We start from the raw sequence: 47,533 nt of genomic DNA on the forward strand, positions 1-47,533 counted from the left end.
CCACCTGTGGAGCATCATTACTGACTCTCGATGCCTATGTCTATTTTAACTTAGGTTATCACTTAAGTAGCTCTGCACTACCTGAAATTATCAGTTTATTGTGGCACCGCTTAACTAGCTCCCCGGCCCTAACCACCTTACTTGCTGGCGGTATTGTAATGCTCATTTTTGCATTTCAATTACTCGCAAGTAACTATACTTGGCATCATTTAGCGCGTTTAAAACAGTATAAGTTTGCCCGCTATGCCAGTTCGTTTTTATTAGTGTGTTTTGCAATGAGTCACAGTATTCATATTTGGGCTGATGCTAATTTAAAATTTGATATCACCAAGCAAGATAATGTATTACCGCTGTCTTACCCAACAACGGCAAAAAGTTTGTTGGCAAAAAATGATTTATTAGACATCGAAAGCTATAAGCAAGCTCACAATGTGAAACTTAATACACAAAACATGAATTACCTCGCCCCGGCTCCCCTTGCTCGGTGCGATAATTTTAGCGCAGCAACTATCGATATATTAGTGTTTAACACTGATGCGGCATTAACAAGCTTTGCTGAACAACATACTAATTTGTATAAAACAGAGCGTTTTTTACAACCCAGTGCTCATCAAGATGCTTTATTTAGCTTAATTTACGGTTTACCTGCGTATTACAAACCAGCGTTAATGACAGAACAAACATTACCTGTTTGGCAAAGTAATCGTCGCAGTATGAGTATCAATGGCTTTGCTGATTACGACTACATTAATAGCGATACAGCCAACAACGCAGCCATTCGAATTATAGAGGCTGATGAAAATACCACGCTTCGAGCAGATGTTACGCAAGTATTTGCTTTTAGTTTAGCCAGCACTGAACAAGGTATTGTTTCAGCGTCGTCTTTGTACAGCACTGATAAAAAAGTAACCCGGATTGAAGGTTTGATCCAACCAAGTGATTTAATTGCTACCAGTGTCGGACAATATTTAGGCTGTAAAACTATCGCACAACAAACTATGTTAGGCGTTAATTTATATGGCAAAAAAGACGATATGGGCGTTAACTATTCGCAAGGCGTATTTATTGCTTATAAGAAAGACCGCATCACTTTGATTGATTCTGACGGTAATTATAAGAATATTTCTGCTGCGCAAGGGTTTTCTATCGAGCAAGGTTTAGATATTCCGTTTTTAGTGCAGAGTATTAAAAAACTAAAAACCTTTACCCAATAACGCCACTGGCGATTTGCCCTAGTTAGGTTATAGTTTTATATTCAACTATGACCTAACTAGGGAAGGCTGTGTAATGAAACTGTGTACTCTGTACGTTATTTTTATCAGTTTGCTCCTCGTTGCTGAGCCGGCTGCTTCCGCCGATAAATATTACAAATGCGTTACCGACAAAGGCACTACATTTAGCCAATTTCCTTGTGGCGGGCAAGCCACAGAGCATAAGCTGAGCGTATCACCGAATGTCACGCCCTCTAGTGGTAATCACGTCAAACTTCTTAACTCACTTGAACGTGAACAAATTGTTCGCAATCTCAATGCTGAAATTCGCAGCGTTAAACATAAACTCGCCATTTTAAGCCGTGACCGTGATCGCGCTGAATATTCGCAGCAACAACGGCTTAATCGTTTAATGAGCGATGATGAGAAAAAAAGTCTTACAAAAGATATCAAAAAACACATAAAAGTACTTAATAAAACCTATGCCAAAAATACTAAAGCAATTAACAAACAACTCTCCGAATTAGAAAAAAAATTAAAACGTTATGATTAAGCTATTGGGTTTTACCAATATTTAGCATACTCTTAACAACTGTAGAGTATATGCTCTATCGTCATTTTGGAGTACCCGTTCATGCAGCCACAAAACATCGCCGAGCTAATTTTAAATGGCTTCAAAAAGCATTATAAATTATTTCAGCAGATCACTGCACAAGCCCCTTTAGCATTTGCCAATCGAGACTGGGCAAAAATGCATGATATTAGCCGCCTGCGAATTACCTATTACGATGATCGGGTAAACGAAACAACCCAGCAACTGCAACAGCACGCCAAGCAACTTGATGAGTCACTGTGGTTACAAACAAAACAGACCTATCAGCTTTTTTTAACCTTTCATCCACAAGCCGAATTGGCTGAAACTTTCTATAATTCAGTATTTTGTCGGTTATTTCATCGGCGTTATTTTAATAATGATTTTATTTTTGTTAAAGCCACCTTAGCCGATGCGCCTGCGCTTCCTGTTGAAGCCGAATACCGTAGTTATTTTCCTGTTGTTGACGGCTTAAAACCCACAATCCGTAAAATAATTAATCAGTTTGATTTTAAAGCAAATTTTGTGAATTTAGAGCGCGATATACGACTGCTTGTAAAAGCGTTTTACAAACAAGCGCCCGATACACACCACCGTGCATGGCAAATGCGTTTTGATATTTTACAAACACCCTTTTACCGTAATAAAGCCGCGTATATTGTTGGTCGTGTAGTGTCGCAAAGTGGCGTGCAGCCATTTATCATTGCCGTATTACATCACCAAGATGAAGGTCTTTATTTAGATGCGCTACTGACTAACTCATCGCAAATGCGGGTTATTTTTGGCTTTGCTCGCGCCTATTTTATGGTTGAAACTCATGCCCCTTCGGCCTTAGTGCGATTTTTAAATCAATTGATGCCTAACAAAACCTTAGCAGAGCTTTACAATGCCATTGGTTTTCATAAACAAGGTAAAACCGAGTTCTATCGTGAGTTTTTAACCCATTTACAACGCTCTACTGATGACTTTGTGATTGCACCTGGTACACCAGGCATGGTGATGATGGTATTCACCCTGCCTTCTTTTGATTATGTGTTTAAAATAATTAAAGATAAGTTTGGTGAGAGCAAACCGTTTGGTCGCGATACAGTACTTAAACGCTATCAATTAGTAAAAAGCCACGATCGAGTTGGCCGGATGGCCGATACCATAGAGTATTCAAACGTCGTATTCCCATTAGCGCGTTTTAACGCTACATTGCTTGAGCAACTTAAGGCAACTATTGGCTCATCAATGATCATCGAAGGCGACTTACTGATCATCAAACATATGTATATCGAACGACGTATGACACCGCTCAATTTATATTTAGAGAGTGCCAATAGCGAAGATGCCGCCATTGCAATTACAGAATACGGCCAAGCCCTTAAAGAGATGATTGCGGTTAATATTTTTCCTGGCGACATGTTGCTTAAAAACTTTGGTGTGAGTAAACATAAGCGCATTATTTTTTACGATTATGATGAAGTGCAATATTTAACAGATATGAACTTCAGAGCGCTGCCTAAAGCAAAAAGCTATGACGACTACTTAACCAATGAGCAAAGCTACTCTGTAGCACCACAGGATGTATTTCCTGAACAATTATGCACCTTTGTAATGCCTAACCCGCGTTATAAGGAAATTTTTACTCAGGCACATCCTGAGTTACTCGATGTAATATTTTGGCAGCAAGCACAACAAAATGTAAGAAAAGGCATTGTTAGTCATATATACCCCTATCCGGCAGCACAGCGATTTATCCACCAGTGGTAAACGAAAGGACACACAATGAATATCAGTAAAATAGATTTAAACTTACTCGTTTATCTCGATACCTTATTACGCGAATGCAATGTTACTCGCGCCGCACATCAACTAAGTATTACACAACCGGCCATGAGTAATGGTTTAAAGCGTTTACGTAATTTATTTAATGATCCAATTTTGGTGCGAACAAGCGACGGAATGGTGCCAACCGAACGAGCAATTGAATTACAGCCGGTGATCCGCGGTATATTAATGACCCTAGAAGAAACGCTTGCGCCTAATCGCGAGTTTGAAGCTGGTCAAAGTAAGCGAGTATTTCGTATTATGGCCAGCGATTATGCCGCCAGTACGTTAGCGCCTAAACTATTAAGTAAGCTTCATGCAGAAGCGCCCGATACCACCTTAGATATCCTAACTCCTAGTGACGTAACCTTTCATGATGTTGAAAACGGCAAAGTTGATATGGCGATTAACCGCTTTGAAAATTTACCGCAATCGTTCCATCATAAGCGAATTTGGAAAGACAGCTTTTGCTGCTTAGTCAAAGCCGATAATCCAATAATCGAAAATTTTAGCCTAGATAGTTATTTAAAAGCCCGCCATATTTGGGTAAGTAAAACTGGTTTTGGTGTCGGGGTTGGTATGGATCCAAAAGATGTGCAAAAACTAGGCTGGGTAGATGAAGCCCTCGCCCACTTTGGCAAACACCGTAACATTGCTACTTTCACCCGTAATTACCATGTTGCTATTCACTTAGCGAAAGAACAAAATTTAGTTGCGACACTGCCTTCAAAAGCAGCAAACATTTATTTAGACGATGCCGGTTTAAAAATACTTGAGCCACCTTTTCCTATTCCGCCATTTGAACTCGATATGATCTGGAGCCCATTATTACACCGTGACGCAAGTCATATTTGGTTACGGCAGAAAGTGGCTGAAGTAGCCGATGAGTTAAAATAACACTCTTACAAAGTCTGTGTAAAATTTGCTTACTGAGTTTAGCTTAGTAAGCAACCTCCCCCTCAAAAATATATTTTAACCATTAAAATACAACTGGTTATATAAAACCCTCACACTGGAACATAGCTTGCTTTAGTTAATATGAATTTCATTAAACTTAAAGAGGTCATAATTATGAATACCCATCAAGGACAAGACGTTAATCATATCACTGACATTATCCAAGTAATGAACAGCGGCATCGACTTTTATGAAAAAGCCCAAGAGAAAGTCAAAGATCCAGCAATTGGCGCACTTTTTCAACGTATGATAGATGCGCGCAAAGTGAGTGTTGAAAACCTTCAACCCTATGCAATCAATGAGCAAGGAGAACGCGAAGATGGCTCATCATTTGCTGTTGAAGCTCGCCGAGCCTACACTGCACTGATCACTAAATTTAGCTCAGATAACGATCAAACATATGTTAAAGAGCTTGAAGAAGTGGAAGATAAAACACTCTCAGAAATCAAAACAGCGATGAAAAAACCACAGCCCCATGACTGTGAAGCTGCACTGGCTAAAGTGTTATTAACCATGCAAAGCTGCCATACCGAGATGAGCCGTATGCAAAAGCATTAATCACTATGCTTAAATCAAAGCCCAGCCAGATGCTGGGCTTTTTTATGTCCATAACTGTAGTCAAATGATTTTTATAACAAAATAATGCAAAGAATTAATAAAAATAGAATATTTATTTAACCACGGCATAAATTTTATCGTCTAGGCTTATTAATAGGTACCTACTACACCGCTGTGGCGCCGCAGCATTTTATCAAAAAAATAAGGTTCCATTATGAGAAATAAACAACTTATACAACAAAGTAATGCCGACGTAGATATGACCCCGATGCTTGATATCGTGTTCATATTATTAATTTTCTTTATAGTTACAACATCGTTTGTAAAACCCGTTGCCATCGAGTTACAACGCCCTTTAGATAAACCTAATATTGATAAACTAACTAAAAGCGCGCATTTTAGTATCGACCAAAATAATGCCGTACATTTTGGCGAACGGTTAATTGCGTTAGACCAAGTAGCCACTAACCTTGCTATGTTTGCAGCGAACTATGAAATATCCGCAGTGCAAATTTCAGCGAACGAAAACAGTACCCATCAAACATTGATGACAGTAATGAACAACATTAAAGGTTATGAAAATTACCCAATCACACTGATATCAAATTAAACGCGCAAAAAAAGGGCCTAACGGCCCTTTAAAGCTAAATAACGTAGGAGAAGTTATTTTAGAATCGGTATTCAGCACCTACATAATAGTAAGCACCGTTAAAGCCAAATGGCGCAGAGCGACGTGAATACTCAAATACCCCAGTAGAACTTACAATGGTATTACCTGCAGCATCCACTATAGTGCCTGCGCGTGAATTACCAATGGTGTTTTTATCTGGGTATACGTCAAATAAGTTGTTAGCACCAATATTCAGTGACAGATTATCAGTAACAAAGTAGTTCACTTTAACATCAGTTAGGATCTCAGCCCCGTAGGTTTGGCGACCACCGTCTTCAACTGTGTATTCACCGTAACGGTTAAGGGATAAGTTCACCGTCCAATCTTCTAAACGATATAGCGCACTTAAGTTAACTCTGTCTTGTGGTTGCCACTCTTCGATGATTGAGGTTTCTTGCGAAGAAAATACATCTTCAACAGGAATTGTCTCAAGGCCGCTGCCTTGTGGGGTAAATAAATCCACGACATCGGTTTCAGTAAAGTTAGCTGCTAAGGTAAAATCAAGCGTGCCGCCTAACCCTTCAGTATTCCAGGTTGCAACAAAATCAATACCTTGCGTTTCAGTGTCGGCCCCATTTAAGAAAAACTGCCCAGCACCTGCACCTGAGCTAACCAGCGCAGCATCTAAGGTGTCTGATAAGCCTTTGCCTAAACGATTACTGATCACAATGCGGTCATCAATATCAATTGAGTAGTAATCTAACGTCACATTAATGTTATCAGTCACGTTATATACAATACCCATACTTAGATTTTGTGATTTCTCTTCTTTGAGTTTTGGAATACCAATACTTTGTGCAAGCGTACTGTCGTTTCTAAACGTACCAACTTCTTCAGCCACTAAAGTCCCATTAGGACCAACCACAAATTGGGTGCTTATATTATTAAAATATAGCTGCTGCATCGAAGGTGCTCTAAAGCCGGTACTCACCGCACCACGTAACGATACGTCATCAGTCACAGACCAGTTACCAGCTAACTTAAAGTTTACCGTGTCGCCAAACCCTTTGTAGTTATCATAGCGAAGCGCGCCTGAAATAATAACATCATCAATAATATAGGTTTCAGCATCTAAGTAAAAAGAGATCACATCGCGAGATTCATCCACCGATGATTCAGGCGCAGAGCCACCAAAACCTTGCGTACCACCAGCGGCATTTTCGCTGCCAATGCCACCACTCATACCATCATAAATGTTAACGCCGTTGTTGGTATCGTAATCACGGTATGCGTATTCACTGCCTTCTAAAATACGGTATTCATCGGTACGTAATTCCGCGCCCATAGCAAGCGAGAAATCATCATAATCTTGCGTAAAATCAAGGTTAATGGTTTGCAGTGATAACTCCATGCCATAGGCATACGCTTGGCGAGGAATTGTGGCGCGAATGTCGTCAGCACTTAAACCTTGATCATAACGTAATAGATTAGCGTATGAGCCATTGATAGTGTCACTGGTGGTGTAATCGATGCTGTTTTCACCATAGGTGTATGACAAATCAAGGCTTGAGCTGTTATCAAACTCTTTTTTAAAGCCAAAGTTATAAGAAACATCATCAATGGTGGTATTAATTTTTGGTAAGAATCCCATTTGGATCACAGCATCACCGTCTTGTAATACTGGGTTACCGCCGCCATTGGCATTTTCACGGAAAAACGCGGCTGACTCATTATCTCGAGTTGAGTAAGTAATAAAACCATATAACTCGCCACCTGCTAGTTCATAGCCGGTATTCACCGTTAAAGCAAATTGTTGCGAGTCTGCATCGCCAATTCTAAATGTATCACGTGGTGCAGTCAGCTCACGAGGATCGCCCGCTAATAGCGTACCATCAGAAAGCTCTGTACAGCCATAAAATTGGCAAGAGCCATGTAAACCTGCGCGATTTGTTGGCGCACGGTCGCGGTAATTGATTGTGGTATTTAAATAACCGTCATCACCTAACGCAAAGCCTTTATTAAAATCAACAGTAACAGTTTCGCCATCACCTTCAGAATATTGACCATAGTTAACTGCAGCTTTACCGCCTTCATCTGCGTCTTTTAAAACAATGTTGATAACGCCCGCAATCGCATCCGAGCCATATTGCGCAGCCGCACCATCACGTAGCACTTCGATACGTTTGATTGCAGCAGCCGGGATCGCGTTCATATCAGTACCTGCGGTACCACGACCTACAGATGTATTGATATGGATAATACTTGCTTGGTGACGGCGCTTACCATTGATGAGCACTAAGGTTTGATCGGGACCTAAACCACGCAATGTAGCAGGACGCAGTGCATCGGTGCCATCACTGATCGATGAGCTTGAAAAGTTAAAAGAAGGTGCAATAGCTTGCAGCATACGACCCACTTCTGTTTGCCCTGTATTTTCCAGTGCTTCTGCACTTAAAATATCAACAGGCACAGGTAAATCTTCAACTGAACGCCCTGCTACACGGCTACCGACGATGGCAATTTTTTCAATGTTTTCTTGCGCGGCTTGTTCTTGTGCGTTTGCCACTTGACTGTTAGTTGCCATTAAAAGTGGTAAAACAGCGGCACTGACCCCTGAAAGCTTTCTCATGTTGTTATCATTCCTATTGATTTGTTTGAGTTTTATACTCAGTAAACCATTTTGATCAACAACCGCATCGAGTTCAGTCTGTTTTAGCATATTGCTAAGCGCTTCTAACTGAGTGTAATAACCATACACTGATTGAGCTTGGTATTGCTTGGCTAAATCAAACGAAAAAACCACCGTTTGTTCCGTTTGTTTGGCAAATTCAATCAGTGCTAAGTCTGCTCGCTGCGCTTTTATGTCAAATTGTATCATTTGTGATTCAGCCGCTGCACTTTGTACATTAAAACTTAATGCAAACGGTGCGACGGCTAAAAATCCACAAAGTGAATACGTTTGGTTACTGCGCAACTTATATAAACAGTTGAGAAAGAATAATCCGCTATGTAATTTTATCTTTTTATTAATTATTTTATTACTTTTTGCTTTTACCATTGTAACTTCTGACACTTTTAATCAAAGAGTAAGCCAAAACGATTAGCTATTATCGGACTGTTTTAAACTCACAATATGCTCACCTAAACGTTCATGCTCAATGGCTAAATTTAATCGTAAACTATCGAGCAATCCAACAATATCCCCAGCTTTAAAAACACCCGCAACTTTTAGTGAAGCTAAACTAGGATCTGCTAATTCAAAGCGTGTTGCGGTATAACGACTCACTTCTTGCAAAGCATCGCTAAGCGGTTCACCATTAAAAATTAACATCCCTTGTTGCCATGCTAAATCGCGCTGTACATCGTCTTGCGTTAAACGCGTAATTGGTTTTGTTATACTTTCTTTTATTAATGCTTTTTCACCAGAGATGACAATACTGGCATTAATATTTTTTACTTTTACGGTATCGTTACTGGCGTTTTGCAATTGTACAAAATCATCTGCATTGACGGCGACAGAAGGGTCAGTGATCATTACTTTGCCCTCTGTTACCACTAATTCTAAATCAGATGCCGCATTGCGTTGCACATTAAACACCGTTCCTAACGCTGTGAATGACTTATCTCCCGCCATCACAGTAAAAGGGCGTGCAGCGTCTTTAGCAACATTAAAACGTCCTTCACCACGACTTAAAATCAATTGGCGACGATTTTTTGTATAGGCTACTTCCAATAAACTATTGGTATTAAGTTGCACTATCGTACTGTCGGGTAATACAAACGTGGCTTGCTCACCCACTTTAGTGCGATAAATTTTACTGTACTTTGCTTGTTCATGTGGTGCTGTAGGCCAATGTTCTATACCAATAAACATAAAGCTGGCAATCAGTAAGGCTGCAAAAATGCTTGCCGCAATAGAGAAATTAGCACTTCTTTGTACAGGCTTATTAAGACCATGCTTATTGGGGAATAAACTACTAAGCTCATTTAATACGCTCAATTCATCCCATAGTTGGGCTAGCTCGAATACCGCGTCTTGATGGGCTTTATTTTCTTGCACCCAGCGCTGGAACTCTTGGCGTTCTTGCTCAGATAAGCCGCGATCCATGGCACTGATCCAACGGCTCGCTTTTGCTTGAATGGCGTCTTTAGACGAAAACTGATGAATATTACTCATTTTCCCACCCTCCTGGCAGGTTTAATAGTGGGATTGTGCTGCTCATCCAACTGTTCATGCTGCTGCATATAGTGCATCGACTGTAACAAACCTTTAGCGATATGTTTTTCAACGGTACTTTCGCTTAATTTCATATGCGCTGCGATTTCTTTTTGGCTCATGCCGTATACTTTCTTTAATATAAAACATTTTCGTACTGGCTGACTTAATTGCTCAGTAGCACGACAAAATAATAAGAAGCGCTCTTTTGAGGTTACTTCATCCTCAAGCTGCATTGATTTCAACGACTGTTGATAATCATCTGAGGTGTCTAATGAATCACACTGTTGATTATCCCATTTTGCAATATGATTCAGTGCTAAATGCTTAGCAGTTTTTAACATATAACTGCGAGCATACTTGATATCTTGTTTTAAATCAGCCTGATAGCTTTTAACAAAAGTTTCTTGTACGATATCTTCTACATCATCTGGCTGCACAATACGCGAAACAAAGCGACGCAACTGCGAAGACAACTCAAGAAATGTAGTGGATAATGCAAGCTTTCGCGTCATTATTGACTGAACCTTTGTTATTATTAATTACGCTAAGAGTACGAGTTTTGGCGACAATTACAAGCGCGATTGTTAATTTTGTGGGTATTAACTTTGTTTCGCTCACAAAACGCTTACACTTTTTTATTTTTAAGTTGAAGGTGTGCTAAATAAAGACTTCATAAACTCATAAAACACTTCAGTTTTTCGTGTAGTTAAGCTGTTTTGTGGTTTTAAAAACCAAACTGGTGCATCATTATCAGCTAAAATACCAGGGAGCACCTCAAGTAACTGCCCTGTCGCTAGCTCTTCCGAAATCGCTAATTTAGACTTAATTGCAATACCGTGCCCTGCAATGGCCGCTTGAGTCATATTATCAGAATTTGAAATTGTAAAACGCGTTTTCGCGTTAAAGTTAACCACGGTTTGATTATCACCTTTTAATTTTAACTGACGTTGCCAAGGTAAACATACCCAAAAATGCTGTGCTAACTCAGCTAGGTTATTTGGCATACCGTATTTAGCTACATAACTTGGTGCAACACATAAAATACGATGATTATTTACAACTTTACGAGAAAGCAAAGCTGAATCATTCAATTTACCCACTCGAATAGCAACATCCTGCGCATCATCAACTACATTGACAAAATTATCTGAAATCAAAAAATCTAATTTTAAATCTGGAAATTGCTCCTCAAACGCAATCAGTTTCGGCATCACGTATTTTGAAAACACCCAAGGCGGCATGGTTACTCTAAGTAAGCCACTAACCGATGAACCGCGTGCTCCAATACTATGCTCTGCATCATGAAGTGCTTCTAAAATAGAGCCAACTCGTTTATAGAACATCTCACCTGCCGGCGATAAGCGAATTCTTCGGCTGTCTCTGAACACCAATACGGTTGATAGTTCTCTTTCTAACTTACTTAGCCGATGGCTCACCGTTGCAGGTGACAAGCCCTGCGCACTGGCCGCCGCCAATACCCCTTTGTTTTCTACTATCGCTATAAATGTCTCTAAATCACCGATGTTATACATACACTTCCCCCTTGAATGTTCAGCATTTTCGAATGTAGCTTTCGGTTTTGCAACGTTTATTTAAATAAGCCAAACAGTATACTGATTAACATTCAAGCCAAAGAGGAAATAATCATGAATTTAACAGCGCAAATAGCCGCGTATGAACAACAAAAACAAGCCAATGTACCCAGTGAAATTCTTGCTGTGATGGAGCAAACCACGGAACAATTAATAGCAAGCCACCTTAAAGATAATGCCTTGCAAGTTGGCGATAAAGTGACTGATTTCAGTTTGACGAATCAACATGGCGACGTAACTAAGTTAGCTGAGCTACTTGCCTCAGGCCCTGTCGTTATCAGTTTTTATCGTGGGGGCTGGTGCCCGTATTGTAATTTAGAGCTCAAAGCGCTCAATGCACTAATGTCTGATTTTAAAGCTCTAGGAGCACAGCTTCTGGCTATTTCACCCCAGTTACCAGATGCGTCATTAACCACCGCAGAAAAGAATGCTCTTGAATATAATGTGTTATCTGACGTAGGTAACCGGGTTGCAACACAATTTGGTTTAGTGTTTACGCTTGATGAGCGCTTAAAACCTATTTATGCACAATTTGGTTTAGATATAGTGAACGCTAATGGCGATGATAGTTTTCAATTACCTTTACCCGCAACCTATGTTGTAAATCAACACGGGATCATAACCTACGCGTTTGCCGCTGAAGATTACACCTTACGCGCAGAGCCCAGTGATGTGCTTAACTCATTAAAGAGCGATAAATAATGAAGCTAATGAAAAAAGTACAAACATTGATTGCTTTCCTTTTAGTCACTTGCAGTTTTTTTGGAGCAAACGTAATGGCAGCTCAACCTCAGTTCAGCAAACCTAAAGTTATTATTTTTGATGTAAACGAAACACTACTTGATCTTGAGTCTATGCGCACTTCAATTGGCGCAGCATTGGCAGGACGTGAAGATTTATTACCACTGTGGTTTTCAACCATGTTGCATCATTCATTAGTCAGTACAGCAATTGGTGATTATCAAGACTTTGGTAAAATTGGCGTGGCATCACTATTAATGGTGGCGCAAAACAAAAATATTAAACTCGATGCTGAACAAGCAAAAACGGCCATTGTTACACCGTTATTAAGCTTACCTGCGCATCCTGACGTAAAAGCAGCACTGCAGGCACTCAAAGATCGTGGTTATAAGTTAGTGAGTCTCACTAATTCATCAAATCATGGCGTTAAAACACAATTTGAAAGTGCTGGTTTAACCGGTTTTTTCGACGCACGCTACAGCATTGAAGATATTAAAATTTACAAACCAGATTTACGTGCCTATCAATGGGCGCTGGATAAATTAGGGGTAGAAGCAGAGCAAGCACTGATGGTTGCAGCGCATGGCTGGGATGTTGCAGGGGCAAAAGCTGCTGGCTTGCAAACTGCTTTTATTGCACGTCCAGGTAAAGCGCTTTACCCACTTGCAGAAAAACCTAACTATAACGTGAAAGATTTAACTGAGTTAGCCGCTCTACTTAAATAAGCCTGATTTAGGCGGTATACCCAAATCAATACCCAAGCGGCCAACTAATGGAATAGTCATGGCCGCTTATTTACTCTTGTAATTTAATACCGCTGATGAAGAATCGTGATGTTAGATCAATTAACTGCTCAATTTTTTCGTCATCTAGTGCAGGTTTCCATTGGATCACTTGCTCCCAGTAGGCCATTTTTTTTAGCCCACCGTAGAAAAAGGCCGCGGCAATATCGGCTGGAATATCGTTTAACACCCCTGCCGCATGCGCTTGTGCAAACCACCCTTGCAGCCCTTTACCGCAATCTAAAAACTTAGCCTCAAGGCGAGCGGCTTGTTGTTTATCACGCATGGATTCAATAATCACAATACGCGACAAGGTTAAGTAATCTTGATCACTTCCTAGGGCAAGCGAAAGCCGTGCGAGCTCCTTCAATTGATGATAGACAGCAATGTCACTGCGATAGTGATAATTTTGTAACTGCTCAATACGCGACAGCAGCAATAGCACCACATCATCGAACAAGGCTTGTTTATTAGCGTAATGCTTATACAGTGTCCGCTTTGAAACATTCGCTTTTTTTGCAATAGCTTCCATAGTTGTGCCCACTAAACCACGCTGGGCAAACTCCTCGATCGCAACGCACATTACATCATTTTGTTTAGTATTATTTGGTTCCATACTGCCCCCAATATTTATCCAAATATTATACATGAATTTGCAATATAATCGTACTTTGTAAAAAGTAAACGCAAGTGTATACCTTAAACATGAATAGGTATACACTTGCGTTTACATAAGCTAAATGGATTCGGCATTACACAACTTAAGCTGATCATAAAATCAACAATGTGCCATGCTATTAACTTAGAAAACATTTACTATTATTCATACTTAACAATTGGAACTGTGGAGTAACCATGCGTCTGCCTTTCGCACTATCAAAACTATCTTTACCTTTATTTTTATTGACCTCTGCCACATTGTTACTGCAAGGCTGTGGTGAAGCACCCGAAGCCGAACAAGCAGCAATGCACCCGGCGGCCGTTGCGACGACTATTGCACGCTATGAAGATGCGCCATTTACCATTGAACTGCCAGCAACCTTATCAGGCTCTAAAGAAGTTGAAGTACGTGCCAGAGTGACGGGAATTTTAGAATCTCGTAACTTTGATGAAGGTCAAACTGTTAGCCAAGGTCAATCTCTTTTCACTATCGATTTGGCCCCGTATCAATTGGCTGTTGAGAGCGCACAAGCAGCCTTAGATGGCGCAAAAGCCTCATTAGTGCAATCTGAGCGTGAAGTTAAACGGTTAGCAAAATTACGCGCAGACAAATCAGTATCTCAACGTGACTACGATAACGCCAGCTCTACTCAAGATATTGCCAATACGACCTTAGCGGCCGCTAAAGTGGCACTAAAAGAAGCCCAACTCGATTTAGAATACGCACAAGTAAAAGCCCCTGTTGCTGGTGTAATGGGTCGTGAATTTGTCTCTGAGGGTACTTATGTATCTGGCCCTGATTTATTATTAACGCAAATAACTCAACTTGATCCTATTCGGTTACGATTTGGTATTTCTGAGCGCGAGCAGTTACAAATGCGCCAAGATGTCGCTAATGACTCATTAACCTTGCCAGAAAAAGGCCAATGGCACACCAGCATCAAACTACAAGATGGCTCACTGTATCAACAAACCGGCAAAGTTAACTTCTCTGACGTGCGTATTAACCCAAATACCGGCACCAGTGAGCTGCAGGCAATTATCCCAAACAGTGATTTTAAACTACGTCCTGGGCAGTTTGTACGCGTTAGATTAAGTGGCGCGGTTCGTAAAAATGCGTTTGTGATCCCACAGCGCGCAGTGCTTGATAACGGTACTGGCAAGTTTGTGTATGTCGTCGCAAAAAATGAACAAGGCGGCACAATTGCCCGCCCAGCACCGGTTGAAGTCGGCGAATGGATCCAAAAGCCTGATAATCAAGGCGATAAAAACTTTTGGCTGATTAAGTCAGGGATCCAGCAAGGCGATGAAGTCATCATTGATGGCATGGCAAAGATCTTCTTTGCAGGCATGCCAGTGGCCGTTAACAATGCAACAAACAACGTAAGCGCAGAATAAGCGCAGGGAGTTTTATGTTTTCTCGTTATTTTATCGACAGACCTATTTTTGCGTTTGTGATCTCTATTGTCATTGTTTTGGCAGGCCTTGCCGCTATGCGCAGTTTACCCATTGCGCAATACCCTGAGATTGCCCCACCGGTTGTGCAAGTTACAGCAGCTTATCCGGGAGCTTCAGCTGAAGTACTTGAACAAACAGTCGCAGCGCCAATAGAAAATGCCATTACAGGTGTTGAAGGCATGATGTATATGTCTTCAACTTCTACCAGCTCAGGTGCAACAACGATTGAAATTACCTTTGAGATTGGCACCGATATTGACCAAGCTGCGGTCAACGTCAATAACCGTGTCAAACAAGTTGAAGCCCGATTACCGGAAGAAACACGCCGCCAAGGTGTGGTCGTACAAAAAGGGTCATCAAGCTTTTTGCAAGTCCATGCATTTTATTCGCCAGATGGCAGCCGCGATAGTCTATGGACGTCAAATTATGTGACACTGAATATTTTAGATCGCATCAAACGTATTCCCGGCACTACTAGCGTACAAATTTTTGGTGCTAAAGATTACGCCATGCGGATTTGGCTGCGTCCTGATGTTATGAGTCAGCTCGGTGTGACGGTTGAAGAAGTCGCCGGTGCTATTCGCAGCCAAAACTCTCAATATGCGGCGGGTTCGATTGGTGCAACGCCAACATCGCAATCTGCACAAGAGCTCGTCTACAGCGTGACGGCACAAGGGCGTTTATCGGAACCGGAGCAGTTTGAAGAAATCATTATTCGCTCAAACTTAGATGGCAGTAGCTTACGTTTAAAAGATATAGCCCGTGTTGAACTAGGTGCGAAAGATTATAACTTTAGAGGGACCATCAACGGTAAAGAAGCCGTGCTACTTGGTATTTTCCTGCAACCTGGTGCCAACGCCCTTGATGTAGCCGCAGAAGTTAATGGTGTATTAGCACAAGTGACGCAGCAATTCCCAACCGGCCTAGCTCATCTAAACTCTTACGATACCACCCGCTTTGTTGAAGTATCAATTCGCGAAGTTGTTATCACCTTGATTGAAGCAATGGTGCTGGTGTTTTTAGTGGTATTTTTGTTTTTACAAAATTGGCGTGCAACGCTTATTCCAACTCTGGCTGTGCCGGTATCACTGCTTGGCACATTCGCGGGTATGTACATGCTCGGTTACTCGATTAACTCGCTGACATTGTTTGGTATGGTGTTGTCTATCGGTATCGTGGTAGATGATGCCATCGTAGTGCTTGAGAATGTTGAGCGTATCATGCATGAAGAGCATGTTAGCGCCCATGAAGCCGCCATTAAAGCCATGAAAGAAGTATCTGGCCCGGTTGTTGCGATTGTTCTGGTGCTTTGCTCTGTGTTCGTGCCAATTGCCTTTTTAGGAGGTTTAACCGGTGAATTATTCCGCCAGTTTGCAATCACTATTTCAATTGCAGTGAGCTTATCAGGCGTAGTCGCACTGACTATGACCCCCGCTTTATGCGTACTTATTTTAAAACAAGAGCATAAACAAACCGCAAAATTCTTTTTATGGTTTAACCGTGTATTTACTCAAATAACCAGTAAATATGTGGGTGCTGTTGGGTTTATGGTTCGCCGTGGCGCACTGGGTTTATTGCTGATGATTGGTATGGTGTCAATCACTATTGGACTTTGGAAAAATACCCCAGGCTCACTGGTGCCCGATGAAGATCAAGGTTTTTATATTTCGGCGATTTTCTTACCTGATGGCTCTTCATTAGAGCGCACAGAAAAAGTAGTCGCAGAAGTCATTAGTGCCGTACAGTCAAACCCCGCTAACGAAAATGTCGTTGCATTTACTGGTTTTGACTTTATCGGTGGCGGTTATAAAAACAGTGCCGCAACCTTGTTTGTAACACAGAAACATTGGGATGAACGTGAAATCGATACTAAAAGTCTCGTCAATGAGCTGTTTATGAAAACTGCGCATATCAACGAAGCACTCGTTTTAGCGTTTAACCCCCCAGCTATTTTCGGCTTAGGCAATACCGGTGGCTTTGAGTTTTACATTCAAAATAAAGGTGCAGGCGGTCCTGAAAAACTGCAACAAGCAATGGGTTTAATGATGGCTGAAGCACAAAAAAGCCCAGTTTTAAGTGGCCTACAAACGTTATGGCGTCCAAATGCGCCGCAACTTAAGGTAGATGTTGACCGCGAACAAGCGCGTGCTATGGGCATTGAAATTGACGATGCGTTCACCGCCCTTGCCGGTACCCTAGGCACATATTATGTTAATGATTTCAATAAGTTTGGTCGTGCATGGCAAGTACTGATGTCGGCAGAGGCAGAGTTTAGAATGAAACCAGATGACATTGGCCGAATTTATGTGAAAAACAGCCAAGGTACTATGGTGCCCATGTCGGCGTTTACTAACATTGAATACAGCCGCGGACCGGAAAGCTTGAACCGTTATAACAACTTGCCTGCGGTTAAATTACTGGGTAATGCAGCCCCGGGTTACAGCTCTGGTCAAGCAATTGCTGAAGTAGAGCGTATTGCTAAAGCCGTCTTACCACCAGATATGACTTATGACTGGACGGGCTCTGCATATCAAGAAAAACGCAGCTCAGGTACCACAGGCATTGCCTTAGGCCTTGCGGTGATCATGGTGTTTTTGATTCTTGCAGCACTTTACGAGCGTTGGTCATTACCTTTATCGGTGATGTTAGCGCTGCCATTTGGTACCTTTGGGGCGTTGGTTTCAATTTGGTTAGTCGGTATGACCAATGATGTTTACTTTCAAATCGGCTTAGTGACCTTACTTGGCTTAGCTAGTAAAAACGCCATCTTGATTGTTGAATATGCCTTAATGAAACACCAGCAAGGTTGGAGCGCAAGCGCAGCCGCACTTGAAGCTGCCCGCCTGCGATTTAGACCCATTATTATGACCTCGTTGGCGTTTATTTTAGGCGTGGTTCCTTTGGTTATTAGTTCTGGCGCAGGTGCTGGTGCACGTCATAGTGTTGGTACTGGGGTTATGGGCGGCATGATGGCAGCAACATTCCTAGCGGTATTTTTTGTACCTCTGTTCTTCTACTGGCTGACAGAGCATAAATTAACAGAGCAACGTTCCCGTGCAGACTTAGCAGAGGAAATTGCAGCTCACCATAAACGGGAGCATGTTGATACTCAAGAAGGTAATGTTTAGTAAAAAAAATATAAGGGCAAACAGTAGTTTGCCCTTTTTTATGGCAACTTGATAACTAGCAATTTAATCTCGTCAGCGCTACTATATTAATTCGTGCGTCGAGGAGCCAAAATTATGAACAGTGAAAAATTAACCGAGTTTGAGCAGTATTTTCAAATAGATGAAAGTAACCGAGTCAATTTGTTTGCCGTTGATGATAACAAGGTACCAACAACGTTAGCGCAACTAGAAGCAGATATCCCGCCATTATTTAAACTCGCCAATGAAGTCAGTGAACTTGAACAAAGCTCGCTCAGGCCACTACGTAACTTGGGCGATGTAGCACAAGAACTCGCGGTATTTTTGCAAGCGCAATCACGCAAAATTGACTTAATAATGAGCCATATTTTAGCTTCTGAACAACCCGAAGATAACGCTATTTATTGTGATAGCTACGGTGGTGGCGGTGTAAAATTAACCGATACAAAAGCGTACGCGATTGGCCAAGCATTTCGCACAAAGCTATTTTTACAACACGAAGCGTCTGCAATTTATTGTTACACCGAAGTAGTTGCCGTTAATAAAATTGACGATGAACACTACCAATACACCCTACTCTTTAAAGCTATTCGCGACACCGATCAAGAGCTTGTCGTACGTGCCAGTTTACATGCACAAACTCGACAGCTTAAGAAACGCCAACAACATGAAAACGACAGCTTTGATAATAAACCACCCACTGAGCAACAATAGCGACGAAAAAGCTGACATATGCGGCTGAAATGCTAAACTAGCCACACCTTTGTTTGTTTATTAAATTCATGAACTTTAGACTTTTACCCGAATGGGCTGAGCAAGACGCCGTTATGCTCACTTGGCCACACCAAGCCACTGATTGGTGCGACAATTTATCCGCTGTAGAGCCGGTCTATGTGCAACTATGCCAACACATCTGCCATGTTCAGCAGTTAGTGATCATCGCTCATGATGAAGCCTTAAAAGCACACATTAGCCAGTTGTTAAGTAAAAACAATGTTGATTTGAGCCGCGTACATTTTGTCGTGACACCGTGTAACGATACCTGGGCACGTGATCACGGGCCACTGACCTGTGCTGCGCTTGAAGATAGCAACCAGCTAAAAATCGTTGACTGTACCTTTAATGGCTGGGGTAATAAATTTACCAGTGATTTAGATAACGATATTAATGCAGTACTGGTTAAACAACTTGCTGATACCCGCAATCAGTACCAAGCGCTTGATTTGGTTCTTGAAGGTGGCGGTATAGAAATCGATCAACACGGTGTATTACTCACCACCAGTGAATGTTTGCTTAATCCAAATCGTAATCCAAATCTAACCCAACAAGACATTGAACAGTGCCTACGTGAACAACTTGGCGCAACTGAGTTTTTATGGGTGGATCATGGCTACCTAGCAGGTGACGACACCGACAGTCATATCGACACTTTAGTGCGCTTTGCACCCAATGATACCTTAGTGTATGTAAAGTGTGATGACGAAAGTGATGAACACTTCAGCGCGCTCAATGCCATGGAAAAACAGTTACAAGGCTTTACAGCAACAACAGGTAAACCATATACCTTAATTGATTTACCTTGGCCTAAAGCTGTCTTGAATGATGATGGCGACAGATTACCTGCGACCTACGCAAACTATTTAATCATCAATGGTGCCGTGCTGGTTCCAACTTATGCGGATGAGAACGATAGTTTAGCGCTTGCGCAAATTCAGTTAGCATACCCTGAGCACCAAATAATAGCCGTTAACTGCTTACCCATTATTCATCAATTTGGTAGTTTACATTGCATTACCATGCAATTACCCCGTGGATTTTTAGCTGGAGCATCATTATGAACAGCCCTGCAAATTTAACCGTTGCCTTAGTGCAGCAAAGTAACAGTTATAATGTAGAACAAAACATGGCTAAATCAATCGCTGGTATTCGCGATGCTGTAAGCCAAGGCGCACAACTTGTGGTGTTACAAGAGTTACATCGCAGCCTGTACTTTTGTCAAACCGAAGACGTGGACGTATTTGATTTAGCCGAAACTATCCCCGGGCCAAGTAGCAATACTCTCGCTGAGCTGGCGAAAGAGCTTGGTATTGTTATTGTTGCCTCACTATTTGAAAAACGCGCCACAGGTCTTTATCACAATACTGCGGTAGTGCTTGAAAAAGACGGCAGCATTGCGGGTAAATACCGCAAAATGCATATTCCTGACGATCCTGGTTTTTACGAAAAGTTTTACTTCACGCCAGGTGATTTAGGTTTTGAACCTATTCAAACCTCTGTTGGTAAACTTGGTGTACTGGTTTGTTGGGATCAGTGGTTTCCAGAAGCCGCGCGCCTAATGGCAATGGCCGGTGCCGAATTATTAATTTACCCAACCGCTATTGGTTGGGATCCGCGAGATGATAAAGGTGAGCAAACTCGCCAAAAAGATGCCTGGGTGATCTCACAACGTGCACACGCTGTTGCCAATGGTGTTCCTGTGATTAGCTGTAATCGTGTTGGTCATGAAAGTGATCCAAGTGGCCAAAGTGACGGTATTCAATTTTGGGGTAACTCTTTTATTGCCGGTCCCCAAGGTGAACTGCTAGCAGAAGCTAACAACACTGATGAGCAATTGTTACTGGTTGAACTTGATCAAAAGCGTTCAGAAAATGTTAGACGAATTTGGCCGTATCTACGCGATCGTCGTATTGATCACTACCAAGATTTAACCAAAATATATCGCGATTAAGAATAAATTAGCGCCTCGGTTGAGGCGCATTAAAGGAGTAGTAAATGGCGTTTGCGCAATGGGCAGCCTTGCCTTGGGTAAAATCTCAAAAAGATAAAATTCAATGGGGGCAACTCACCGGCAGTGGCTTAAGTATTGCCATTGCACAAGGGGTAAAACAACAAGATGGCTTAGTGCTAATTGTTACTCCTGATACCCCTAGTGCGCTGCGCTTAGAAACCGAGTTAGAGTGCTTACTTCCTGAACACCCAGTGATGATTTTTCCTGACTGGGAAACGTTGCCATACGATCACTTTTCACCGCACCAAGATATTATTTCATCACGTTTAGCCACCTTAAATACGCTAAAAAAAGAACAACAAAGTGTATTGATTGTGCCTGTATCGACCCTGATGTTACGCACCGCCCCTGCTTCGTTTATTTATGGTTCAACCATCAATTTTAAAGTCGGTGATATTCTTGACACTCATCAACTTCGCAGTAACTTAGAGCAAGCAGGCTACTTGCACGTACAACAAGTGATGGAGCATGGTGAGTACGCCATTCGCGGCTCCATTGTCGATTTATACCCAATGGGTAGTCCACACCCATTTAGACTTGATTTTCTTGATGATGAACTCGACACCATTCGTTTATTTGATGTTGAAAGCCAACGTTCAGATGAAAAAGTCGACAAAATTGAGTTACTGCCTGCTCATGAGTTTCCGACCAACGAAACAGATATTGAGCGCTTTAGAATAAACTACCGTGAAAAATTTGGCGCCAGCTCGTCGCAAGATTCCGTGTATATGCAAGTAACTAAAGGTAATTGGCCGGCAGGTATTGAATATTATATGCCGCTGTTTTTTGAGCAATTAGCCACTATTTTTGATTATTTGCCAGATAACGCAACGGTTATGCAACTGGGTGACTTAGAAAACGCAGCCGATCACTTTTGGCATGATGTGAATGTTCGCTATGAAAATCGCCGTGTTGATCCACTCAGACCATTGCTTGAGCCGGTTGCGCTGTATCAACCAATTAATGAACTGTTTGCTAACTTAGGCAATTTTGCCCACATTCGCCTCTCGCAAGCAAAGCTGCCTACTAAAGCGGGTAATAAAAACCTCGCCACCAGTGAATTACCCGCTGTACGCATTGATCATAAACTGCATGAACCGTATCAAGCCTTTATAAATTATGTCGCTGCACAAAAGAAACAAAAAGGCCGTATTTTATTGTCGGTTGAATCCGATGGCCGCCGTGAATCACTGCTCGCTATACTTAAACCTAGCGGCTTAAAATTTAAAGAATACCCTTCCTTTGACCAGTTTGTGCAAAGCAGCAGTGATGTGGGCTTAATTGTCAGCCCACTAGAGCAAAGTGTAGTGCTAGGCACTAAGCCTGCATTATCGATTATTACCGAGCAAGAACTACTCGGCATTAAAGTCTCACAGCGCCGCCGTCGTAAGCATAAATACGAAGCCAGTCAAGATGCGTTAATTCGCAACCTTGCTGAGCTGAAAGTTGGCCAACCGATTGTCCACCTTGACCATGGAGTTGGCCGTTACCAAGGCTTGCAAACAATTGATGCCGCAGGCCTAATCACCGAGTTTGTCACTATCACCTACGCTAGTGAGGCTAAATTGTACGTGCCGGTTTCGGCACTGCATATGTTGAGCCGTTACTCGGGAGGTGAAGAAGCCAGTGCCCCGCTACATAAACTGGGCTCAGACGCGTGGGAAAAAGCGAAAAAACGCGCCGCTGAAAAAGTCCGTGATGTGGCGGCTGAATTACTTGATATCTATGCAAAGCGGCAAGCAAAACCAGGAAATGCCTTTAAACTTGACGGAGCTGCTTATCGGGTATTTAGTGATGGTTTCCCATTTGAAGAAACTGACGATCAGCGCAACGCCATCGAAGCCGTACTCGGTGATATGCAAAGTAAACAAGCCATGGACCGACTGGTCTGTGGTGATGTTGGCTTTGGTAAAACAGAAGTGGCAATGCGAGCCGCCTTTGTTGCCGTTAACGATAACAAACAGGTGGCAGTACTAGTACCTACCACGTTACTTGCGCAACAACACTTTGAAAACTTTAAAGACCGCTTTGCCGATTTACCCATCGAAGTCGGTGTACTATCTCGCTTTAATTCACCCAAAGAGCAAAAAGACACGCTTGAAAAAATGGCCAAAGGCACCTTAGATATTGTTATTGGTACACATAAGCTGATCCAAGCCGATATTATATTTAAAGATCTTGGTTTACTGATTGTTGACGAAGAGCATCGCTTTGGCGTTCGCCAAAAAGAAAAAATCAAATCCTTACGTGCTGATGTTGATATATTAACCCTTACCGCAACACCTATCCCGCGTACTTTAAACATGGCGATGAGTGGCATGCGCGACTTATCAATCATCGCAACACCGCCTGCGAAGCGTTTAGCGGTGAAAACATTTGTTCGCCAGCGCGATGCTGATTTGATCAGAGAAGCCGTTCTTCGTGAAATTAAACGCGGCGGTCAAGTTTACTTTTTACATAACAATGTTGAAACCATTGACCGCGTTGCTGAAGAAATTAGCGAATGGGTGCCAGAAGCCAGTGTTGCTTCTGCTCACGGGCAAATGCGTGAACGCGATTTAGAACAATTGATGAGTGAATTTTATCATCAAAAATATAACGTACTTGTATGTACTACCATTATCGAGACCGGTATTGATATCCCAACGGCAAATACCATTATTATGGATAGAGCAGATAAACTCGGTTTAGCGCAATTACACCAACTTCGCGGCCGTGTTGGCCGAAGCCACCATCAAGCCTATGCCTACTTATTAACGGGTAACCCTAAGGCGCTCTCAAAAGATGCTGTCAAACGCCTTGAAGCGATTGAGTCACTCGAAGATTTAGGCGCTGGTTTTGCGCTAGCGACCCACGACTTAGAAATTCGTGGTGCGGGTGAACTATTAGGTGACGACCAATCTGGACAAATGCAGACCATCGGCTTTAGTTTATACATGGAAATGCTAGAGCAAGCGGTGAAAGCCCTACGTGAAGGTAAAGAGCCGACCCTTGAAAATTTACTCCATCAACAAAGTGAAGTCGATTTAAAACTCGCGGCTTTATTACCTGATGACTATATTCATGATGTTAACGCGCGATTGGGAATTTACAAACGGGTTGCCAGCTGTGCTAATCTTGATGATATGGATGAGTTGCAAGTTGAACTCATTGATCGTTTTGGTTTATTGCCAGATGCCACAAAGAATTTATTTAGTTTGCAGCAGCTGAAACTCAAAGCTAGCGAATTAGGCATAAAAAAAATTGAAGCAAATCCAAAGGGTGGCTATTTTGAGTTTAGCCAACATACTAAGGTTAACCCTAGCTTCATTATAGGTTTGATACAAAGTGCACCTAAGGTGTACAAAATGGATGGTGCAAATAAGTTGCGCTTTGCGATCAATGAGGCAAATGCCCGTGAACGCTTAAAAATGGTCACTGCAATGATTGCAGATTTCGAAAAAAAGGTTAGCCATTAAATGTTGCTTAAAAAATCTCTGATCCTATTGTGCTGTGTATTTAGCAGTACAGCGTTTGCTGAACGTTGGTTTGAAGTAGAAGTGCTGATTTTCAAACAGCGCCCTGCCCCTTATTTGCAAGAAGATTTTAGTTTACAGCGAGAGCCTATCGAGGCAAAACGCAGCCTTGATTTACTCACACCGCTTTATAGCGAGCAAGCCAAACAGGATTGTATTAACGGTGACAGTCGCTTTAATTCGCAATCATTAACCGACTCAGTGATTGGCGCGAGTCGCTCTAATTTATGCGATGACAGTATTGATTACCTGCATAGTTACTCTGAGTTGCCTTTAAGCCCGCTGGTGCCTGCTAAAGACGATATGCAGCAAACCTACTTACTTGCTCCTGAACAACTGCAATTTAAATCACAGCAGCAACAGTTAGCGCGCAAAGGCCTAAAACCGCTATTACACACGGGCTGGCGTTTTGAAGGTGCTAGCCAATCACGCTCTGAGCATATTAAGTTATTTGGCGGTAAATTATTGCGCGCCCCCGTGGTTGCTAATTCATCACAGTATCCAAATAATGACTTCATTAGTTTAGTCAACACCAATCAGAGCATTGCCCCCGTAGTTGAACAAGCGGATCAATGGGAGCTGGACGGCAGCTTTAATATTTACTTACGTCATTACTTATTTATTAATGCCAGTTTTGATGTAAATGAAAGACTAGTCACAGGTGAAATTCAACACGCTCGCTTTTCACAATTCAAACGGGTAATAAGTGGCGATATTCATTATTTTGATCACCCTAAAATGGGCATGATCGTACAAATTAGAAAATTCAAACACTAAAATAAAGGAAGATAAGCAGATGAAAAAGCTTTTAATCATTGCGGCGGCACTTAGTCTTGCGGCCTGTTCAAAAGTAAGTTTAGAGAATTACGAAAAAATTGAAATTGGCATGGACAAAACCGAAGTTGAAGCTATTTTAGGCAGTGCTGATAGTTGTGTTGAAAAAACCTTACATACAAATTGCACATGGGGTAACGAAAGTAAAAACATCGAAATCACCTTAGTGTCTGACAAAGTATCTTTATATAGTAAAAACGGTTTAAAAAAATAGACTAATTGCAACTTAGGTAGTCAGCACATGACTACCTAAGTGGGCTCTGAACATAGTGCTCAGCGACTCATTACTACCACCAATAAACCGGATAATGACGCTTAGGATTGCGTGATAAATTATTAACTAACAACCCTACCAATAACATTATGCTTGCACCTAACAGTACAGGGCTAATTACATAATAATAACCAAGTTGCTGGATACTGTCGCCACCTATCACTGCAATCAATGCTGTAGCACCACCAGGCGGGTGCAAAGTACGCGTTAAATGCATTACTGCTACCGATACTGACACCGCAATCGCACAGGCTAGCATTAAGTCCGCACTTAAAAATTTCGCAACCGTAACCCCCACTATGGCACTAAAAACATGACCTCCAATAAGGTTACGAGGTTGAGAGAATTCGGCTAATGGTGCACCATAAATCAGCACAGCGGTGGCACCAAATGAGCCAATTAAAAATAAATTAGTTAACGGATCAAACTGGATACTTTTACCAATCATAGCAACCAAGTAAATGCCTAAAAAAGAACCAAGTAAAGACCAGAGAATTTTACTCATTGGTTTACGCGGTGGGCATTGACTGGTGGCAGTCATTCTAGAGATAAGTAGGCGCATTGCGCTCCCATTAAAGCTGTATAAAGAGGAAGATAATACCTGATGGGTATTGAAAATCGACCACTATATCTATTCCATTTCGCTATAAATAAGCTCTATGTTAACTATTTTACTTCTATTTAAAGTGATCTTATAGCGCTGGTATTTTATCTCCTCATCATTTTGATAGGATAGCACCACATTTAGCTGATATCTGCGCTCCACACTTTGCTTGGATATCTTATTATTATCAATATGATACAGTTTACCTTCACCCTTTTTTAAGTTACGCGTAAATGCAGCTAAACTAAACTGTAAGTTCTGCTGTAGGCTATCATAACCAGGTAAAAACTCTTTAGCACTGACCCGTATTTCACTGGCAAAGTGTAACCACTGCGCAGCTTGCTTGTTCTGCTGACGTCGCTTTGAAAATATTTTTCGCACATCTTCTGGAATATGCTTAAAGCGAGTATATTCAAGCCATATATATTGTGTCGCTATCTTGTCTTTAGTAACACTATTACGAAATTGGAAGCGCCATTTAGGCCGCCCTTTGACAATCGCGCGCCAAATGACTCGGGTGATATCTTCTTTGAAGATTTCACGCATGCCATAAATAGCCCCTAAAATAATCACCAAGGTCGCAGTCACTTCTGTAAAAGTGATACGCGCATTTAATACCACCACCATCACAAATGCCATGATAATTGCTGTCACAGTTCCTTTAACTAGGCGTTTTAAATAACTATTAAGATGACGAGTGGTACGATTGAGCACTACCCCATGCTCAATCAAACGTTGTAATAAACGCATTTTATTCGTGAGCCGGTTGGCATCTATCAGCGTAGATTCTGAGTTATATTGCTGCTCATTACGATAGTCTTGCTCTGATCTGCAAAAGTTCATCAGATCAGTGCGCTCTTTGGCATAATCACTACTGCGCGGCCCTTCATCAAGCAACTTTAAAAAAGATTGTTCGATATGCCAGCTTAAGTAGTTGTCAGCATTAGTATAAAACGAAATCAGCTTTTCATCATCGGGAGTATAGCGTCTTAGTTTTTTTAATAAGTTGATACTTTGTTCGCATAACTCTGTAGCGCGTTGGTAAAATTCAGCATGATCTTCAATTTTTTGCGTGTCTTTAATATCGGTATCAATCGCTAAACGGACCTGATAACAATAGAGGTTAAGATTTTGTCGGTAATCTTGCTGTTCGCCTTTGTTTTTACTTACAAAGCGACTGCGCACTAACGGTAAGTGAATATTATTGGCGTTATAGGCTAAATGCGATTTAAAGTGATGATTAAAATATGCTTCTTCGGTTAACGTTTGCGGGTTAATACCCATTTCATTCGGGATAGAAAAATACAGGTCAATACGCTGCTCAGAGCGTGGGCTCAGTTCTGGTTCAATAATAAAGGATAGATTTTCATCCTGTTTTAACAATCAACTCTCCTTAATAATTTAGATGTTTTTAGTTTACTGTGACACCTGCCATTGTTCAATAAAAAAGGCCTAGTAAAAACTAGGCCTTAGAAAGAATCAAGGTTACTTACTAATTAGAATTTAACATTCACACCAGCGAAGAAACGACGACCTAGTACATCGTATGTGTACGGGTCAGTGTTTGAATCATTATTACCAGTGTAATAAGGAGGTGTTTTATCAAATAAATTATTTACACCTGCAGATAGCGCAACAGTTTCATTGATCATGTATGAACCACTGATGTCATGGTAGATAACAGTTGGTGTAGACGGCGCATAACACGTGTCTTTACCGATACATGAGTAACTATCCATACCAGAGATATAACGAGCTTGATACTGTGCATCCCAGTTATCGCCTGCTGCATTTAGTGTAAAATTAGACTTAAGATCTGCATAGCCACCAATGTTTGAAGTTATCAAACCAGCGTAATCAACAGTATCATCAAGAACAGTTACAACATACTCGTCTAGGTAAGTGGTGTCTAAACCAGCTTTCCAGTTAAGGCCTGCAGCTTCAAAGCTATATGCTAAGTTTAAATCTACGCCAGACGTTTCCTCAGCACCAACATTTTGCAGCTGGTTGTTGAAACTAATTCGACCGGTGCTATCCATGCCGATATTAGCTGACTGACATAATACAGAATCAGCATTTGCAGTTGTTGCTAAACATTGATCAACAATATATTGCTCGTTAACTGATGCAATCGCATTATCAATCTCAATCTTGTAATAATCAACTGTCATGCTGAAGCCGTCAAACCACTCTGGCTCGTATACGATACCAGCTGTGAAAGTATCAGCTTCTTCAGGAGTAAGTAATGAGTTACCACCTACTGTTACTTCAGCTTGATCTTGTGCACCAGGGAAAGTTACACGTTCAAAAGAAGGTGAATTACCTGAATAAAGCTCAGAAACGGTTGGTGCGCGGAATGCTGTAGATACTACACTACGGAACATTAGTTCGTCATTTGCTTTCCATGTTAAACCTAGCTTCCAAGTTTCATCAGAACCAAATGTGCTGTAATCAAACGCACGTATTGCAGCGCTTAGCTCTACGTTTTGAGCAAATGGTGCATCAGCAAGTAATGGGATTGCAAATTCAACATACGCTTCATTTACGTCAAAGCCGCCAGCTGTTGGTTCAACCATAGGGTCATTGGCAAGGCCTTGCGCTGTTAGTGAATCTGGTGTATACCATGCTTTCTCTTGACGGTGCTCAACGCCCGCAGCAAAAGCAGCATAACCTGCTGGTAATTCAAACATTTCACCTGATACAGATGCTGAAACGATGAATAACTGGCTACCACCATTATTTACTTCGGTGTAAACATTTTTACGGAAATCTTCAGATGTCCATGCAGATTGATCAAGCGGGTTAAATGTACCTTCAGTAATTTGTTCTTGAATAGCACCCATATTGTGAAGGTTGGCTGTTTTATCAACAGAATCGTTACGACCGAAGTTAGCTGACACATCCCATGAGTAATCACCTACAAAACCTTCTGCACCAATTACCGCACGAACAGTGTCTACGGACTGTTCGAAATAACGAGGGCCAGTGTCTGACATACGACGCCCATAAGAGATATCATCACCATATGCGTAGTTTAATGTGTCAGTAATATATTTACCGTCTGCATCACGATCAGCAAGACCATCGCCATCACGATCCACTTTACCTAGATAAGTTTGACCAAGTAATGAATTACCCATATTTTCATTGTACTTGAAATCAAACCATACTGGCTGTGCTGCCATTTGCTGTTCAGACCAACGTTTTGTATAGGTAAATTCCGTAAATACACGTGTATCGTTTGAAATTTCATAACTTGCAAGGCCAGTTAAGTTCAAACGCTCCATTGGCGTGTATAAGTAGCTATCTGGCGCAAAGTTATAAAGGTCTGAATCTGTATACGGATGAAGTCCACCAAGGCCGCTTAAACCATCATCGGTTGGGGCAAGACTTGAAGTAACAGGGTTACCATCAGCATCAACTGTTGAACCATCTTCATTTACATCACCAATTACGCCACCTTGCCAAATATGGCCACCTGGGCTGTATGGAGAACCACCGTTACAGTTTAGACCGTTAGCACCTTCTGCAATAGGACAGCTTGAGAAATCACGATCTGATTGCTTTGCTTTACCACGGTCAGTGTACTGCATACCGATAACAATATTACCTTTATCGAATGAAGAGCCAACTGTAAAATCAAATGAATTTTCAGTTGCATCGCCTTCGCCAGTTATTGCCGAGTTGACGTTCATGTCAAGGCCTTCGAAGTCATCTTTTAAGATGATATTCACAACACCCGCTACCGCATCAGTACCATATACAGCAGATGCACCATCTTTTAGTACTTCTACTGATTTGATCATTGAAACAGGAATAGTGTTAAGGTCAACAGTTGATGCAGCACCAGTTCCTGAAGCAATCATACGACGACCATTCACAAGTACTAGCGTACGACTAGAACCCAAACCGCGTAAATCAATACGTGCATTACCGCCTGAACCATTATTTACGCCAGGGTTGGTCATTGCGCCGCCTGTTGCGGTCATCTTTTGTAATACGCTATCGATGCTAGTTGCACCCATCGCTTTAATATCGTCTGCGCCAATTAGTGTAACTGGGCTTGCGTTTTCCATATCTGAACGCTTAATGCGAGAACCCGTTACTTGAATTTTTTCAATTGATTGTGCGCCATCTTCCGCAGCTGCAACTTGTAATGATGAGAACATAGGAATAGCTGAAACAACAGCTAAACTAAGAATAGATTTTTTCATGTGAAACCCTACTTGTTGGAAAAATACCTTGCTCAGGTAGTGCTCGTTATTATTAGAATCACGAGTCAACGGAGGGCAACTTAGGCGGGTTTAACTGAACGAAAACTGAATGAAAGGCCAATAATTGACCTTCCGATAATTGCAAAACCCACAATAGGTACAAAGGTTAATGAATGTTTCATTGTTAACGACTTAATACCATTAAAAATCAATATATTAAATTAATTATAGAACATTAAAAACACGTATGAAATCAAACCGACCAAGTTTGTAATTATATGTAACTGGTGCAAATAAATACCCAAATCAGAAAATTTCACAAGTTAATCACATCATTTTAGTATAACTGCAAAACTGAGTAATAAATGCTAACCATACTTATGCAATAAAATTGCGTATTTAAGCTAATTACCCTCTTATTTATAGATGTATACATACATTTAGTGCTTTTCATTGCAGCTTAATATACAAATCAGGTTGCTTTATGCACAACGAAAGAAATTAGATAGAAATGATAAGAGGATGGACTTGAAGGCGCATAGTTATTGCGTATTAGTGTTCAACTTGAATTAGCGACCACAAAAGGGTTAGTAAAAGTGGCTACTATTTGCAAGGTGTAGTTAATTGTGAGCAGATGTGAGAAGTATAAAGCGATGATCAATACAAATTTTAAAGTAACTATTAATAAGTTACATCAAAGTAATAAAGAACTTGCTCACTTTGTCCTTGCTGATTTTTAAGCTCGAGGGCTAATTTCCAAGTCATGTTTCGCTCTGAGCAAATCCCGACCATAGTGTGGGCAACTAACACACCATCACGAGGTTCAAAGAAAACGGGGATAAAACCCATATACATGGTAACCCCTTCAAGCTTAGCGCTTTGCACTGAAAACCCATTAGGCAGTGACAAATAAATTTCAAAAGGCGTTTCTGGCGTTATTTTTTGCTCACCTAACCAAATTTTGACTTGGTTGTTATATTGGCATAGCTGATTTGGTTGACAACTTGCAGCTTGGCTTTGCTCTTCTATACTTATCGTTTGTGAATCACATGCTATTAACAGCTTTAATGCGCTTAAAAACACAATTAAAAATTTAATAGGCATAACATTCCTTGGACAAAATAAAGTCGGATACTAATCAGCACCCCGTTAAAATACAACCGCTGAGCAGAATTATTACGCAAAAGTACAAAAATCGTGTCAAAAAATAGTCAACTCTATGAGAAAAATTGATTGATGTCATAATTTTATGCAATTGACCTATCTTTTTTAGGTCAAAAAATTTATCATTTCCCCGCAAAAATAAGGGTTTCTCGAGTTTGTTTTCTGAAGCAGTCAAGGCATTGAGGGTTTTTGATAACATACTTGTGAAAAAATAGTAGGCCCCACTTTAACAAAGTGGGTAATTCATTTCTAAACGCATATATTGCAGCGGAAGCCAGAAAATGAGCCAAACAGTAGCATCACAAACTGAGTACAACTATAAGGTTGTACGCCAATTCGCTATTATGACAGTGATTTGGGGCATCGTTGGCATGAGTATTGGGGTTCTGATTGCTGCCCAATTAGCTTGGCCAGCACTTAACTTTGATACACCATGGTTAACATACTCTCGACTTCGTCCGTTACACACGAACGCAGTTATTTTCGCATTTGGTACCAGTGCACTTTTTGCAACATCTTATTATGTTGTACAACGTACTTGTCAAACGCGCCTTCTTTCCGACAAATTAGCCGCCTTTACATTTTGGGGCTGGCAGTTAGTTATCGTACTTGCAGTTATCACTCTACCTCTAGGTATAACAAGTTCAAAAGAATATGCTGAGCTTGAGTGGCCAATCGATATTCTAATCGCTATTGTCTGGGTTACCTATGCAGTTGTATTTATGGGCACTATTGCTAAACGTAAAGTGTCTCATATCTATGTTGCTAACTGGTTCTATGCTGGCTTTATCATTACTGTTGCAGTACTTCATATTGTTAACAGCATGGCAGTACCTGTATCACTGACTAAATCATATTCAATCTATGCCGGTGCTGTAGATGCAATGGTTCAGTGGTGGTATGGTCATAATGCTGTTGGTTTCTTATTAACTGCTGGTTTCTTAGGTATGATGTATTACTTTGTACCAAAACAAGCGGGTCGCCCTGTTTACTCTTACCGTTTATCAGTTGTTCACTTTTGGGCACTTATCTCGCTTTATATTTGGGCTGGTCCTCACCACTTACACTACACGGCACTTCCAGATTGGACACAAAGTTTAGGCATGGTTATGTCTATTATCCTGTTCGTTCCATCTTGGGGTGGCATGATCAACGGTATCATGACGTTATCTGGTGCATGGCATAAACTACGTACTGATCCAGTGCTGCGTTTCTTAGTTGTTTCATTATCTTTCTATGGTATGTCTACCTTTGAAGGACCTATGATGGCAATCAAATCTGTAAACGCATTGTCTCACTATACGGATTGGACTGTAGGTCACGTTCACTCTGGTGCGCTAGGTTGGGTTGCGATGATTTCAATTGGTGCTATTTATCACCTTATCCCTGCTCTGTTCTCACAAGGTCGTATGTACAGTGTGAAACTAGTTAATACACATTTCTGGTTACATACAGTAGGTGTTGTACTTTACATTGTAGCAATGTGGATCTCAGGTGTTATGCAAGGCCTAATGTGGCGTGCAGTAAATGCTGACGGTACATTAATGTACAGCTTTGTGCAGTCCCTACAAGCATCACATCCTTTCTATGTAATGCGCTTCCTAGGTGGTGTATTCATCGTCGCGGGTATGCTGGTTATGGCTTATAACGTTTACCGTACAATTTCTGCGAAAAATGATTCGTTGAAATTAGACGCGCAAGCCCAGTTAGCATAACGGAGTGAGATGATGAGCAATAAAAATTCACAAAACAAACATGAAATAGTTGAAAAGAATATCGGCCTTATGGCTATTTTGACTGTTTTTGCTATCAGCTTTGGCGCATTAGTGGAAATCACTCCACTGATGTTCCAAGACGATACAACAAAGCCTGTGGACGGTTTACGCCCGCTAAACGCCCTTGAAATGGAAGGTCGCGATATCTATGTACGTGAAGGTTGTTATAACTGTCACTCACAAATGATCCGCCCGTTCCGTGACGAAGTGGAACGTTATGGTCACTACTCTGTAGCCGGCGAATCAGTATGGGATCACCCTTTCCAATGGGGTTCAAAACGTACTGGCCCTGATCTTGCCCGTGTAGGTAAGCGTTACTCAGACGACTGGCATTATGCTCACTTAGTTGATCCACGCGCTGTGGTTCCTGAGTCAAACATGCCAGGCTTTCCTTGGTTAGCAGAGAATCGCGTTGATACCAGCCTGACTCTGAAAAAACTTAAAATTTTCCGTGATACATTCGCTATCAATCCAGAAAACCCAGCCCACCCAGGTTTAGGATATGGTAGCGATGAGGAACTAATCGCTGACGTTGCTAAAGTTGATGCAATGAATGAGGGTAAAGGTGCTACAGAAATGCAAGCCCTTATCGCTTATTTGCAACAACTTGGCACACACTTGAAGTAATTAATTATGGATTACGGAACATACAGAGGTATTTTAACTCTGGTAATTTTAGTACTATTTATTGTCATTGTTGTGTGGGCGTACAGCAAACGTAGTAAAACACGTTTTAAAGACGCCGCAAATGTCATCTTTGAAGATGAGAAAAAACACAACGATACAATCTCTAACGAGGAAAAGGGGTCTGAGAAATGACTAGCTTTTGGAGTATTTGGGTTATTGTATTAACCCTTGCCTGCTTATTTATCATTTTTGGCTTACTTGTGTGGAATTTAACAAACTACGCAGGCGTTAAAGAAGGTGAAAGCTGTGGGCATGAATTTGACGGCATTGAAGAGCTTAATAACCCACTGCCTAAGTGGTGGACTTACATGTTCTTTGCAACATTCGTATGGTCAGTTTATTACTTAGCAGCATACCCAGGTTTGGGTAACTGGGAAGGTTTAGGTAAGTGGACCAGTTCTAACCAAGGTGTAACTTCATTAGCTGAATCTAAACAAGCTGTTGAAGATGCTAAAGCGAATGGTCAGTTTGTAAAGCTTGATAAAGAGTATGAATCAGCTGAAGAACGATTTGGTCCTATTTTTGCCGCTTTTGCACAGCAAGATATCGAAACGCTTGCTACTGATGAAAAAGCGCTTGAAATTGGTCAACGTTTATTCGCCCAAAACTGCTCTCAGTGTCATGGTTCAGATGCACGTGGTGGTCAAGGCTTCCCGAATCTAACTGATAAAGATTGGTTATATGGCGGCACACCTGACAAGATAAAAGAAACGTTATTACACGGTCGTATTGCAGCAATGCCACCTTGGGGCGCGGCACTAGGTGAGCAAGGCGTTAAAGAAATGACGGCTCATGTACTTAGCTTGTCTGGTCGTACCGTAAACCAAAAAGATGCCGCAGCTGGCGCAGCTAAATTTGCTATGTGTGCAGCGTGTCATGGTGCCGATGGTAAAGGTTCAGTTGCACATAACTTACCGTTTGGTGCACCTAACTTAACCGATAACATCTGGCTATATGGTGGTTCACAACGTGCTGTTGAAGAAACTATCATTAATGGTCGTGCTGGTGTAATGCCTGCATGGAAAGACATTTTAGGTGAAGAAAAAATCCACCTATTAACCGCTTATGTATATAGTTTATCGCAAGATAAATAATCAAAACGTTAATGAAATGTTTAAATATTAGTCTTTTAATTCAATAGATTAATTAAGATCAAAAAAGCCTCCATCTGGAGGCTTTTTTTTAGTCTTTTCAATTTAAATCCTATAAAATGCCCTTATCGTAAACAAATTAAGTGTATTTATGAGCCCTACTCCTTGGTATAAAAATTTCTGGCCTTGGTTCTTAATCTTTTTTCCACTAGTTGCCATCATTGGTTGTATTTCCCTATTTATTACAGCGATCGGTAATGGCCCTGATATGGTTGTTGATGATTATTACAAAAAAGGCAAAGCGATTAACTTAGAGCTAAGTAAATTCGATAAAGCTAAAGCGTTATATCTTCATGGTGAATTACATATTGAAAGCGATAAAGTGAGTTTTAAATTCAATAAAGGGGATACCAGTAATATTCACTCATTAAAGCTGTCATTTTATCACCGCACAATTCAGGATCATGATTTTAGTGCCCATTTAACACCAAATGCAAACGGTGAGTTTACCGCTATTATCGAACCATATATTAATGGTACTTATACTGTATTTATTGAACCAACCGACGGTAGTTGGAAGCTTAAAGAAAACATCACTTTGCCAAATGAGCAAAGTATTGCCATAAGCCCTGAATATAAGTAGTCCCTTTATCATGTCTAATAACTGCTTTCATTGCCTTGAAAGAGTACCATCGGGTTTTAGCGCTACAGTTGTGATAGAAGGTAGCGCAGAGCCGATGTGTTGCATTGGCTGTCAAACTGTTGCTGAGACAATTGTCGCCCAAGGCATGACCGATTATTATAAATTTAGAACTGTGACGGCTGGTAAAGTTGAGCAGCTTGTCCCTGCGCAGCTTGAGCTCATCAAAAGTTACGATAATGAAGATATTCAAGACGAGTTTATCGCCACAAATGGTGATGTCAGTGAAGTATTATTAACCGTCGAGGGTATCACGTGCGCCGCATGTGCATGGCTCATTGAAAGACAACTACTGAATATGCCAGCTGTGAAACGGGTGGATGTAAATACCTCAACTAACCGTGCCATGATCCAATGGCATAAAAATGCCTTGCCGCTGAGCGAAATAATCAAGTCATTACTTGAAATTGGTTACAAGGCGTATCCTTTCCAAGCCGATCTCGAAGCAAACCAAAAGCAACTGGTTGCCAAAGCTTACATACGCAGGCTTGGCGTAGCGGGCTTAATGACCATGCAAGTGATGATGTTCGCATTTGCTATGTATTTTGGTATGTTCTCTGGCATGGAAGATAACTTTGAGCAGTATTTTCGCTGGATCAGCCTAATACTCGCCTCACCGGTTATTCTCTACAGTGCGATGCCCTTTTTAACCAATGCAATTAATGGCTTAAAAGCAAAGCAACTGAATATGGATTTACCCGTTTCATTGGCTATTTTTGGTGCGTATGGCGCCAGTAGCTATGCAACAGTGATGGCCGTGGGTGAAGTCTATTTTGAATCTATTTGTATGTTTACTTTTTTACTCTTATTAGGTAAATATTTAGAATTTCGCGCCCGCCTTAAAGCTAGTGAATTTACCGCTAACTTGCAAAAATTGTTACCCCTTACAGCACGTAAATTGAATGACGATGGCCAAGAACATATTATTGCGGCTAAAAAGCTGCAACTTGATGATCGGGTATTAATTAAAGCCGGTGAAACGATCCCTGCAGATGGCATTATTTGCGCAGGCAGTACCACGGTTGACGAGTCAATGATGACTGGCGAACATTTACCAGTAAATAAGTACATTGAACATCACGTTTTTGCAGGAACAGTGAATCATGATGGCGTGATTGAAATTCGTATCAACAAAATAGGTCAAAATACCCTTTTAAATCAGATAATAAAACTTCAGCACAGCGCACTTGCCACTCGTCCAAAGTTGGTGGAAATTACCGACAAAGTTGCGCAGTGGTTTGTAGCTTGTTTACTGATCTTTGCTTCTATCACTGCTATCGGCTGGTATCAGGTCGACCCAGAACACGCATTTTGGATCACCATTGCGGTGCTTGTAGCAACCTGCCCTTGTGCACTGAGCTTAGCGATTCCAACCGCCTTAACCTGTGCGGTGGCAACCTTAACTCGCAAAGGCATACTCATAAAGCAATCTCATGTGCTTGAGACATTGCCACAACTCACCCGCGTTGCTTTTGATAAAACAGGCACCTTAACGCAAGGGCGTTTTACACTCGATGCAGTAGATTTATTATCAGGCCCACTTTCTAAAAAGCATATTTTAGCTTTAGCCGCAGAACTTGAAAGTTACTCTGAGCATCCTATTGCCACAGCCTTTACTGAATTTACTTCAGGCCAACGTCATTTAATCAATATTAAGATCCATCCAGGCCTTGGCATTACCGGTGAAGATGACAGCCACCATTATGCAGTAGGCAAAAGTGGTTGGTTCAACAGTAAAAAAAGTAATGCCCAAGCCACTTTTTATATTGATCAACAACCGGTTGCTAACTTTTATTTTGTGGATGAAGTAAAAAACAATGCAGCACAGTTAATCACCGCCTTACAACAGCAAGGCTTAAGCTGCCATATGCTAACGGGGGATGCCTCAAATGCAGGCCAACAAATTGCTAAAAAGCTCAAGCTTGATAGTTATAAACTAGGCTGTTTGCCAGAAGATAAACAAACTGAAGTACAGAATTGGTCTAGCCAAGGAGAGATTGTTGCCATGGTGGGTGATGGTGTTAACGACAGCCCTGTTTTTAACAGTGCGCATTTATCTATCGCAATGGAAACTGGCGCTGATATTTCCAAAAACACCGCCGATGTGGTATTACTCAATAGTGATTTAGTCGCTATCGATCATTTATTAACGGTATCGAAAAAAACACGCCGAATAATAAAGCAAAATTTAGCGCTGTCATTACTCTATAATGGCTCAATCTTACCGCTTGCGGCATTAGGTCTTGTCGCGCCTTGGATGGCTGTAATTGGGATGTCCGCAAGTTCCATAATTGTGATCAGTAACTCACTGAGGTTATTAAAGTTATGAGTATCATTTATATCCTTGTTCCTATTGCTATTTTATTCGTACTGATTGCAATTGGGGTGTTCTTTTGGGCCGTTCGCGGTGAGCAGTTTTCAGATTTGAACAAACAAGGTCACAGTATTTTGTTTGAAGACGATAAAGAGCAGCACAAAAAAAGCAATGATTGATCCGTTATTCGCCAGCGCGTTTATTATGGGGTTAATTGGCAGTGGTCATTGTATTGCGATGTGTGGCGGTATTGCCAGCTCCTTACAACTAGCCACAGATAAAACCCGCCCGTTGCAGTACTCTATTGCGTATAACGTCGGCCGTGCTGGCAGCTATATGTTAGCAGGTGCGCTGGTTGCTGGGATCAGCAGCCATTTTGCCACACAAAGTCATTGGGTCGCGTTAACTTTAGCATTGCTAAGTGGCCTATTTATGATCTTAGTTGGCTTGTATATCATGCGGTTAGGCGCAAGCTTACAATGGCTTGAATCGCTAGGAAAAACCCTAGTGTGGCAGCACTTAGTAAAACTAAACCGCTTTATAATGCCAATCAACTCAGTACCTAAAGCAATCGCTTACGGCGCTCTGTGGGGTTGGTTACCATGTGGTTTAGTGTATTCTGCGTTAACTTGGGCGATGACCAGTAAAACGGCCACAGATGGCGCTTTAGTCATGCTATTTTTTGCTCTTGGCACATTCCCGGCCATGTTAAGTATTGGTATGGGCGCACAAATATTACATAAAGTATTAAACCACCCATGGGCACGAATAGTCATGGGCAGCGTCCTTATTTGGTACGGAGTTTATTTACTTATCATTGCAACTGACAAGCTGCTGCATTAATCTTAACAGATTAATGTGACAACATTTTATGGACTGAACTAATGGATTTTTCTCACAACAAAGCCAAAAACAATTGCACTATCAGCTGCAACGACTGCAGTATTAGCCAATTATGTCTGCCCTTTACCCTTAATGGCCAAGAAATGGATAAGCTTGATGAAATCATCGAGCGTAAAAAGCCACTGCATAAAGGTGATTTCTTGTTTGAGTCAGGTGCCCCGCTAGAGGCTATTTTTGCAGTGCGTTCTGGCTCATTTAAATCCTATACCCTCTCTGAACAAGGTGACGAGCAAATCACTGGTTTTCATCTTGCAGGTGATTTAATCGGTTTTGATGCGATAAATAAAATGGCGCATCAAAGTTTTTCTCAAGCACTTGAAACATCAATGGTGTGTGAAATTCCCTTTGATACATTAGATGAATTGTCTGGCAAATTACCTAAGTTACGCCAACAAATTATGCGTTTAATGAGCAGTGAGATTAACTATGATCAAGAAATGTTACTATCACTGAATAAAAAATCGGCTGAAGAGCGCTTAGCCAGCTTTATTTATAATTTATCGAATCGATTCGGTGAACGTGGTTTTTCCCGTAAAGAGTTTCGCTTTACCATGACCCGTGGTGAAATTGGTAATTACCTTGGCTTAACAGTTGAAACGATTAGTCGTTTATTAAGTCGCTTTCAAAAAGCGGATTTAATAAAAGTTGAAGGTAAATTTATTACTATTTTAGACAGTGACGGTTTATCTGCCGCAGCAGCAATTCACCCTAAATAACTTGATCTAGCGCAACATATGCTTTGCTGTTACTTTAACTACTGATTAAATACGTTACACTGTAAGTAGAACAGAATGTAGTTAAAGGAGCAGCTTATGAACACTATCAAACAGATCCTCGCTATTATTGACCCAACCGCTGATCATCAGCATGGTTTATCCCGCTCTATTGAACTTGCTAAAAAATCAGGTGCTAGTATCACCGCATTTATGAGCATTTATGATTTTTCTTATGAAATGACCACCATGCTCTCTGGTGATGAACGCGAAGCAATGCGCAACGCCGTCGTCAAAGACCGTCAATTATGGCTCGATGATATTTTGGCACTGTATCCAGAAGTCAAAATTCAAAGCCAAGTAGTTTGGCATAATCGCGCTTATGAGGCGATCATCGATACCGTCATCAGCAAACAGTTTGATTTAGTCGTTAAGGGTACCCATCAGCACGATACCCTGAAATCAGTCATTTTTACGCCAACTGATTGGCATTTAATTCGTAAATGTCCGGCTCCCGTATTGCTAGTCAAAGATCAAGCATGGCCTGCGCAAGGGAATATTTTAGCGGCCGTAAATGCCGTCAGTGAAAACCAACAACATCTTGATTTAAACCACCGCATTATTAAAGACGCGCAATTTTTATCTGAACTTGCTAACGCTAGCTTAAGCCTTGTCAACGCCTACCCTGCAACACCGGTAAATATTGCTATTGAAATTCCAGAGTTTAATCCGAGTGTGTACAACGAATCGGTGAAAAAACACCATATCGAGTCAACCCACGAATTAGCCGCGAAACATCAAATTAGTCAACAAAACTGTGTGATCGAAGAAGGCCTCCCAGAGGATGTGATCCCTGATGTTGCTAAGCGTCTGAAAAGTGAGTTGGTTGTTATCGGCACCGTTGGCCGTACCGGCTTAAGTGCAGCATTAGTGGGTAATACCGCAGAGCACGTGATCGATAGTTTAGACTGCGATGTATTAGCACTAAAACCCGATGGTTATGTTTCTCCATTGGCAAAATAAATTAGCCAATAAATAAGTTTTGAGCATTGCCACTTTCAGCATATAATACGCCCCTTATTTTTACGCATAGTATCTCAAGGGGCCGTAATGTCGCATTCTGTTCAAGCCAAAGCTCAATTTAACTTTAATAAGTTACAAAAGCGCTTACGTCGCCAAACTGGTCAAGCAGTGATGGACTTCAATATGATTGAAGAAGGCGATCGCATCATGGTCTGTTTATCCGGCGGTAAATTATATTCAATAACTATATTGTAAAGCATCTTTCACCTACTTCCCCCTTTTGATATCTATTATTAATTTTATTTTCCACAAAAATATGTAAAGTCTGCTATTTTATAAGAACACCTTATTATTCAAAAAAAATTTGTAAAGTATGAATGTCAGTAAATACCGTCTTGGGGATAAACGCTTTATTGCCTTCATAGATGAGAATCACATCCCTGTAGAACCTTTAGCAAATGCTTTTTTGTATACAATTTTTTTTCATTCATCTATCGCTACAAAATTTCGAATAGCCAATGAATTAAAAATTATTTTGAATTATTTCAAATCAAAAGCAATTAACTTAGAGGAGAGGATTTCAACAGGAGAACTATTAACAGAAGCAGAGATTAGTAATTTTTACGCTTCAATGAGAATGAATAAAAGCGCTTTGGATCAAAAAGATCAAATTTATTCCATAAACACCCCCGATATTTACAGTAAAAAAATAAGGAATTCAATTTCTGTATCCAATCATTCTAGTGCTCTAGTAGCTATTGAAACGTGCACAGGAAGAGTCAGAACCTTTAGAAAGTATTTGAGCTATATCTTTGACTATTTCCATGGACATAGTATTCCGTCACAAGAGTTATTATCTTCTTTCAGTAGAATTCAAGCTCGGATACAAATAAAAGAAAAATACACCAAGGAATCAAAATCATACAAAAGCATGATGCTACAAGAAAGCGTTATAGAGAATGATACTTACAAGCAATTTAAAGAAGTGATACAACCACATAATCCAAGAAATCCATTTAAAAAATCAAAATTCAGAAATTACCTCATATTATCTATACTTGATCAAACAGGTATCCGAAGAAGTGAAGTTTGCAAAATTAAGATATCTGATTGCCAATTCTTTGACAGTTTTGACAAAATAAAGATATATTCGACCCCTGACGACTCATCAGATCCTCGACTTGATAGACCAAACAATAAACGAGAAATCTCTCACTTAGTCTCTATTAATACTAGTTTAATGCATGAAATTTACTTCTATATAAATAGTATTAGAAATTTATATCCAAAAGCAGCCAGTCATGATTTTTTATTTATTTCTGAAAAAAATTCGAAAAATTCGGCTGGTTTGCCACTATCGAGAAACTCTGTAAACTATTCCCTTAAAAAAGTGTCCCGCTTACTGAACTCAAAAATTCACCCGCACTTATTGCGGCATAAATGGAATGAAAGATACACTGAATATGCTGCTAAAAAAGGCCTCAATAAAGAATGGGTCGAAGATTCTAGAAGAGCTGCTATGGGCTGGGTTCCAGGCTCTAATACTGGCAGAATTTATAATTTGAAGTATGAACAACTAACAGCTATGCGAATCATGCAGGAGCATCAAGGAGAAATAGATGGCTTCAAATCAAAAGAATAATGAAACTATTTCAAACACAATTTGTTTACCACAATATTTTACGTCTCAAGCTGGTCTAAAAGTTAAAACCTTTGAACCCGAGTGGGTCATTGATGATGGTGGCAACAATGCAAAAATCAATATTTCTTGGCTGTTAAATTTCGAAGAAAACTTGGTATTTCGAGACTCTTTAATTGACACTTTAATTCACTATGTAGAATCAAAATCTGCACTAACAGTCTGTACAGTTACTTTCGCTATAAGGGCTGCTTTTCCTAGTGATAAAATCAAAGTTACTGAGTTTACGCTTAATTGGCATGAACTACCAGACTCTACAAAAAAAACCTTAAAAGGTTTCATTTCTACGGCTTATAAATTGAATAATATGATTTTTAGAGAATTTCAAGAAATAACAAAGAAGTTCAATTTTAAATCTAAATTTCAAGGGTTAGATCCAACCAAAGGCCGCCTAACTGACTATGAATACGATTCAATGCTGCAGGAGCTAAGAGTTAAATGTAATGCAATACCGAAAACCCCTCCAAAAGACTTTAGCTTTTATTCCAGTAACTCAGGCAATAAACTAAAATTTGAAAGTTATAAATCAATAATTTGTTATAGAACAATGGTACAGTTAGCTAGGAGGCCTAAGCAAATTTCATTCTTAAGATGGAGTGATGTATTACCTGTTTTTATCTCTTTTCAAGATAAACATATAGAGATAGAACCTCTTCATACTGGATTAAAAGAACTTCATGTGCGTTGTTATAAAATAAAACAAGGTGATACTGCTAGCTTCAGAAACATTCCTGAAATGTTTACGATTAAATTAACAGAATCCTTCTCCCAACTATTGCTAAAGTATTGTGATATATATAGAACTGGATTTAAATTAGCATTAGAAAGAAGTGGAAATTATATCTCTGAAAATGAAATAACAACGTTAATGGCTAATTTGCCACTTTTTCCATCCCAAGACCTCTTCATTACAAATTTTGATAAAAAAATACTAAATACTTTACGTAAAGGAAACTCTAAATTATTTCACCTTTCAGAAGGTAGTATAACTGCTTATGCAAAAACACATGGAAAGTGCTTAAGTGACAGAAAAGCTGATGTGATAGCTACAAATAATAGACTAAGACATACATGGCTTTGTAATGCAGCTATTCGTGGTGAATCCATTGAAGATATTTCAAAAATTACAAATGTAACACTTCCTGCGGCAAGGCATTATCTTCAACTCGGTTTGGAAGAAAGGCAATATATTGATAATAATTACAATGCAAACGAACTGTTAAGGAATGCATTTAAACCACAGAGCCTAATATTTGATAGTGATGAAGTAATCGAAAACGAGATTGCCGAAATAGTTGGAGTAGAGAAAGAAAAACCAACATGTACATCATGTGACCATAAGATAAGAATGGTCAGACCAATCCCATGTTATGGATGTTCGAATTTCATCCCTATATTAGAAGCTGATCATAATTCAATTCTTGAGCAAGCAATAGCGAAGCGAAAATACATATCGCAATTCGGAAGTTCAAATACAACAGTTGGCTCTACAGAGAGACTTGATAAAGCAATAAAGTATATAAGGATCACCATAGCGGTATGTAATGAAGAAATGGCAAACCTTCTCAAAATAGAAAAAGGTAAAAGGACTTAATATGATTAATAAATACGAACAAAGCCTACGAGAATTCACAGCCAAATACTCTTCAGATATACCGAAAACAATATCAGGGATTGATGGGTTGGAACCATCATGGGAACAGCCTGTTTGGTATATAACAGATCCCAATACTAAAGTCCGTCACCGATACTTACTAATTAAAACAACATCAGGAAAAAAACGGCCTAATTACGATTCTTTTTTTAGAAACTTAGAAACTTACACACCTTATTTATTTGATGAACAATATTCAATTCTGTTAAAAATATACACAATTGAAATGCAACTAGAAAATATAGTAAACAACTCTAGACAACATAGAGTAACCGTTGCTTCAAAGATCTTAACTGAAGCCCAAAAATATAGTTCGTTAAATGAACTCCCCCTCCCCTACTGGAATAGTATTAACTTATCCAACATATTTTGGGATTTTTGTAAGTCACATAATTTACTATCTGGCAGTGTTAGGCCAAGCCATAAAGATAGAGCTAGAGATGCAGACCTATCTATCATTAAAAATTCAAAGAATTTGAAAATGACACCGGAGTCTATAATTATTGCTTGCGGGAATATTTTTCAGACAATTTTTCAATCTATTGACGAAGACGGTGTACTTTTAAACAATGATATAGATATGAAAAATGCGATCGTAATAACAGGCATATTGCTCGGTTTAGCAACTCCCAGTAGGTTAGCTATCGAATTCCCATTATTAATGAACCAAAAATTAAAAACTATTACACCAAAAAATGGACAAACTATTAGCTACCTAGATTGGGTAGGAAGCAAAGGTTATCAAGATAACTCCACTCATATACTCGCAGTATTAGCGCCCTATGTAGGGAAAGCAATTAATTTTTTCCATATTCACTTTAAGCCTGAGAGATATTACATTCGCTATTTAAAAGATACGAAGCAATCTTGGAAGCAAATTTTGTCTGACTTTCAAGTAGCTCCAGAACGAATGAGCTACTTAGATTTTAGTGTCCCCCCTAACTTATTCACTGTTGCTTACGCTCTTGGTTTTTATCCTATAAAGTATGAGGTATCAATCTTAAAAAGTAAGGATTACTTAGTTTTTGTGCCCAGCCAAAAAAGGATAAAATATCGTAAATACTTAGATCCCATAAGTAAAAAGTCATACAGCAAAAGTGATGCACATAAACGAGTGCATATATCTAAAGTATCGAAAGATGATTTAATTTTGAACTTAACTGGGTTAGGAAAAATAAAATTCAATAGTTCACAATGTAATTCAGGGGTCCATCAAATTTTACAAATCCAAAATATTGGTGACAAACTAATAAGTGATCTAAATCAACCTCAAATTAGCACTGTTGGCTTACTTCAAGATGCAATTATAAATATCCAGAAAAATGCAATTCCTACATTTCCAATTGATTTCTTAGATTCTGAAATAGGTGCTGATTTAGAAAACCTTTTATTCTGTTACTCACCAGGTAAACACTCAATAAAAAACAAGAAAGGATTATCCTCTAGCCCTTTATTTATAACTTCAATAAAGATTTTAAAGAATGACTTAATAAGCTCGATGAATGGTCCTGAATTTTACTTAGACAATAACATTTTTTATAAATATGGTTTTGGGTTTCAGAAGCTAAAACCCCATTCACTTCGCCATTTTGTTAACACTCATGCTGAGAAAGGTAATATTCCTTTGTCAATAATTTCAGCTTGGTCAGGAAGAGTAAGCGTCAAGCAAACGCTAGAATATATTCATACTTCAGATGAAGAAAAAGCTGACCGCATAAAGTCTACATTAGAGTTAGACCACTCATCAAAAAGCATACGAGTAACAACTAAAAATGATCTAAAACGTTTTAGCTCTACACCTGCAAGCCTTTCAGACACTGGTGTTTGTGTACAGGAACTGTCTGTAACGCCTTGCAATTATATTAATAACTTCCTAAGCGGTTGTTTTGGTTGTGAGAGTGCGTGCTATGTATGCGGCGACGAAAAAGCAATCGAAATGCTTGAAAACGATTATAAATTTCAATCAGTTCGATTAAAAACATATTCAAACTCGCATAACATTCATATTTCTTCAGCCAAAAAACTATGGTGGCTAAATCACTCACAAGGAGTTGCACTATTAGGACAATTGATCCAAGTCCTGCTTTCAAATAAAGCTGGAAATTTAGTCAGTATAGCAGTAGACAAAAAAAAGTTATTTATTACTGATATTAAAACAAAAGAAACCGAAGAAATATTATTATCAATACCTTCTGATGAGGTTCTTTTAAAGCAATTAGATTGTACGCCAGCTAAAAAGAATCACGTACCTGAAGAAATGAAACTATTACTTTCCTCTTTTGGCATGATTAATTCAAATAACCATTATGAGTAGAAGCTTACATGTCAGCAAAACCTAAAATAACTGAAGATGAACAATTTAAAATAGAAAAAATGCTATTCCTTTGGGAAGGTAAACTCACATGGAGCATGTTAACTCAGAAGATAAAAATTGAATTAGGTATGAAAATATCACGGCAGACATTAACTACTTATAAAGGAATTTATAACGCCTATAGCAATAAAAAAGAACTGTACAGTGGAAAAACACATCAAGTAGAAAAAAGAATCACTCAGAGTGATGTGACATTGGTGAAGCAATTAGAAAATCTTCAGGCTGAAATAGAGTTAAAAAATAAAACAATCAATGAACAAAAAAGATTTTTGCAGCGAATTTTACAAAACGCAATTGAAATTCCAGCCCTCAAAGGAAACCTTGATATATTAATTGCAGAAAGGCCAGAGGATAAGTAAGTTGCAAAATAATGTGTTTCATTAGGGATAGATGATGATCTTGCATCAACAACATAAATAATAAATAGGGAAAGAAAATGACAAGAATAAGTGACTCTCAGATAAAGATGGCTTACATCGTGAGTAAAGAAGTTTTTTTAGGTAAATTAACCTGAGCTTCGGATAAGAAATTACTAATTTAAAGGAACTAAATGCTCGTTCCATGATCCGATCATTCGACCAAGAGTGATTAGAACAAAAAGGAACGAGCATGAACAAGTTAGTTGAAACGTACTGTGATGTCGATGATTTTTCAAAGTTATTTTTCCCAAGCTGGCAGCGTATATTGCTCGAAAATGGTGAAATTAAACGTCGAAGAGCATGCCGCTTATCTCCGTCAGAGGTGATGACTATTATCATCCATTTTCACCAGTCACATTACAGAGATTTCAAAAACTACTATCTTCACTATGTTTGCCGTCAACTTAAAGCCTATTTTCCAGAGTTGCTGAGTTACACAAGGTTTCTCGC

The 47,533-nt window shown here is 40.2% G+C and carries 39 protein-coding genes and 2 pseudogenes (1 of these 41 only partly in view); 32 read left to right on the forward strand and 9 right to left on the reverse strand.

What is annotated here, in order from left to right; all coding sequences use genetic code 11:
• The 6 genes from V7783_RS07565 to V7783_RS07590 form a co-directional block, all read left to right on the forward strand.
• Positions 1-1,214 carry the 3' portion of a DUF3413 domain-containing protein gene (locus V7783_RS07565; protein ID WP_335678189.1) on the forward strand. It extends 283 nt beyond the left edge of the window, so the window shows 1,214 of its 1,497 coding nt (coding positions 284-1,497); its start codon lies beyond the left edge, outside the window; the stop codon is at positions 1,212-1,214.
• Between the two features lie 73 nt (positions 1,215-1,287).
• Positions 1,288-1,764, forward strand: a complete 477-nt coding sequence (locus V7783_RS07570; protein WP_335678190.1) for a DUF4124 domain-containing protein — start codon at positions 1,288-1,290, stop codon at positions 1,762-1,764.
• Between the two features lie 81 nt (positions 1,765-1,845).
• Positions 1,846-3,558: a bifunctional isocitrate dehydrogenase kinase/phosphatase gene (gene aceK, locus V7783_RS07575; RefSeq protein WP_335678191.1), complete on the forward strand. Its 1,713-nt coding sequence runs from the start codon at positions 1,846-1,848 to the stop codon at positions 3,556-3,558.
• A 15-nt stretch (positions 3,559-3,573) separates the two neighbouring features.
• A complete protein-coding gene (locus V7783_RS07580) occupies positions 3,574-4,512 on the forward strand; it encodes a LysR family transcriptional regulator (protein ID WP_335678192.1) in 939 nt (312 codons plus the stop codon).
• 174 nt (positions 4,513-4,686) lie between these two features.
• Positions 4,687-5,130: a ferritin-like domain-containing protein gene (locus V7783_RS07585; RefSeq protein ID WP_301562321.1), complete on the forward strand. Its 444-nt coding sequence runs from the start codon at positions 4,687-4,689 to the stop codon at positions 5,128-5,130.
• Between the two features lie 214 nt (positions 5,131-5,344).
• A complete protein-coding gene (locus tag V7783_RS07590; RefSeq protein WP_335678193.1) occupies positions 5,345-5,740 on the forward strand; it encodes an ExbD/TolR family protein in 396 nt (131 codons plus the stop codon).
• Positions 5,741-5,798: 58 nt separating this feature from the next.
• Here V7783_RS07590 and V7783_RS07595 read toward each other — a convergent pair whose 3' ends face one another.
• The 4 genes from V7783_RS07595 to V7783_RS07610 form a co-directional block, all read right to left on the reverse strand.
• Positions 5,799-8,714: a TonB-dependent receptor plug domain-containing protein gene (locus V7783_RS07595; protein WP_442961350.1), complete on the reverse strand. Its 2,916-nt coding sequence runs from the start codon at positions 8,712-8,714 to the stop codon at positions 5,799-5,801.
• A 126-nt stretch (positions 8,715-8,840) separates the two neighbouring features.
• Positions 8,841-9,917, reverse strand: a complete 1,077-nt coding sequence (locus V7783_RS07600; RefSeq protein WP_335678194.1) for a FecR family protein — start codon at positions 9,915-9,917, stop codon at positions 8,841-8,843.
• Positions 9,914-10,471, reverse strand: coding sequence for an RNA polymerase sigma factor (locus V7783_RS07605; protein ID WP_335678195.1), 558 nt, complete (start codon positions 10,469-10,471; stop codon positions 9,914-9,916). The genes V7783_RS07600 and V7783_RS07605 overlap by 4 nt, the downstream gene beginning before the upstream one ends.
• A gap of 129 nt (positions 10,472-10,600) precedes the next feature.
• Complete coding sequence (locus V7783_RS07610) at positions 10,601-11,491, reverse strand: LysR family transcriptional regulator (protein WP_335678196.1); 891 nt, start codon at positions 11,489-11,491, stop codon at positions 10,601-10,603.
• A gap of 114 nt (positions 11,492-11,605) precedes the next feature.
• On the opposite strand from V7783_RS07610, the gene V7783_RS07615 reads away from it, so the two are divergent.
• The gene (locus V7783_RS07615) at positions 11,606-12,253 is read left to right on the forward strand and encodes a peroxiredoxin-like family protein (RefSeq protein WP_335678197.1); all 648 of its coding nucleotides are present in this window, start codon (positions 11,606-11,608) and stop codon (positions 12,251-12,253) included.
• Positions 12,254-12,327: 74 nt separating this feature from the next.
• Positions 12,328-13,017: a haloacid dehalogenase type II gene (locus V7783_RS07620; RefSeq protein ID WP_442961349.1), complete on the forward strand. Its 690-nt coding sequence runs from the start codon at positions 12,328-12,330 to the stop codon at positions 13,015-13,017.
• Positions 13,018-13,087: 70 nt separating this feature from the next.
• Here V7783_RS07620 and V7783_RS07625 read toward each other — a convergent pair whose 3' ends face one another.
• The gene (locus tag V7783_RS07625) at positions 13,088-13,690 is read right to left on the reverse strand and encodes a TetR/AcrR family transcriptional regulator (protein ID WP_335678199.1); all 603 of its coding nucleotides are present in this window, start codon (positions 13,688-13,690) and stop codon (positions 13,088-13,090) included.
• Positions 13,691-13,929: 239 nt separating this feature from the next.
• Here V7783_RS07625 and V7783_RS07630 point away from each other — a divergent pair, with 239 nt between their 5' ends.
• From V7783_RS07630 to V7783_RS07665, 8 genes are all read left to right on the forward strand, one after another.
• Positions 13,930-15,132 carry an efflux RND transporter periplasmic adaptor subunit gene (locus V7783_RS07630; protein WP_335678200.1) on the forward strand — a complete coding sequence of 401 codons (1,203 nt, stop codon included), beginning with the start codon at positions 13,930-13,932 and terminating at the stop codon, positions 15,130-15,132.
• Positions 15,133-15,146: 14 nt separating this feature from the next.
• Complete coding sequence (locus V7783_RS07635) at positions 15,147-18,320, forward strand: efflux RND transporter permease subunit (protein ID WP_335678201.1); 3,174 nt, start codon at positions 15,147-15,149, stop codon at positions 18,318-18,320.
• Between the two features lie 114 nt (positions 18,321-18,434).
• Positions 18,435-19,052, forward strand: a complete 618-nt coding sequence (locus tag V7783_RS07640; protein WP_335678202.1) for a PilZ domain-containing protein — start codon at positions 18,435-18,437, stop codon at positions 19,050-19,052.
• A 68-nt stretch (positions 19,053-19,120) separates the two neighbouring features.
• Positions 19,121-20,176, forward strand: coding sequence for an agmatine deiminase family protein (locus V7783_RS07645; RefSeq protein ID WP_335678203.1), 1,056 nt, complete (start codon positions 19,121-19,123; stop codon positions 20,174-20,176).
• Complete coding sequence (locus V7783_RS07650; protein WP_335678204.1) at positions 20,173-21,066, forward strand: carbon-nitrogen hydrolase; 894 nt, start codon at positions 20,173-20,175, stop codon at positions 21,064-21,066. The genes V7783_RS07645 and V7783_RS07650 overlap by 4 nt, the downstream gene beginning before the upstream one ends.
• 44 nt (positions 21,067-21,110) lie before the next feature.
• The gene (gene mfd, locus V7783_RS07655) at positions 21,111-24,584 is read left to right on the forward strand and encodes a transcription-repair coupling factor (protein ID WP_335678205.1); all 3,474 of its coding nucleotides are present in this window, start codon (positions 21,111-21,113) and stop codon (positions 24,582-24,584) included.
• The gene (locus V7783_RS07660) at positions 24,585-25,418 is read left to right on the forward strand and encodes a CsiV family protein (RefSeq protein ID WP_335678206.1); all 834 of its coding nucleotides are present in this window, start codon (positions 24,585-24,587) and stop codon (positions 25,416-25,418) included. It begins immediately after the preceding gene.
• Between the two features lie 19 nt (positions 25,419-25,437).
• Positions 25,438-25,689 (forward strand): DUF3862 domain-containing protein, encoded by a 252-nt coding sequence (locus tag V7783_RS07665; RefSeq protein ID WP_335678207.1) that lies wholly within the window; start codon positions 25,438-25,440, stop codon positions 25,687-25,689.
• A 73-nt stretch (positions 25,690-25,762) separates the two neighbouring features.
• On the opposite strand, the gene V7783_RS07670 is transcribed toward V7783_RS07665, so the two are convergent.
• The 4 genes from V7783_RS07670 to V7783_RS07685 form a co-directional block, all read right to left on the reverse strand.
• Positions 25,763-26,311 (reverse strand): HPP family protein, encoded by a 549-nt coding sequence (locus V7783_RS07670; RefSeq protein ID WP_335678208.1) that lies wholly within the window; start codon positions 26,309-26,311, stop codon positions 25,763-25,765.
• Positions 26,312-26,380: 69 nt separating this feature from the next.
• Complete coding sequence (locus V7783_RS07675) at positions 26,381-27,736, reverse strand: hypothetical protein (protein WP_335678209.1); 1,356 nt, start codon at positions 27,734-27,736, stop codon at positions 26,381-26,383.
• A 113-nt stretch (positions 27,737-27,849) separates the two neighbouring features.
• Positions 27,850-30,567 carry a TonB-dependent receptor gene (locus V7783_RS07680; protein WP_335678210.1) on the reverse strand — a complete coding sequence of 906 codons (2,718 nt, stop codon included), beginning with the start codon at positions 30,565-30,567 and terminating at the stop codon, positions 27,850-27,852.
• A gap of 681 nt (positions 30,568-31,248) precedes the next feature.
• Positions 31,249-31,671, reverse strand: coding sequence for a hypothetical protein (locus V7783_RS07685; protein ID WP_335678211.1), 423 nt, complete (start codon positions 31,669-31,671; stop codon positions 31,249-31,251).
• A gap of 341 nt (positions 31,672-32,012) precedes the next feature.
• On the opposite strand from V7783_RS07685, the gene ccoN reads away from it, so the two are divergent.
• From ccoN to V7783_RS07765, 16 genes and pseudogenes are all read left to right on the forward strand, one after another.
• Positions 32,013-33,446 (forward strand): cytochrome-c oxidase, cbb3-type subunit I, encoded by a 1,434-nt coding sequence (ccoN, locus tag V7783_RS07690; protein WP_064667098.1) that lies wholly within the window; start codon positions 32,013-32,015, stop codon positions 33,444-33,446.
• 12 nt (positions 33,447-33,458) lie between these two features.
• Positions 33,459-34,133, forward strand: coding sequence for a cytochrome-c oxidase, cbb3-type subunit II (ccoO, locus tag V7783_RS07695; protein WP_064667099.1), 675 nt, complete (start codon positions 33,459-33,461; stop codon positions 34,131-34,133).
• 6 nt (positions 34,134-34,139) lie between these two features.
• Positions 34,140-34,325 (forward strand): cbb3-type cytochrome oxidase subunit 3, encoded by a 186-nt coding sequence (locus V7783_RS07700; RefSeq protein WP_064667100.1) that lies wholly within the window; start codon positions 34,140-34,142, stop codon positions 34,323-34,325.
• Complete coding sequence (gene ccoP, locus V7783_RS07705; protein WP_335678212.1) at positions 34,322-35,287, forward strand: cytochrome-c oxidase, cbb3-type subunit III; 966 nt, start codon at positions 34,322-34,324, stop codon at positions 35,285-35,287. Before V7783_RS07700 ends, ccoP begins: the two co-directional genes overlap by 4 nt.
• A gap of 148 nt (positions 35,288-35,435) precedes the next feature.
• Positions 35,436-35,927, forward strand: a complete 492-nt coding sequence (locus tag V7783_RS07710; protein ID WP_335678213.1) for a FixH family protein — start codon at positions 35,436-35,438, stop codon at positions 35,925-35,927.
• 10 nt (positions 35,928-35,937) lie between these two features.
• Complete coding sequence (locus V7783_RS07715; protein ID WP_335678214.1) at positions 35,938-38,313, forward strand: heavy metal translocating P-type ATPase; 2,376 nt, start codon at positions 35,938-35,940, stop codon at positions 38,311-38,313.
• Complete coding sequence (ccoS, locus tag V7783_RS07720; RefSeq protein ID WP_145233504.1) at positions 38,310-38,477, forward strand: cbb3-type cytochrome oxidase assembly protein CcoS; 168 nt, start codon at positions 38,310-38,312, stop codon at positions 38,475-38,477. The genes V7783_RS07715 and ccoS overlap by 4 nt, the downstream gene beginning before the upstream one ends.
• On the forward strand, positions 38,470-39,141 hold the full coding sequence (locus tag V7783_RS07725) for a sulfite exporter TauE/SafE family protein (RefSeq protein ID WP_335678215.1): 672 nt from the start codon (positions 38,470-38,472) through the stop codon (positions 39,139-39,141). The genes ccoS and V7783_RS07725 overlap by 8 nt, the downstream gene beginning before the upstream one ends.
• 41 nt (positions 39,142-39,182) lie before the next feature.
• Positions 39,183-39,917 carry an FNR family transcription factor gene (locus V7783_RS07730; protein ID WP_335678216.1) on the forward strand — a complete coding sequence of 245 codons (735 nt, stop codon included), beginning with the start codon at positions 39,183-39,185 and terminating at the stop codon, positions 39,915-39,917.
• A 96-nt stretch (positions 39,918-40,013) separates the two neighbouring features.
• Positions 40,014-40,937, forward strand: a complete 924-nt coding sequence (gene uspE / locus V7783_RS07735) for a universal stress protein UspE (RefSeq protein WP_335678217.1) — start codon at positions 40,014-40,016, stop codon at positions 40,935-40,937.
• 87 nt (positions 40,938-41,024) lie between these two features.
• A pseudogene (locus V7783_RS07740) lies at positions 41,025-41,168 on the forward strand (tRNA 2-thiocytidine(32) synthetase TtcA); the annotation flags it as partial.
• 142 nt (positions 41,169-41,310) lie between these two features.
• Positions 41,311-42,579, forward strand: a complete 1,269-nt coding sequence (locus tag V7783_RS07745; RefSeq protein ID WP_335678218.1) for a site-specific integrase — start codon at positions 41,311-41,313, stop codon at positions 42,577-42,579.
• On the forward strand, positions 42,557-44,230 hold the full coding sequence (locus tag V7783_RS07750) for a hypothetical protein (RefSeq protein WP_335678219.1): 1,674 nt from the start codon (positions 42,557-42,559) through the stop codon (positions 44,228-44,230). The genes V7783_RS07745 and V7783_RS07750 overlap by 23 nt, the downstream gene beginning before the upstream one ends.
• Position 44,231: 1 nt before the next feature.
• Positions 44,232-46,604 carry a hypothetical protein gene (locus V7783_RS07755; protein WP_335678220.1) on the forward strand — a complete coding sequence of 791 codons (2,373 nt, stop codon included), beginning with the start codon at positions 44,232-44,234 and terminating at the stop codon, positions 46,602-46,604.
• Positions 46,605-46,612: 8 nt separating this feature from the next.
• Positions 46,613-47,023: a hypothetical protein gene (locus V7783_RS07760; RefSeq protein ID WP_149982395.1), complete on the forward strand. Its 411-nt coding sequence runs from the start codon at positions 46,613-46,615 to the stop codon at positions 47,021-47,023.
• A gap of 250 nt (positions 47,024-47,273) precedes the next feature.
• Positions 47,274-47,533 (forward strand): annotated as a pseudogene (locus tag V7783_RS07765) (IS982 family transposase); the annotation flags it as partial.

Origin of the sequence: Pseudoalteromonas sp. (assembly GCF_036960685.1) — a bacterium.
In the GTDB taxonomy this organism is placed as follows: domain Bacteria; phylum Pseudomonadota; class Gammaproteobacteria; order Enterobacterales; family Alteromonadaceae; genus Pseudoalteromonas.

What these genes read in the sequence shown, in the direction of transcription:
- uspE (WP_335678217.1), top strand. Translation starts at nt 40,014, where the DNA reads ATGAACACTATCAAACAGATCCTCGCTATTATTGACCCAACCGCTGAT.
- V7783_RS07600 (WP_335678194.1), bottom strand. Translation starts at nt 9,917, where the DNA reads ATGAGTAATATTCATCAGTTTTCGTCTAAAGACGCCATTCAAGCAAAA.
- ccoN (WP_064667098.1), top strand. Translation starts at nt 32,013, where the DNA reads ATGAGCCAAACAGTAGCATCACAAACTGAGTACAACTATAAGGTTGTA.
- mfd (WP_335678205.1), top strand. Translation starts at nt 21,111, where the DNA reads ATGGCGTTTGCGCAATGGGCAGCCTTGCCTTGGGTAAAATCTCAAAAA.
- V7783_RS07620 (WP_442961349.1), top strand. Translation starts at nt 12,328, where the DNA reads ATGGCAGCTCAACCTCAGTTCAGCAAACCTAAAGTTATTATTTTTGAT.
- V7783_RS07585 (WP_301562321.1), top strand. Translation starts at nt 4,687, where the DNA reads ATGAATACCCATCAAGGACAAGACGTTAATCATATCACTGACATTATC.
- V7783_RS07610 (WP_335678196.1), bottom strand. Translation starts at nt 11,491, where the DNA reads ATGTATAACATCGGTGATTTAGAGACATTTATAGCGATAGTAGAAAAC.
- ccoO (WP_064667099.1), top strand. Translation starts at nt 33,459, where the DNA reads ATGAGCAATAAAAATTCACAAAACAAACATGAAATAGTTGAAAAGAAT.
- V7783_RS07665 (WP_335678207.1), top strand. Translation starts at nt 25,438, where the DNA reads ATGAAAAAGCTTTTAATCATTGCGGCGGCACTTAGTCTTGCGGCCTGT.
- V7783_RS07645 (WP_335678203.1), top strand. Translation starts at nt 19,121, where the DNA reads ATGAACTTTAGACTTTTACCCGAATGGGCTGAGCAAGACGCCGTTATG.
- V7783_RS07650 (WP_335678204.1), top strand. Translation starts at nt 20,173, where the DNA reads ATGAACAGCCCTGCAAATTTAACCGTTGCCTTAGTGCAGCAAAGTAAC.
- V7783_RS07670 (WP_335678208.1), bottom strand. Translation starts at nt 26,311, where the DNA reads ATGCGCCTACTTATCTCTAGAATGACTGCCACCAGTCAATGCCCACCG.
- V7783_RS07640 (WP_335678202.1), top strand. Translation starts at nt 18,435, where the DNA reads ATGAACAGTGAAAAATTAACCGAGTTTGAGCAGTATTTTCAAATAGAT.
- V7783_RS07730 (WP_335678216.1), top strand. Translation starts at nt 39,183, where the DNA reads ATGGATTTTTCTCACAACAAAGCCAAAAACAATTGCACTATCAGCTGC.
- V7783_RS07615 (WP_335678197.1), top strand. Translation starts at nt 11,606, where the DNA reads ATGAATTTAACAGCGCAAATAGCCGCGTATGAACAACAAAAACAAGCC.
- V7783_RS07625 (WP_335678199.1), bottom strand. Translation starts at nt 13,690, where the DNA reads ATGGAACCAAATAATACTAAACAAAATGATGTAATGTGCGTTGCGATC.
- V7783_RS07635 (WP_335678201.1), top strand. Translation starts at nt 15,147, where the DNA reads ATGTTTTCTCGTTATTTTATCGACAGACCTATTTTTGCGTTTGTGATC.
- ccoS (WP_145233504.1), top strand. Translation starts at nt 38,310, where the DNA reads ATGAGTATCATTTATATCCTTGTTCCTATTGCTATTTTATTCGTACTG.
- V7783_RS07725 (WP_335678215.1), top strand. Translation starts at nt 38,470, where the DNA reads ATGATTGATCCGTTATTCGCCAGCGCGTTTATTATGGGGTTAATTGGC.
- aceK (WP_335678191.1), top strand. Translation starts at nt 1,846, where the DNA reads ATGCAGCCACAAAACATCGCCGAGCTAATTTTAAATGGCTTCAAAAAG.
- V7783_RS07715 (WP_335678214.1), top strand. Translation starts at nt 35,938, where the DNA reads ATGTCTAATAACTGCTTTCATTGCCTTGAAAGAGTACCATCGGGTTTT.
- V7783_RS07685 (WP_335678211.1), bottom strand. Translation starts at nt 31,671, where the DNA reads ATGCCTATTAAATTTTTAATTGTGTTTTTAAGCGCATTAAAGCTGTTA.
- V7783_RS07605 (WP_335678195.1), bottom strand. Translation starts at nt 10,471, where the DNA reads ATGACGCGAAAGCTTGCATTATCCACTACATTTCTTGAGTTGTCTTCG.
- V7783_RS07580 (WP_335678192.1), top strand. Translation starts at nt 3,574, where the DNA reads ATGAATATCAGTAAAATAGATTTAAACTTACTCGTTTATCTCGATACC.
- ccoP (WP_335678212.1), top strand. Translation starts at nt 34,322, where the DNA reads ATGACTAGCTTTTGGAGTATTTGGGTTATTGTATTAACCCTTGCCTGC.
- V7783_RS07750 (WP_335678219.1), top strand. Translation starts at nt 42,557, where the DNA reads ATGGCTTCAAATCAAAAGAATAATGAAACTATTTCAAACACAATTTGT.
- V7783_RS07590 (WP_335678193.1), top strand. Translation starts at nt 5,345, where the DNA reads ATGAGAAATAAACAACTTATACAACAAAGTAATGCCGACGTAGATATG.
- V7783_RS07660 (WP_335678206.1), top strand. Translation starts at nt 24,585, where the DNA reads ATGTTGCTTAAAAAATCTCTGATCCTATTGTGCTGTGTATTTAGCAGT.
- V7783_RS07745 (WP_335678218.1), top strand. Translation starts at nt 41,311, where the DNA reads ATGAATGTCAGTAAATACCGTCTTGGGGATAAACGCTTTATTGCCTTC.
- V7783_RS07630 (WP_335678200.1), top strand. Translation starts at nt 13,930, where the DNA reads ATGCGTCTGCCTTTCGCACTATCAAAACTATCTTTACCTTTATTTTTA.
- V7783_RS07710 (WP_335678213.1), top strand. Translation starts at nt 35,436, where the DNA reads ATGAGCCCTACTCCTTGGTATAAAAATTTCTGGCCTTGGTTCTTAATC.
- V7783_RS07755 (WP_335678220.1), top strand. Translation starts at nt 44,232, where the DNA reads ATGATTAATAAATACGAACAAAGCCTACGAGAATTCACAGCCAAATAC.
- V7783_RS07700 (WP_064667100.1), top strand. Translation starts at nt 34,140, where the DNA reads ATGGATTACGGAACATACAGAGGTATTTTAACTCTGGTAATTTTAGTA.
- V7783_RS07570 (WP_335678190.1), top strand. Translation starts at nt 1,288, where the DNA reads ATGAAACTGTGTACTCTGTACGTTATTTTTATCAGTTTGCTCCTCGTT.
- V7783_RS07760 (WP_149982395.1), top strand. Translation starts at nt 46,613, where the DNA reads ATGTCAGCAAAACCTAAAATAACTGAAGATGAACAATTTAAAATAGAA.
- V7783_RS07680 (WP_335678210.1), bottom strand. Translation starts at nt 30,567, where the DNA reads ATGAAAAAATCTATTCTTAGTTTAGCTGTTGTTTCAGCTATTCCTATG.